General features: G+C 55.4%; 54 protein-coding genes and 1 other RNA gene (1 of these 55 running past the window's edge). 41 read left to right on the forward strand and 14 right to left on the reverse strand.

Features of this window, described 5'->3' with window-relative positions:
- The first annotated feature begins 55 nt into the window (after positions 1–55).
- Positions 56–1,132 carry a class II fructose-bisphosphate aldolase gene (fbaA, locus tag NNL38_RS02280; protein ID WP_255389424.1) on the forward strand — a complete coding sequence of 359 codons (1,077 nt, stop codon included), beginning with the start codon at positions 56–58 and terminating at the stop codon, positions 1,130–1,132.
- Between the two features lie 305 nt (positions 1,133–1,437).
- Complete coding sequence (mscS, locus tag NNL38_RS02285; protein ID WP_255389425.1) at positions 1,438–2,322, forward strand: small-conductance mechanosensitive channel MscS; 885 nt, start codon at positions 1,438–1,440, stop codon at positions 2,320–2,322.
- A 93-nt stretch (positions 2,323–2,415) separates the two neighbouring features.
- On the opposite strand, the gene NNL38_RS02290 is transcribed toward mscS, so the two are convergent.
- Both NNL38_RS02290 and NNL38_RS02295 read right to left on the reverse strand, forming a co-directional pair.
- Positions 2,416–2,910: a YbaK/EbsC family protein gene (locus NNL38_RS02290; RefSeq protein ID WP_255389426.1), complete on the reverse strand. Its 495-nt coding sequence runs from the start codon at positions 2,908–2,910 to the stop codon at positions 2,416–2,418.
- On the reverse strand, positions 2,897–3,532 hold the full coding sequence (locus NNL38_RS02295) for a LysE/ArgO family amino acid transporter (RefSeq protein WP_255390540.1): 636 nt from the start codon (positions 3,530–3,532) through the stop codon (positions 2,897–2,899). Before NNL38_RS02295 ends, NNL38_RS02290 begins: the two co-directional genes overlap by 14 nt.
- Positions 3,533–3,663: 131 nt before the next feature.
- Here NNL38_RS02295 and NNL38_RS02300 point away from each other — a divergent pair, with 131 nt between their 5' ends.
- Together NNL38_RS02300 and NNL38_RS02305 are read left to right on the forward strand one after the other, a co-directional pair.
- Complete coding sequence (locus NNL38_RS02300; RefSeq protein ID WP_255389427.1) at positions 3,664–4,560, forward strand: LysR family transcriptional regulator ArgP; 897 nt, start codon at positions 3,664–3,666, stop codon at positions 4,558–4,560.
- Positions 4,561–4,688: 128 nt separating this feature from the next.
- Positions 4,689–5,393, forward strand: a complete 705-nt coding sequence (locus NNL38_RS02305; RefSeq protein WP_255389429.1) for an oxidative stress defense protein — start codon at positions 4,689–4,691, stop codon at positions 5,391–5,393.
- 248 nt (positions 5,394–5,641) lie between these two features.
- On the opposite strand, the gene serA is transcribed toward NNL38_RS02305, so the two are convergent.
- The 5 genes from serA to zapA all read right to left on the reverse strand — a co-directional run bounded on the left by serA (position 5,642) and on the right by zapA (position 9,071).
- Positions 5,642–6,871 carry a phosphoglycerate dehydrogenase gene (serA, locus tag NNL38_RS02310; protein ID WP_255389431.1) on the reverse strand — a complete coding sequence of 410 codons (1,230 nt, stop codon included), beginning with the start codon at positions 6,869–6,871 and terminating at the stop codon, positions 5,642–5,644.
- 260 nt (positions 6,872–7,131) lie between these two features.
- Positions 7,132–7,791 carry a ribose-5-phosphate isomerase RpiA gene (gene rpiA / locus NNL38_RS02315; RefSeq protein WP_255389433.1) on the reverse strand — a complete coding sequence of 220 codons (660 nt, stop codon included), beginning with the start codon at positions 7,789–7,791 and terminating at the stop codon, positions 7,132–7,134.
- Between the two features lie 93 nt (positions 7,792–7,884).
- The gene (locus NNL38_RS02320; RefSeq protein WP_255389435.1) at positions 7,885–8,490 is read right to left on the reverse strand and encodes a 5-formyltetrahydrofolate cyclo-ligase; all 606 of its coding nucleotides are present in this window, start codon (positions 8,488–8,490) and stop codon (positions 7,885–7,887) included.
- Positions 8,491–8,579: 89 nt separating this feature from the next.
- A non-coding RNA gene (gene ssrS, locus NNL38_RS02325) (6S RNA) lies at positions 8,580–8,761 on the reverse strand.
- Between the two features lie 7 nt (positions 8,762–8,768).
- Positions 8,769–9,071: a cell division protein ZapA gene (gene zapA / locus NNL38_RS02330; protein ID WP_255389437.1), complete on the reverse strand. Its 303-nt coding sequence runs from the start codon at positions 9,069–9,071 to the stop codon at positions 8,769–8,771.
- Between the two features lie 304 nt (positions 9,072–9,375).
- On the opposite strand from zapA, the gene NNL38_RS02335 reads away from it, so the two are divergent.
- The 4 genes from NNL38_RS02335 (at position 9,376) to gcvH (ending at position 13,142) form a co-directional block, all read left to right on the forward strand.
- Positions 9,376–10,038, forward strand: coding sequence for a UPF0149 family protein (locus tag NNL38_RS02335; protein WP_255389439.1), 663 nt, complete (start codon positions 9,376–9,378; stop codon positions 10,036–10,038).
- A 23-nt stretch (positions 10,039–10,061) separates the two neighbouring features.
- Positions 10,062–11,249, forward strand: coding sequence for a 2-octaprenyl-6-methoxyphenyl hydroxylase (gene ubiH / locus NNL38_RS02340; RefSeq protein WP_255389441.1), 1,188 nt, complete (start codon positions 10,062–10,064; stop codon positions 11,247–11,249).
- A gap of 2 nt (positions 11,250–11,251) precedes the next feature.
- Entirely contained in the window at positions 11,252–12,466 is a 1,215-nt protein-coding gene (locus NNL38_RS02345) for an FAD-dependent 2-octaprenylphenol hydroxylase (RefSeq protein WP_255389444.1), read from the forward strand.
- Positions 12,467–12,758: 292 nt separating this feature from the next.
- Positions 12,759–13,142, forward strand: a complete 384-nt coding sequence (gene gcvH, locus NNL38_RS02350) for a glycine cleavage system protein GcvH (RefSeq protein WP_369414612.1) — start codon at positions 12,759–12,761, stop codon at positions 13,140–13,142.
- A gap of 41 nt (positions 13,143–13,183) precedes the next feature.
- Here gcvH and NNL38_RS02355 read toward each other — a convergent pair whose 3' ends face one another.
- The 4 genes from NNL38_RS02355 to ygfZ form a co-directional block, all read right to left on the reverse strand.
- Positions 13,184–13,390, reverse strand: coding sequence for a DUF1107 domain-containing protein (locus NNL38_RS02355; RefSeq protein ID WP_255389447.1), 207 nt, complete (start codon positions 13,388–13,390; stop codon positions 13,184–13,186).
- 556 nt (positions 13,391–13,946) lie between these two features.
- Positions 13,947–14,897, reverse strand: a complete 951-nt coding sequence (locus NNL38_RS02360) for a LysR substrate-binding domain-containing protein (RefSeq protein ID WP_255389448.1) — start codon at positions 14,895–14,897, stop codon at positions 13,947–13,949.
- Between the two features lie 13 nt (positions 14,898–14,910).
- Entirely contained in the window at positions 14,911–15,372 is a 462-nt protein-coding gene (locus NNL38_RS02365) for an aminoacyl-tRNA deacylase (protein WP_255389451.1), read from the reverse strand.
- A gap of 13 nt (positions 15,373–15,385) precedes the next feature.
- Positions 15,386–16,366 (reverse strand): tRNA-modifying protein YgfZ, encoded by a 981-nt coding sequence (gene ygfZ / locus NNL38_RS02370; RefSeq protein ID WP_255389454.1) that lies wholly within the window; start codon positions 16,364–16,366, stop codon positions 15,386–15,388.
- A 391-nt stretch (positions 16,367–16,757) separates the two neighbouring features.
- On the opposite strand from ygfZ, the gene NNL38_RS02375 reads away from it, so the two are divergent.
- The 3 genes from NNL38_RS02375 (at position 16,758) to NNL38_RS02385 (ending at position 19,452) form a co-directional block, all read left to right on the forward strand.
- Positions 16,758–17,018, forward strand: a complete 261-nt coding sequence (locus tag NNL38_RS02375; RefSeq protein ID WP_255389456.1) for an FAD assembly factor SdhE — start codon at positions 16,758–16,760, stop codon at positions 17,016–17,018.
- Positions 16,951–17,412 (forward strand): protein YgfX, encoded by a 462-nt coding sequence (locus NNL38_RS02380; protein ID WP_255389457.1) that lies wholly within the window; start codon positions 16,951–16,953, stop codon positions 17,410–17,412. The genes NNL38_RS02375 and NNL38_RS02380 overlap by 68 nt, the downstream gene beginning before the upstream one ends.
- 210 nt (positions 17,413–17,622) lie before the next feature.
- Complete coding sequence (locus NNL38_RS02385) at positions 17,623–19,452, forward strand: methyl-accepting chemotaxis protein (protein ID WP_255389458.1); 1,830 nt, start codon at positions 17,623–17,625, stop codon at positions 19,450–19,452.
- 109 nt (positions 19,453–19,561) lie between these two features.
- Here the strand turns inward: NNL38_RS02385 and nadB are convergent, their stop codons facing one another.
- Entirely contained in the window at positions 19,562–21,181 is a 1,620-nt protein-coding gene (gene nadB / locus NNL38_RS02390; protein ID WP_255389459.1) for an L-aspartate oxidase, read from the reverse strand.
- A gap of 368 nt (positions 21,182–21,549) precedes the next feature.
- On the opposite strand from nadB, the gene rpoE reads away from it, so the two are divergent.
- From rpoE to acpS, 11 genes are all read left to right on the forward strand, one after another.
- Entirely contained in the window at positions 21,550–22,128 is a 579-nt protein-coding gene (rpoE, locus tag NNL38_RS02395; protein WP_255389460.1) for an RNA polymerase sigma factor RpoE, read from the forward strand.
- A 25-nt stretch (positions 22,129–22,153) separates the two neighbouring features.
- A complete protein-coding gene (locus NNL38_RS02400) occupies positions 22,154–22,810 on the forward strand; it encodes an RseA family anti-sigma factor (protein ID WP_255389461.1) in 657 nt (218 codons plus the stop codon).
- 12 nt (positions 22,811–22,822) lie between these two features.
- Positions 22,823–23,803, forward strand: a complete 981-nt coding sequence (gene rseB, locus NNL38_RS02405; RefSeq protein ID WP_255389462.1) for a sigma-E factor regulatory protein RseB — start codon at positions 22,823–22,825, stop codon at positions 23,801–23,803.
- Complete coding sequence (locus NNL38_RS02410) at positions 23,800–24,297, forward strand: SoxR reducing system RseC family protein (RefSeq protein WP_255389463.1); 498 nt, start codon at positions 23,800–23,802, stop codon at positions 24,295–24,297. Before rseB ends, NNL38_RS02410 begins: the two co-directional genes overlap by 4 nt.
- Before the next feature lie 78 nt (positions 24,298–24,375).
- Positions 24,376–26,172 (forward strand): translation elongation factor 4, encoded by a 1,797-nt coding sequence (gene lepA / locus NNL38_RS02415; protein ID WP_255389464.1) that lies wholly within the window; start codon positions 24,376–24,378, stop codon positions 26,170–26,172.
- A 125-nt stretch (positions 26,173–26,297) separates the two neighbouring features.
- A complete protein-coding gene (gene lepB / locus NNL38_RS02420) occupies positions 26,298–27,197 on the forward strand; it encodes a signal peptidase I (RefSeq protein ID WP_255389465.1) in 900 nt (299 codons plus the stop codon).
- A 10-nt stretch (positions 27,198–27,207) separates the two neighbouring features.
- Positions 27,208–27,882 carry a ribonuclease III gene (gene rnc, locus NNL38_RS02425; RefSeq protein ID WP_255389467.1) on the forward strand — a complete coding sequence of 225 codons (675 nt, stop codon included), beginning with the start codon at positions 27,208–27,210 and terminating at the stop codon, positions 27,880–27,882.
- On the forward strand, positions 27,879–28,784 hold the full coding sequence (gene era, locus NNL38_RS02430) for a GTPase Era (protein WP_255389469.1): 906 nt from the start codon (positions 27,879–27,881) through the stop codon (positions 28,782–28,784). Before rnc ends, era begins: the two co-directional genes overlap by 4 nt.
- 8 nt (positions 28,785–28,792) lie before the next feature.
- The gene (gene recO / locus NNL38_RS02435) at positions 28,793–29,503 is read left to right on the forward strand and encodes a DNA repair protein RecO (RefSeq protein WP_255389470.1); all 711 of its coding nucleotides are present in this window, start codon (positions 28,793–28,795) and stop codon (positions 29,501–29,503) included.
- Complete coding sequence (pdxJ, locus tag NNL38_RS02440; protein WP_255389471.1) at positions 29,500–30,231, forward strand: pyridoxine 5'-phosphate synthase; 732 nt, start codon at positions 29,500–29,502, stop codon at positions 30,229–30,231. Before recO ends, pdxJ begins: the two co-directional genes overlap by 4 nt.
- The gene (gene acpS, locus NNL38_RS02445) at positions 30,231–30,611 is read left to right on the forward strand and encodes a holo-ACP synthase (RefSeq protein ID WP_255389472.1); all 381 of its coding nucleotides are present in this window, start codon (positions 30,231–30,233) and stop codon (positions 30,609–30,611) included. The genes pdxJ and acpS overlap by 1 nt, the downstream gene beginning before the upstream one ends.
- A 118-nt stretch (positions 30,612–30,729) precedes the next feature.
- Here acpS and barA read toward each other — a convergent pair whose 3' ends face one another.
- Positions 30,730–33,501, reverse strand: a complete 2,772-nt coding sequence (gene barA / locus NNL38_RS02450) for a two-component sensor histidine kinase BarA (protein ID WP_255389473.1) — start codon at positions 33,499–33,501, stop codon at positions 30,730–30,732.
- 156 nt (positions 33,502–33,657) lie between these two features.
- Between barA and rlmD the strand changes: the two genes are divergently transcribed.
- From rlmD to rpoS, 13 genes are all read left to right on the forward strand, one after another.
- Positions 33,658–35,001 carry a 23S rRNA (uracil(1939)-C(5))-methyltransferase RlmD gene (gene rlmD / locus NNL38_RS02455; protein ID WP_255389474.1) on the forward strand — a complete coding sequence of 448 codons (1,344 nt, stop codon included), beginning with the start codon at positions 33,658–33,660 and terminating at the stop codon, positions 34,999–35,001.
- 33 nt (positions 35,002–35,034) lie between these two features.
- The gene (relA, locus tag NNL38_RS02460; protein WP_255389476.1) at positions 35,035–37,254 is read left to right on the forward strand and encodes a GTP diphosphokinase; all 2,220 of its coding nucleotides are present in this window, start codon (positions 35,035–35,037) and stop codon (positions 37,252–37,254) included.
- A gap of 97 nt (positions 37,255–37,351) precedes the next feature.
- Entirely contained in the window at positions 37,352–38,155 is an 804-nt protein-coding gene (gene mazG, locus NNL38_RS02465; protein ID WP_255389477.1) for a nucleoside triphosphate pyrophosphohydrolase, read from the forward strand.
- A gap of 189 nt (positions 38,156–38,344) precedes the next feature.
- Positions 38,345–39,985, forward strand: coding sequence for a CTP synthase (gene pyrG / locus NNL38_RS02470; RefSeq protein ID WP_255389479.1), 1,641 nt, complete (start codon positions 38,345–38,347; stop codon positions 39,983–39,985).
- Positions 39,986–40,065: 80 nt separating this feature from the next.
- The gene (gene eno, locus NNL38_RS02475; RefSeq protein WP_255389481.1) at positions 40,066–41,367 is read left to right on the forward strand and encodes a phosphopyruvate hydratase; all 1,302 of its coding nucleotides are present in this window, start codon (positions 40,066–40,068) and stop codon (positions 41,365–41,367) included.
- 296 nt (positions 41,368–41,663) lie between these two features.
- Positions 41,664–41,936, forward strand: coding sequence for a cell division protein FtsB (ftsB, locus tag NNL38_RS02480; RefSeq protein WP_255389484.1), 273 nt, complete (start codon positions 41,664–41,666; stop codon positions 41,934–41,936).
- A 75-nt stretch (positions 41,937–42,011) separates the two neighbouring features.
- Complete coding sequence (ispD, locus tag NNL38_RS02485; RefSeq protein WP_255389485.1) at positions 42,012–42,710, forward strand: 2-C-methyl-D-erythritol 4-phosphate cytidylyltransferase; 699 nt, start codon at positions 42,012–42,014, stop codon at positions 42,708–42,710.
- Entirely contained in the window at positions 42,710–43,186 is a 477-nt protein-coding gene (gene ispF, locus NNL38_RS02490) for a 2-C-methyl-D-erythritol 2,4-cyclodiphosphate synthase (RefSeq protein WP_255390541.1), read from the forward strand. Before ispD ends, ispF begins: the two co-directional genes overlap by 1 nt.
- 73 nt (positions 43,187–43,259) lie before the next feature.
- Complete coding sequence (truD, locus tag NNL38_RS02495; RefSeq protein WP_255389486.1) at positions 43,260–44,324, forward strand: tRNA pseudouridine(13) synthase TruD; 1,065 nt, start codon at positions 43,260–43,262, stop codon at positions 44,322–44,324.
- Positions 44,305–45,054, forward strand: coding sequence for a 5'/3'-nucleotidase SurE (surE, locus tag NNL38_RS02500; RefSeq protein WP_255389487.1), 750 nt, complete (start codon positions 44,305–44,307; stop codon positions 45,052–45,054). Before truD ends, surE begins: the two co-directional genes overlap by 20 nt.
- 2 nt (positions 45,055–45,056) lie before the next feature.
- Entirely contained in the window at positions 45,057–45,686 is a 630-nt protein-coding gene (locus NNL38_RS02505; protein ID WP_369414572.1) for a protein-L-isoaspartate(D-aspartate) O-methyltransferase, read from the forward strand.
- A 12-nt stretch (positions 45,687–45,698) separates the two neighbouring features.
- Positions 45,699–46,634, forward strand: coding sequence for a murein hydrolase activator NlpD (gene nlpD / locus NNL38_RS02510; RefSeq protein ID WP_439651367.1), 936 nt, complete (start codon positions 45,699–45,701; stop codon positions 46,632–46,634).
- Positions 46,635–46,690: 56 nt separating this feature from the next.
- Positions 46,691–47,683 carry an RNA polymerase sigma factor RpoS gene (gene rpoS / locus NNL38_RS02515; RefSeq protein ID WP_255389488.1) on the forward strand — a complete coding sequence of 331 codons (993 nt, stop codon included), beginning with the start codon at positions 46,691–46,693 and terminating at the stop codon, positions 47,681–47,683.
- A gap of 239 nt (positions 47,684–47,922) precedes the next feature.
- On the opposite strand, the gene mutS is transcribed toward rpoS, so the two are convergent.
- The gene (mutS, locus tag NNL38_RS02520) at positions 47,923–50,496 is read right to left on the reverse strand and encodes a DNA mismatch repair protein MutS (protein ID WP_255389490.1); all 2,574 of its coding nucleotides are present in this window, start codon (positions 50,494–50,496) and stop codon (positions 47,923–47,925) included.
- Positions 50,497–50,944: 448 nt separating this feature from the next.
- Here mutS and NNL38_RS02525 point away from each other — a divergent pair, with 448 nt between their 5' ends.
- From NNL38_RS02525 to NNL38_RS02550, 6 genes are all read left to right on the forward strand, one after another.
- Complete coding sequence (locus tag NNL38_RS02525; protein ID WP_255389492.1) at positions 50,945–51,556, forward strand: hypothetical protein; 612 nt, start codon at positions 50,945–50,947, stop codon at positions 51,554–51,556.
- A gap of 195 nt (positions 51,557–51,751) precedes the next feature.
- Entirely contained in the window at positions 51,752–52,243 is a 492-nt protein-coding gene (locus tag NNL38_RS02530; protein ID WP_255389494.1) for a CinA family protein, read from the forward strand.
- Positions 52,244–52,377: 134 nt separating this feature from the next.
- On the forward strand, positions 52,378–53,433 hold the full coding sequence (gene recA, locus NNL38_RS02535; protein ID WP_255389495.1) for a recombinase RecA: 1,056 nt from the start codon (positions 52,378–52,380) through the stop codon (positions 53,431–53,433).
- A gap of 161 nt (positions 53,434–53,594) precedes the next feature.
- Entirely contained in the window at positions 53,595–54,056 is a 462-nt protein-coding gene (gene recX / locus NNL38_RS02540) for a recombination regulator RecX (protein WP_255389496.1), read from the forward strand.
- Between the two features lie 258 nt (positions 54,057–54,314).
- A complete protein-coding gene (gene alaS, locus NNL38_RS02545; RefSeq protein ID WP_255389497.1) occupies positions 54,315–56,939 on the forward strand; it encodes an alanine--tRNA ligase in 2,625 nt (874 codons plus the stop codon).
- Positions 56,940–56,997: 58 nt separating this feature from the next.
- Positions 56,998–57,671 carry the 5' portion of an aspartate kinase gene (locus tag NNL38_RS02550; RefSeq protein WP_255389498.1) on the forward strand. Its footprint extends 523 nt past the window's final position, so 674 of the gene's 1,197 nt are visible here — the first part of the coding sequence; the start codon lies at positions 56,998–57,000; its stop codon lies off the right edge, out of view.

Raw genomic sequence — 57,671 nt, forward strand, 5'->3', positions numbered from 1 at the left:
ACGATTGCAAAGATTTCTATTTCAAACAGACAACAAGGCAAATAGGACTATTGTTATGTCTAAGATCTTCGATTTCGTAAAACCTGGTGTGATTTCTGGCGACGACGTACAGAAAGTATTTGAAGTTGCAAAAGAAAAGCAATTTGCACTGCCAGCGGTGAACGTGGTTAACACTGACTCAATCAACGCTGTTCTGGAAGCGGCTGCGAAAGTGAAAGCACCAGTTGTGATTCAGTTTTCAAACGGCGGTGCTGGTTTCTTCGCTGGTAAAGGACTGAAACTAGAAGGTCAGGAAGCACAAATTAAAGGTGCGGTTGCCGGTGCAAAATATGTTCACGCCATTGCTGAGTCTTACGGCGTGCCTGTGATCCTGCACACTGACCACGCGGCGAAGAAACTGCTGCCTTGGATCGACGGTCTGCTGGATGCCGGTGAAGAGTTCTTCGCCCAAACAGGTAAGCCACTGTTTTCTTCTCACATGATCGACCTGTCTGAAGAGTCTCTGGAAGAAAACATCGAGATCTGTGCCAAGTACCTTGAGCGCATGGCGAAGATGAACATGACGCTGGAAATCGAACTGGGTTGTACTGGTGGTGAAGAAGACGGCGTTGATAACACCGATATGGATCAGTCTGAGCTGTACACGTCTCCGGAAGATGTTGCATACGCTTACGAAAAACTGAATGCAATCAGCCACCGTTTCACCATCGCAGCTTCGTTCGGTAACGTACACGGTGTTTACAAGCCAGGTAACGTTGTGCTGACGCCGACGATTCTGCGTGACTCTCAGGCTTACTGTGCTGAGAAATTCGGTATCGCATCGAACGCACTGAACTTCGTTTTCCACGGTGGCTCTGGCTCATCTCTGGAAGAGATCCGCGAATCTATCTCTTACGGTGTGATCAAAATGAACATCGACACCGATACTCAGTGGGCAACTTGGGACGGTATCCGCCAGTACGAAGCTGAAAACCACGATTACCTGCAGGGTCAAATCGGTAACCCAACCGGTGAAGATGCGCCAAACAAGAAGTATTACGACCCACGCGTATGGCTGCGTGCCGGTCAGGCATCGATGGTGAAGCGTCTGGAACAAGCGTTCTCTGATCTGAACGCGATTGACGTCCTGTAAGACCAGGTTCTTTCTCTGTCGTAAAGTGAAGCCCGCAGTTGCGGGCTTTTTTATACCTGCGAGCAGGACGGGATACTGATAGAAGTGTGATCTTTGTCAAATTTTTATTGGTGTTTTTTGTGCCCAAAGGTATTATCGCGTGCAACGAGGCTAATGAAGGATTCATCCAATACCACGAATCGCTGTTATAGTGGTCATTGCATAAGTCATTCCTTTGAGCACGGCTTAATTTTAACTATGCTTCCACGACGTGTGTTATCACGGTGGGGGATCACGTAAAAATCAATTAGCAGAGTAAGATACGTATGAGTGAAAGCGTTGCAAATACTGTCGTTGATACAATTAAGGACAACGAGCTAACCAACGGTGTGCTGAACGCCGGTACATGGATTGCGGATAATCAGGAATTGCTGATTCAATATGGGGTGAACCTTCTGTCAGCCCTGTTAATCCTGTTTATTGGTAACATTATTACCAAGATGATCGCCAATGGCGTAGCGAAAATGCTGCGTAAGAAGCAAATGGATGATGCAGTGGTTGAGTTCCTGCACTCCCTGGTGCGCTACCTGCTGTTTGTGATTGTGCTGATTGCTGCACTTGGCCGTATTGGCGTTCAAACAGCGTCTGTGGTCGCGGTCATCGGTGCCGCCGGTTTAGCCGTCGGTCTGGCACTGCAAGGTTCACTGTCTAACTTTGCTGCCGGGGTGCTGATTGTTGCCTTCCGTCCGTTTAAGTCGGGTGACTATGTCGAAGTGGGTGGTGTAGCCGGCTCGGTTGAATCCATCCAGGTATTCTCGACGGTACTGAAAACACCGGACAACAAGATGGTCGTGGTGCCGAATGCTTCGGTGATTGGCGGTCCGATTACCAACTACTCCCGTCATCAAACCCGCCGGATTGATTATGTGATTGGAGTGTCTTACAAGGCGGACCTGAAGAAAACCAAAGCGGTGCTGGAGCGTGTTGTTGCTGCAGAAGGGCGTGTCCTGAAAGATCCTGAGCCAACGATTGGCGTCGTGGCACTGGCCGACTCTTCGGTGAACTTTGTCGTGCGCCCTTGGGTGAACACGGCTGATTACTGGGGGGTGTACTTTGATCTGCTGCAGGCGATCAAAGAAGAGCTGGATAAAGAAGGGATTGAAATTCCATTCCCGCAAATGGATGTTCATCTGAACAAGGTCGAATCATAAGATTTTGCCGGAACAAGAAAAAATATCCCCAATAAGAATGGAGCCACGACGGCTCCATTTTTTATGCTTTGTTTTTCACTCCGGTAGCCTTTGTTAACCCGGGAGCCGGATCACCGGGTTGGGGAGGACCGTCAGCAGGGCGTCGAGATCGGCGCTGGCAAAGGCGAAGGTATACTCCGGTTTCCCTGGGGTATACATCAGCTCCGGGTGCTGATAAAGCACCGGATCAACCAGTAAAGTGATGCTCTCGGCGAGGCCAAACGGGCAGACTGCGCCGGGTGTGCAGCCAATCGCTTCGATCATCTCCTCATGGCTGCAGACCGAGACCCGTTTGCCCAGCGCCTGCTTCACCTGCTTGCTGTCCAACCGGCTGTTTTTATGGGTCAGCAGCAGACTGTGGCCACCGCCTTTGAGCTTCAGAAACAGGCTTTTGGTCGGTGCGGCCGTCCAGCCCAGTGCCTCGGCCAGTTTGGCATCCGTTTCATAATCTAAGATTGGCTCGTGTTGCCAGGACTGGTATCCCACGCCAGTTTGCTGAAACAGGCTCAGATTGTTCTGATAAATGATGTTTTGTCTATCCGATGACATAGTCGCTCCACAGTTGTTGCGCAAGATGGCTGGCGATATAGAACATCATCGCGGCGACCGCAAAGTCAATCCCTCTTTTCACCCTGGGCTTCGACAGCGTCGGTCCCAGTTTGGCGGCGCCAATCGAGATAGTATAGAACCAGACGAAAGAGGCCAGGATGGTCCCGATGGCAAAGGCAATGCGATCGTGACCGTCAAACTGGCCACCGATTGATCCTAGGATCACTACGGTATCCAGGTACATATGCGGGTTGAGGACAGTGACGGCCAGCGCGCCGAGGATCACGGCCCGGCGACCGCGGGCCAGTTTTTGCGCTGAGGCCTCTTTGGTATCGGCTGGACGCAGGGCGCTGCTCAGTGACAACGCACCATAGAACAGCAGAAACAGAATACCGCCGATGGTCACGCCGGTCAGCAGGGTTTCGTTGCTGGAGATCAGCGCGCCGCCGCCGAAGATGCCCAGGCTGATAAAGAGGGCATCGAGCAGGCTGCAGGTGGTCGCCGTGGTCAGATGGTGATTGCGTTTGATCCCCTGATTCAGCACAAAGGCATTTTGTGCCCCAATCGGAATGATCATGCTAGCTCCTAGTCCAAACCCTTGTAATAACACCCAGATACTCATCACTGCTGTGGTTCCTTTGATTGAATTGGTGGTGGTCTGATTTGGCGTCAGCTTACGCTTCAGGGTAGGATTAAGTACAACTAATAAATTTTATATAACATTAGATAGTCTAATGAAGGCGGATCACGTAGATGAGAGGACTGGATTATCGCTGGATCGAAGCATTGGATGCGGTGATTTCCCAACGGGGATTTGAGCGGGCGGCCGAGTATTTGTGTATTACCCAGTCGGCCGTCTCGCAGCGGATCAAGCAGCTGGAGAAGCTGATGGCCCAGCCGATGCTGGTGCGTGAGCAGCCACCCCGGCCGACTCCGGCCGGGCAGAAAATGCTGGGGCTGTACCGTCGGGTTCGCTTGCTGGAGCAGGAATTGTTGCCGGCACTGGTGACTGATGCTGATGATCAGCCGATGTCGGTGGCCATTGCCACCAATGCTGACAGCCTGGCGACCTGGCTGTTGCCGGCACTGAGCCCGCTGTTGAAGTCCCGGCGGATTGAGCTGAACCTGCTGGTGGAGGATGAAGCCCGAACCCTGGATAAACTGCGCAGTGGCGAGGTGGTTGGGGCGATCAGCATGGAAAGTCGGCCGCTGCCGGGCTGTGTGGCGGAATATCTGGGTCGGGTTGATTATCTGTGCGTCGCTAGCCCGACATTTGTCCGGCAGTATTTTTCTGCCGGAGTGACCCGGGATGCCTTGTTGGCGGCGCCCGGGGTGACGTTTGATCCCCATGATGATATGCATGAGCAGTTTGTGCACCAGCATTTCAATCTGCCGCCGGGAAGTGTGATGAAGCATACGGTGCGCTCGTCTGAAGCCTTTGTGCGCCTGGCCCTGGAGGGGATTGCATTCTGTTTGATCCCTCGGGTGCAGATCGAACCCGAGTTGGCCCAGGGATCGTTGGTCAATGTTACCCCGGAGATCATGCTCAGCCGCCGGATGTACTGGCATCACTGGGCGCTGGAAAGCGGAGTACTGTCAGAGCTGACTGAGGATTTGACACGCTTTGCCCGCCAGATCCTGCCGCAGTAGGCAGTGCAGGTGGCTGAGATCATCAAATTGAAAACGGTGTACAAAATTTTATGCGCGGCAACGGATAGTTTGCGACTCTTTGTTGTCCAACCTTTCAGACTCAATCAATGTTATGAACTGGAGAGCTTATGAAGAAACATCTACTGGCGGTTGCCCTGGGGATTGCAGCACTGGGCGTGACACCGGCATTTGCTGCCAATCTCGCGGTGCCGCACCTGGAAACCGTTGGCCAGGGTGAGGTCACAGCGCAGCCGGATATGGCCGAGTTCTCTGTGGCGGTGGAAGAAACCCGGACCAGCGCGAAGGAAGCCAAGCAAGCCGTGGATAAAGCCGTCACGGCGTTTGTTGAGCGTCTGGTTGCCAGCGGGGTGGACCGCAGTGATATCGTTAGTGCGAACATCAGCCTGCATCCGCAGTATCACTATCCGAAAGATGAAAAGCCGGAGCTGACCGGGTACCGTGCCAGTCGCCATATCACGGTAACAGTGCATGATCTGAGCAAACTCAATGATTATCTCGATAATGCGTTGGGGGATGGGATCAACCGGATCAACAATATTCAGCTTAAGCTCAGCAACGAGGCGGAATACATGGCGCAGGCGCGCCAGGCCGCGATCAAGGATGCCCAGACCAAGGCGGAATCTCTGGCCAAAGGCTTTGGCACCCAGCTAGATGGTGTCTGGCGGATCACCTATCAGGTTGCGCAGCCGCGTCCGGTGATGATGATGAAGATGGCGATGGATGCCGGTGCGCCGGAAATTGCAGCGACTTATCAGGATACGGAAATGACGATCCGGGACCGGGTTGAGGTAGTCTTTAAGCTGGAAGAGTAATACCAATCAAAGTAAGTCAGTGATTAGAAATAGCGCCGGAAAAATGTTTGAGAACAAGGCAGAATTTTTAGATAAGTGGTTATTCTACAATCAAAAATTCTAACGCAGTTATCGAGCATTTGAACAAGCTAGGATGACCCCTTATTTACTGCGATTGGTATAAGCGGACTGCGTTTTGAAAACGCTTTGGAATAAACGGCGAGAGGGGGAGTCCTCTCGCCGTTTTTCTTTAAGGATGATGGCGCTGATTAATGCAGAATACGGGCACGGATCGTGCCGTCGATCGCTTTGAGCTTGGCCAGGGCTTCTTCCGAGCGCTCGGTTTCAACATCAATCACCACGTAGCCAATTTCCGGGCCGGTTTGCAGGTATTGCGCGGCAATGTTGATCCCTTCCGAGGCGAAGATGGTAGTGATCTGGTTCAGGATCCCCGGGCGGTTTTCGTGGATGTGTAGCAGGCGCGAGCAGTCACGGTGCTCCGGCAGCGAGACTTCCGGGAAACCGACGGCTGACAGGGTCGAGCCGTTGTCGGAGTATTTGGCTAGCTTGCCGGCGACTTCGATACCGATGTTCTGTTGCGCTTCCTGGGTTGAGCCGCCGATGTGCGGGGTCAGCAGCACATTGTCGAACTTGGTCAGTGGCGACTCAAACGGGTCCAGGTTGGTTTTTGGCTCGACCGGGAACACGTCAATGGCCGCACCGGCCAGATGCTTGCTCTCCAGCGCGCTACATAGCGAATCAATATCGACCACAGTCCCGCGGGCGGCATTGATAAAGATCGAGCCCGGCTTCATGCGGGCGAATTCTTCGGCCCCCATCATGTCCTGGGTTTCAGCTGTTTCCGGCACATGCAGGCTGATCACGTCACACTTGTTGAGCAGTTCGGTCAGGGAAGGGACCTGGGTGGCATTGCCTAGGGACAGCTTGTTTTCGATATCGTAGAAGTAGACGTCCATACCGAGGTTTTCGGCCAGGATCCCCAGCTGAGTCCCGATATGGCCGTAACCGATGATCCCCAGCTTTTTGCCGCGGGCTTCAAAGGAGTGGTCGGCCGATTTCTGCCACTCGCCCCGGTGGGCTTTGGCATTTTTTTCCGGGATCCCGCGCAGCAGCAACAGGGTTTCTCCCAGCACGAGTTCGGCGACGCTGCGGGTATTGGAAAATGGGGCATTGAAAACCGGGATCCCGCGGCGCATGGCGGCATCGAGATCGACCTGATTGGTCCCGATGCAGAAACAGCCGACGGCATTGAGTTTTTGCGCGGCACTGAAAACTTCTTCGGTCAACTGGGTACGGGAGCGGATCCCGATGAAGTGCGCATCTTTGACGGCTTCCAACAGCTCATCGCCGGCCAGGGAGCCTTTGTGATATTCGATATTGGTGTAGCCGGCCTGTTGCAATACTTCAATTGCTGACGGGTGAACCCCTTCGAGCAAGAGAATCTTAATTTTGTCTTTATCCAGTGAAACTTTAGCCATTGGGTTCTCATCCTTAAAAACATGAGTCGGCGCTCTCAGGCGGGAAACCAGCGTGCGGACAGAAACGGCTAGCATGTGGGTAATACCTGCATACCGGTGCCCTTGGCCCTGACTCAAACGTTTGCTACATGCTGGTATTAAAGTATCAAAAAATAGTCACCATGGGTAAGAATATTACAATAAAGATAAGAAAAAACGGCATAAATTATGCCGTTTTGTAATCAAATAACAGGACTCAGCCGCTGAGGTCAAAGCACGGTTTATTTTTCGAACTTTTTCACGCCTTCCGGAGAACCGACCAGCAGGACGTCTGCGCCACGGTGGGCAAACAGGCCGACGGTGACCACGCCCGGCAGGGCATTGATTTGATCTTCCAGCACTTTCGGGTCGGTGATCTGCATGTTGTGCACATCCAGGATGATGTTGCCGTTGTCGGTCACGCAGCCTTCACGGTAGACCGGATCGCCGCCCAGCTTCACCAGCTCGCGGCCGATGTAGGAGCGGGCCATCGGGATCACTTCCACCGGGAGCGGAAATTGGCCCAGTACCTCAACCTGTTTGGTGTTATCGACAATACACACAAAGGTTTTGGCAATGGCGGCGACGATTTTCTCGCGCGTCAGGGCGGCGCCACCGCCTTTGATCATGTCGTAATCACCGTTGATTTCATCGGCGCCGTCGACATAGATATCCAGTTCGGAGACTTCGTTGGCATCGAACACCGGAATGCCGAGTTCTTCCAGGCGCTGGGTCGAGGCGACTGAGCTCGACACGGCGCCTTTGATTTCTTCCTTACGGGTTGCCAGAGCATCGATGAAGTGATTCACGGTTGAGCCTGTGCCGACCCCGACAATGCTGCCTTTCTTGACGTAATCCAGTGCAGCCCAACCGGCAGCTTTCTTCATTTCATCTTGTGTCATGCCTTTCTCCTAGTGATGACAAACGTTGCGCGGAGCGCTGATTATAGCGAACCCCAAGCCGGGCGTCAGGCAATTCTTGGGCGCCTCCCGCCGTTACTCCCAGTTGAAATGGCAGCTCGGGGTCAGAATTTCCGGCAGTGGTACATCCCAGGCTTCAAACGGCAGCATGTCGACCTGCTGGCAGTCATGAGCCAGCCCCAGCGGCTGCGGCCCTTGCCGGTGGTGGTGCCAGCGGTTAAGCGTGCGATCATAATAACCGCCGCCCATGCCCAGGCGTTGGCCGGTGCTGTCAAACGCCACCAGCGGGGTGCAGACCAGATCCAGTTCATAGACGGGTTTGACCAGGCGAATATCGAGGCGTGGCTCATCAATCCGGTATTTATTACGGGTCATCCGGGTGGCCGGCGTGTAGTGGAGAAACAGCAGATGTCCCTTGCTGAACGGGTGCAGTACCGGCAGGTAGACGCATTTTCCCTGTTGCCACAGCCAGTTAATGAGCGGTCGGGTGTCAATTTCCCCATCGCTGGCCAGGTACAGGGCGATATGGGTTGCCTGCAGGACACTGGGAAGTTGCTGAAACCGGATCAGCAGCTTATCGCTGGCTTGCTGTTGCTCGATTGGCGTCAGGGCGCGGCGACGCAGGCGAATGTGCTGACGAATATGCTGGCGCGGTGAAGATGGCTGAATCGGTTGTTCCATAGGTCATCCGGTGACTGTGAGAATTCAGCAGAAAAATGAAGACAAGTGCCGAGAAGCGCGTATCCGTTGCCGTTTCTCGTTAAAGATAGGGATGCCCCAAGGTGCCGTTGTGAATTGTGGCCCTTGAACCAGACGTTCAAGGTGGATCGGCAACATTAACCGTAGGCTTCTCAGTCGAGCTGAGCCTGCTCAGTAGCTAATCAAAGCAGATCCTGGTTTTTTGCTTATCGGCTCGGGGACGTTAATCCACTGACGTACACCCCAGGGTCAATTCATTATCAACGCTTTGGTTGAATTTGCAATGCCTTATCCAAATTTTCTGTTAGTTGGTTGATTCTATTGGATAAATCTTCGTCATTGCTTTGTTGTATCTGGCGCTCGCTATGCAGTTCATGACAAATGTTCAGGCCGGTGAACATCAACAACTGCTCGGCATTATTGATATTAGTCCGTTCGGACAAATCCTGCAGACGCTGATCAAAATCTTCGGCAGCAGCCCGGAGTGCTGCTTCCTGGCCGAGCGGGCAATTTACCTTTAGGCTACGCCCTAAAATTTGAATTTCAACAGCCTGAGTACTCATAAACTTATTTTTTTGCTCCGTGCCAGTTGGCTGTCTCAGCCAGCGCCGACGATTCGCGATAGGTGGCTAAATATAGAAAAAGCATTTTCAACATGCAAGCCTGTGCGTCACGCTTTGCCACAAGTGGTCAGGGACTAGCCAGTTGGTCTTCGCGCTGCTCCGGCGCAGACTTTCCGGTACTTTGCAACGCGTGCCAAAAGGGGATGAAGGCTGCGAATTGGTGCCAGGTCATTAGCCTGTTTTGCGCCTTAGTGGTAGCATACCACAATTAGAATGAGCACCAATGAAATTAAGGTAAACGCCCATGAGCAAAGTGACATTACCCGCGTATACAGCGGTGGAAGCGGCTTTCAAGGATCACGGTTTGGCGGTCACGCCGTCAGAGCTCCATGGCTTGCTGAGCGGGATGATTTGCGGTGGCATGTCGGTTGAAGATGAAAGCTGGGTCGGCCCGGTCTGTGACTATGCCAACGAAGGCGCCCCCCTGACGGACGGCGCCAAGGCAGCCGTCAGCGGCGTGTATGACGCCGCGGCTGCGGAGCTGGGCGGCCTGGTGACTCAACTGACCACCTCGACCGCCGCTGAGCTGGCGGATGCGGAGTTTCATGTCTCACTATTACTGCCGGAAGCTAACGCGGATTTGCTGCTGCGCGCGGAAGGCCTGAGCGAGTGGGCGACCAACTTCATTTCCGGCCTGGGCCTGATGGGGGTGGAAAAACACAAGCTGTCGCCGGAGGTCACCGAAGCCATTTCTATTCTGGAAGAAATTGCCCAGCTGGGGATTGACGAAGATGACGATCTGGCGGAGCAGGCAGCACTATTCGACAACGTGCTGGCTTATGTGCCGGAATGTATCCTGACCTGCCTGGTCGAGCTGAGCCAGCGTCAGGGTGAGCAGGATACTGCGGATGAGGAAAAGCCGTATATTCCGGGGATCAGTCCGGATCAGAAGCCGACCCTGCACTAATCATTAACACATGGGGACTGGATGTGAAGCAGTATGATGTGATCATTGCCGGTGGCGCCATGGCGGGGGCGACCCTGGCCATGGCGCTGGACAAACTGGGCAAAGGGCAGCTGCGCATTGCTGTGGTGGAAGCCGTGGCACCGCGTTTGGATCAGCACCCGGGCTATGATGCCCGCAGTATTGCGCTGTCGCTGGGATCGGCAGAGATCCTCGGGCAGATCGGCGTTTGGCAGCCGTTGGCTGAGCTGGCCACCCCGATTTCGCATATCCATGTGTCGGATCAGGGCCATGCCGGCATGGTGCATATCGATGCCGGTGCGCAGGCGGTCGATGCCCTGGGCTATGTGATCGAGCTGGCCGATGCCGGCGCCCTGTTTCACCAGCGTCTGGCGGCGCTGGCGCAGGTTGATCTGCTGTGTCCGGCGACGATCACCGGGATCGAGCGAAAGCTGGACGGGATCACCCTGACCCTGGATCAGGGCGAGATGATCCGGGGCAAATTGCTGGTGGCGGCGGACGGCGCTTTGTCTGCCTGCTGCGAGATGCTCAAGATCGGACGCCAGGAGCAGGATTTTGATCAGGTGGCGATCATTGCCAATATTACGACTGCTGAGCCGCATCAGGGCCGCGCCTTTGAACGCTTTACCCCGAGCGGTCCGGTTGCGCTGCTGCCGATGTCGGAAGGGCGCAGCTCGCTGGTGTGGTGCATCCGGCCGGAAGATCAGCAAAAAGTGCTGAGCTGGAATGATGATGCGTTTCTGTCGGCGCTGCAAAACGCGTTCGGCTGGCGACTGGGGCAGCTGGTGAAAACCGGGGCCCGCTGTGCATATCCGCTGCTGCTGCGTCAGGCGCAGCGACTGACGTCACACCGGGTAGCGGTGGTCGGCAATGCTGCCCAGACCCTGCACCCGATCGCCGGTCAGGGCTTTAACCTTGGCTTGCGCGATGTGATGACTCTGGCCGAGGAAGTGGTTCAGGGGCTGAGCCGGGGCGACGATCCGGGCAGTGTCGCGGTGTTGAGTCGTTACCGTCAGCGCCGACAGCCGGATCGGGAAGCGACGATGACTCTGACTTCCGGGCTGGTCAGTTTGTTTGCCAATACCAGCTTTCCCTTCGTGGTTGGGCGCAATAGCGGCCTGATGGCAATGAGCATGCTCGATACAATCAAAACACCGCTGGTTCGGCGGGCAATGAGGCAGGTAGAAAGATAATAATGATGCAAAGTGTAGATGTTGCCATTATTGGCGGTGGTATGGTGGGCCTGACGCTGGCTGCAGCCCTGGCAGAGACCGAATTACGGGTCGCGGTGGTGGAGGGCCGGTTGCCGGAACAAGAACTGGGTCCCCTGCCGGATATCCGTGTCTCAGCCCTGAGCCGGGCCAGTGAACGAATTTTACGTCGGGTCGGGGCCTGGGAAGGGATCGAAGCACGTCGCCTGAGTCCGTATGACAAGATGCAGGTCTGGGAGCAGGACAGCTTTGCGGCGATTGCGTTTGAGGCCGGGCGCCTGGCCCAGCCGAATCTGGGACATATTGTCGAAAACCGGGTGATCCAGCTGGCGTTGCTGGAGCGGGTTGCCCAGTTGCCCAATGTGACCCTGCTGGCGCCGGAGCAGTGCCAGAGTATTGCTTTTGGCGAAAGCGAAGCCTGGCTGAGCCTGGCATCCGGCAAAAGCCTGACCGCTAAACTGGTGGTCGGGGCCGACGGGGCCAACTCCTGGTTGCGCCGGCAACTGGACATTCCGCTGACCCACTGGGATTATGGTCATAGCGCTGTAGTGGCCAATATCCGCTGTGCCGAACCACACGGGATGACGGCCCGCCAGATCTTCCGTCCGCAAGGCCCGCTGGCGTTTTTGCCACTGCCGGACAGCGACTTGTGCTCGATTGTCTGGTCGGTGCCCCCAGAAGAGGCCGAGCGCCTGGTCGCTTTATCTGACGAGGCATTTAACAAGGAACTTACCAGCGCCTTTGATCACCGCCTGGGCTTGTGCCGGGTGGAGGGCGCGCGGCAGGCATTTCCGCTCAAGATGCGCTATGCCCGTGATTTTGTCCGCGAGCGTGTGGCGCTGGTGGGCGATGCGGCCCACACCATCCACCCGCTGGCCGGGCAGGGCGTGAACCTCGGCTTGCTTGATGCCGCCAGCCTGGCTCAGGAGCTCAAAGCCCTGTGGCAGCAGGACCTCGACCTTGGCCACAAAGCCCACCTGCGCCACTACGAGCGCTGGCGCAAGGCAGAAGCGGCCAAGATGATCACAGCGATGCAGGCGTTTCGTGAGCTGTTTGCCGGCAGCCACCCGGCGAAAAAATTGTTCCGGGATCTGGGCATGCTGCTGGCTGATAAGGCGCCGGGTGTTAAAGATGAATTTATGCGCCGCGCCCTGGGGCTGAGCGGCGAATTACCGGACCTGGCCCGTTACACGCGTTAAGTGTTCGCGTGATGCCGTATAGTCTTGTGAGAGAAAAACCGCCTGTTGGCGGTTTTTCTGTTTTTAGCGCCGGGATCCACAAGGCAAGGCGAAGGAAAGCGGCCGGATCTGAGCGGATGTTATGATTTTTTTGCGTACCTCTTGGTTTATCTCCTACAGTAAATAACGAACGTCTGGCGGCTGCCATGTCCGTTGAGAAGCTTGACGATGTTTTAACCGTATCTGCTTCATCGCATGACTGAAATGAAGGGCGAGAGGCAGGCTTTCATAAGGAAGTTTGACGATGAGCTATATTCCCTCTGAATTGAAGTTTACCAATACCCATGAATGGGTCCGTCCCGAAGGCGATGGTGTCTATACCATCGGCATTACCGATCATGCCCAGTCGATGCTCGGAGACATGGTGTTCGTCGAGTTGCCGGAAGTGGACGCGGCGACGGAAGCCGGTGAGGATTGTGCGGTGGCAGAATCGGTCAAAGCAGCATCGGACATTTATGCCCCGCTGACTGGCTATGTGGTTGCTGTGAATGAAGAGCTGGAGAGTTCACCGGAGTTGGTCAATACCGATCCGTATGGGGATGGGTGGTTGTTTCAGATTAAGGCCGAAGATGAAAGCGAAGTTGCAGATCTGCTGGATGCGGATAACTACCTGGATCTGGTTGATGAGTCGGAATAGCAGAGAAAGCCCGCTTGGGCTTCCTCATTCAAGCCGGGTGTTCAGGCCGTATGGTCTTTCATTCGCTTAATCTCCTGATTCACTTCATTGACGGTCTGAAAGTGGCGCTGTTGGGCTTTGACCGGCACCAGAAGTATGCCGTTATTAAATTCATAGCCGCCGCGACCGTCGATGTAGATCCTTCCACTAAATAAACGGCTAACGTGTTTTGCAATCAGTTTGGGCACGTAGCGTTTGAACATGCGCATAAAAGCCAACCTTGTCTGGTTTGTGAATCTTTGTTTTTGACAGCGCTGATTATATCGGATCGGCTATGAAACTTTTGTGACACTTACAGCATAATAATAATGTTAAATTGGTCATTATGGAGTAATTTTTTGTGCTACTGCGTCTGGTTCAGAATAATATTCTGATGCGTTGACGGTGCTTGCTCGGTGGGATGTGGCACGAACAGCGGGCGGCCCGTGAAAAATATTCAATATTTTTCGATTTTTTATGATCTTAGCGGCACGAAACGGGGCAGGAACGCGATCTGTTGTGGTTTATCCGGGCTGAGCATACCCGATGTTGTAGTGATAAATTGTAAAATTCGGGTCAGCGAATAGGGGTTTGTGCTAAATCGGCGCTCTGGTCTGAGTTGTCAGAGTTTTATCGGTTTTCTGAGCCAGATCAAACCCGACAGTCGCTACAATGGGGGATGCGGGGCGCATTTCAATGGCAGACTGCCTCGCCTGGGAGGCTGGCAGCCGCGACCATCACACATCCTGAGCCCTGGCTAGCTTGCTGATTCGGTGCCCGAAAGTCTTACGTTTCAGGAGGGGGCTGTTGACGCAGATGCGTCACCTGGTTTTTAACGGTTTGCCCAACACACTGCCGTAACCAAGTCAGGCGGGGGTGGCTGGCATTGCGCTTGCGCCAGATCATCCTGATATCAAAATCCGGGATGGACACCGGCGGCGGACACTGGGTCAGGTCGTCATTGAAAAGGGTGATCCGGGCCATTAGGGTGGAGACCACGCACAGCAGATTGCGCCCGCTCAGCAGGTGGCGGATGGTGAGGAAGTTGCCGGAGCCGACGGCGACGTGGCGTGAAACCCCCTGCGCCCGGAGCTGCTGGTCGACCGCGCTGGCCAGCTTACCGTCAGGGGTGACTAAGGCCTGGGGGGTCTGGATATAGCGTGCCAGATCGATCGGGGCGCTCAGGCCGGTCGCCTGGCTGTCAAACAGGCACACATGATCTTCCGTATACAGGTACTGGCCGTCGAGTTCCCGGGGGAGCTGGTTCATTGAGCCGATCACCAAATCAATGTCCTGATCCTCCATCATCGCCTGATAATTGTGGCGATCCACCTTATGGAAGCTTAATTGGCAGTTTGGAGCCTGGCTGAGGATCGCATCGAACAGCACCGGGGCGAACAGCAGTTCGGCGTAGTCGGTTAGACCGATCCGGATGGTACTCCGATCTGCTTCGGGGTTGAAGGCTTTGGGTTGCAGGATCTCGGACGTGATCAACTGGAGCACCTGCTCAATCACCGGCGCCAGTTCTTTGGCCTTGTCGGTGGCCACCATATGATGGCCACGGCGTTCGAACAGTGGATCGTTGATCAGCGTTCGCAATCGGGACAGGTTGTGGCTCATCGCCGACTGGCCAATGGAGAGTTTTTCCGCGGCTTTGGTGACGCTGCGGGTTTCCATCAAAGCGGCAAAGGCGATAAGCAGGTTCAGGTCGACCCCGCGCCAGTTGATTGACTCCACGCTTTTCCTCTCCCTAGCGGCAGATATCGGCAAACAGGGGATCGCACAGTAGCTGGAGATCCTCCATGCTGAGTTCGATCCCCGCCATCCGATCGCCGCTGCTGATATTGACGGTTGAAAATTGTCGGATCGCGTGGTCAAAAATAACCGGCATCGGGGTTTTCAGGCCGATCGGGGCCACGGTCCCGATCCGCAGCCCGGTCACCTCCTCGACATCACGGGCATCGGCGCAAGTCATCCGGCGGCAGCCAAACAGGGCCCGGACTTTTTTCGGATCGACCTGGGCCGGCCCCGGGACGCACGCCAGCACATGAAAGCCGCTCATATCCCGCAGCAAAATGGATTTAACCATCAGCTCTGGGGCGACACCACGCTCCAGGGCGGCTTCTTCAATGGTTCTGACCGGCTTACTGTGGGGAAGGAGCCGGTAGTCAACGCCTTCCTGCTGCAATAGAAAAGTGACAGGGGTTTGCATGCGTAGCGGCCTGTTACTTGTCTTCGTCCAGCGTGTACGGCAGCGGCTGCTTGTGCCAGATCGCCTCGTGCCCGGCTAAGCGGAACTGGCTGTCTTCATCGAGATCGTTCGGCAGGCCGACCAGGGCGATTGCCTGACCGTCGGCAAACTGGTAACCGGCAATGATGGTGCCGCCTTTGCGCCAGTTGTCGCCGACGCTGCGCTCCAGTGCGTCACCGGCCTGCGGGCACTGCTCGGACGGGCCGCTGACGATATACATCGCGCGCTTGTTGATCCCGCGGTATTTGGCCCGGGCCACAGTTTCCTGGCCGGTATAGCAGCCCTTGGTAAAGCTGATCGCATCCAGGGCCTGCAGATTCATCGCCTGCGGGATAAACTCGAGCTCGGTGGCGGCATCGACCCGCGGGATCGCGCGGCGGATATCGTACAGATCCCACAGGGTGCTGTCAGACAGCACAGCGTCCGCCGCCAGTTTGCCGGCAACGGTTTCAGCGTGCTCCGTGCTGAGCACCAGTAGCCAGCGCTCGGCATCAATGTTCACAGCGGTGCCGCCCTCAATGGCACGCACCTCGCCTTCGCCGCCGAAAACCTGATCGATCATAGCGCTGGCGTCTTGGCCGGTCAGGCCCAGCAGGATCTCGTCACTTTGCTCGATATCTACCTTGGAGAAAATGGCATATTTCTTCAGCTCCGGTAATTGGGTCGCCATCACGCTTTGGCGCTGGAAGAAGCCGTAGCCCTCACGATGGTGGAACAGGCGAAAGACGGTGCGCATCTTCCCTTTGGCATCACAGTGGGCACCAAGGGTGGATTGATCCTGCGCCAGTGAGACCACGTCACAGGTGACCTGCCCTTGCAGGTAGGATTTCTTGTCGTCGCCCACCAGAGTGATCAGGCCCCAGCCGGCGAGGTCGACCAGCGCCAGCGCCGGCAGGTTATCTTGTTCAGTTAAGGCTATCTTGTTGAAGTTCAGAACATTTGACCAGGTGCTCATAGGATTTCCATGATGTGCGGTAACTTGCCGGGCTCCATCGCTGAGGCGAGCGGCACGTTACAATGGGTGAATTTCAGGGTTACTTGCTATGTTAAATCGCAAGCATCGGTTTGTCAGCCCAAATACTTGATTCATCTGATAGGGTATTGGAGATAGCGTGCTGAAGAGAACGGGAAAACTGACAATAACGGCGTCAAACATGGTGCCATGGCGGGTGGTGTCGGGATAAACTGGTGCTAGCTCTCATCTTGATGTTTTGCTTTTGTCTGTGCATAGGCGAGCCCGGTCACGGCTGATAATATTGTGGTTCCTGGAGTCAGATGAGCGCTGCTGGCAGCCCCGAATCACTGTGGAGCGCCAGGCCGCTTGGTGTAAGTACATTGAGGTTGATATGTTGAGTGCAGAAGAAAAAGCACGGGTGAAATGGGCATGCCGTCGTGGGATGCTGGAGTTGGATGTGATTATCATGCCGTTTTTCGAAGAGTGCTTTGATGAGCTAAACGAGCAGGAGCAACAGGATTTTATTTCGCTGCTGCGCTGTGATGATCCGGATCTCTTTACCTGGGTGATGGAGCATGGTCGCAGTGACAACCCAGCTCATGCCGCCATGGTGGATCGCATTGTCGCTCACAACAACAGCAAGCTTCGCTGATTTTGAGGTTTCCCCTTCCCGACTTTCTGTTGCCGCACTGACGATATTTTACGCCGGTGCGGCAGCTTTCCTGCTGCTCGCCTGGGGCCGTGGTGTTTTCCCCTTTCCTCTGTTGCTGATTGGTTGCGAGTTACTCTGGCACGAGTGGCTGGGCCAGTATCATTTCATTCTTCGCCATCAGGGCCGTCTGATCCTGAAAGCGCCGAATCGTGTCTGCTGGCAGCAATCATGGTGGCGTGTGAACCGAGTCAAAATCCAGACCCGGTACTTTATTCTGATCGAGCTACATCAGGTGACCCGACGGCACTGGTTATTGATCTGCCATGATGCCTGTGAGGTTTCCGGGTATCGAGCCTTGTCTTTGATATGCCATAGCACGAAGAGAGTAAAGTAAATATCCATCTTGAACTTATAGTTTTAATTATATGAATATGGTATCCGTGCAACATATTGTACCGTACTTGACCGGTTTAGCGTGTCGTTCTTAGGCGATTTTTCTAAAGTTTTGCATCTGTCGGGCGATAAAGAAACATCTGAAGTTTCACCTTAGATTGTCGGGTGACGCCCATGCCTAGGGGACACAGTTAGGCAGGAAGTAGTGGAAATGAAAATTAAGTATAAGTTAATCGGATTGACCGTCTTGGCCGTCACGGCGTTGGTGGCTGTCCTGGGGATGAGTCAATTGGCCAACAAGCGGGTCATGATGATTAATGACTCAGTGGCCCAGGTGGCGCAATTGGAAGTCACCTTGCTGAACCTGCGTCGTAATGAAAAAGACTTTCTGATGCGGATGGATCTGAAATATCAGAAAAAGTTTCAGGATAACTATCAGCGTTTTCAAACTCAGATGAAGACGCTCAATCAGGATCTACACAGTTTGTCGATCACGATTCCGAGCCTGGAATCATTACCCAGCGTGATGGGGAACTACCAGCAGGGCATGATGATGTTGATCCAAGGGTATCAGCAGCTTGGCCTGACGCCAGCCGATGGGCTTGCCGGCAGTTTCATGGCGGCATCGGAGCAACTGATCCATGCAGCGAGCGAACAGCAGCGGGATATTCTGGCGGTCTTTAGCCTGGATGAGGCGGCGAAACTCTTTCTGATCACCGGGGATCAGGCTTATCTTGATGCTTATCAGGCGGGGCTGACCCGTTACGCTGCATTGCTGCAGGCAGACTTTGGGCACCAGTTCAGCCAGTTTGAGCAGGCTTTTGCCCGGATCGTTACCCAGAAGCAGACCATCGGCCTGAGTCACAACCAAGGCTTGCGCGGTGAGATCCGCGGCCAGTCCCATCAGGTGGAGGCGGTGTTCGGCGAAATGGTTGAGCAGCTCGAAGCTCAGGTCGCCGCAGAATACCGACTGGTGAATCAGCTTACGGTGGTGGCCGTGTTGGTGGTTGTGGCGTTGCTGGTGGGCATTTCCTGGTTGATCAGCCAGTCGATCCAGCGTCGGGTGAAAAATCTGAGCCAGTTGATGGCCACGATTGCGGAAAGCCATGACTTGACCTGTAAGGCCGATGAAACCGGTAAAGACGAGCTGGCTGAGATGGCTGTGAACTTTAACGGGCTGTTGGCGAGCTTGCGCTACCTGGTCGGTAATGTGCATCACGCCGTGAACGAACTGGGGGCGGCGTCTACCCAGCTGCAGCACCGGAGCCAGGCATCGGAAGCGGCGATGGCGCGGCAGCAGAGCGAAACTGACTCTGTCGCCACCGCCATTACCGAGATGGGGGTGACTATCCGGGAAATCGCCTCAAATACCGAGAACGCCGCCGGGAATGCCGAGCAGGGGTACCAGGGGGCGGAAGCCGGGCTGAACGAGGTCAGCGCGACCAAAGCTCGGATTCGCTCCCTGGCGGAAGGGCTGGCACTGGCCGGTGAGGAAGTCTCCAGCCTGTCGGGCTTGTCGGGCAGTATCGGCTCGGTGCTCGACGTGATTAAAGAGATTGCGGAGCAGACCAATCTGCTGGCGCTCAACGCGGCGATTGAAGCGGCGCGTGCCGGGGAGCAGGGCCGGGGGTTTGCCGTGGTGGCTGATGAAGTGCGTTCGCTGGCGCTGCGGACCCGCCAGTCTACTGAGGAGATCAGCACCATTATCGCCTCGCTCCAGGCGCAGACCGGTCAGGTGGTGAGCCATATCGGCCGCTGCCAGGAGCAGGGCGAGCAAAGTGTGCATCAGGCGGATAGTGCTGAGGAGAAAATTAGCCAGATCATGGCCGACATGCAGTTGATTATGGATACCAGCACCCAGATTGCAGCGGCAGTTGAGCAGCAGAGTCTGGTGTCGGAAGAAATTGGCCGCAATGTTACCTCGATCCGGGATATTACCGATCAGAACTCTGCGGTGGCACATGAAAATGCCCAGGCGGCCAATGCCGTTGCCAGCCAGGCATCATCTTTGGATCAGTCGATTGCGGCCTTTAAGGTATGAATCTAACTATGAGCGTCAGGCTTTCTGAGTAAACGAAAAAGCGAGCGGGGATCCCGCTCGCTTGTTTATTGGGGGGCTGTGCCCATTCATCGCTTCTTGGCTTGAAGTGTCAGCACGGCTGATCCGGCGTGAGGATAGTCGGCTGAAGGGTATCAAGCTGGTTCGGGTAATCCAGGGTGTAGTGCAACCCGCGGCTTTCCTTGCGTTCCAGCGCGCAGCGGACAATCAGCTCGGCTACCTGCAGTAGGTTACGGAGTTCCAGCAAGTTGTTGGAAACCCGGAAGTTGCCGTAATACTCGTTGACCTCTTCCTGCAGCAGTTGGATCCGCCGCATCGCGCGTTCCAGGCGCTTGGTGGTCCGGACAATACCGACATAGTCCCACATAAAGAGTCGCAGTTCATGCCAGTTGTGCTGGATCACAACCTCTTCGTCCGAGTTGCTGACCTGGCTCTCATCCCAGTCCGGCAGACTCTCAGGCAGGCTGACGTGGTCCAGCGCCTGGGTGATACTCTCCGCTGCCGCCCAGGCATAAACCACACACTCGAGCAGCGAGTTCGAGGCCATGCGGTTGGCGCCGTGCAGGCCGGTATAGCTGACTTCGCCAATCGCATACAGCCCGTCCAGATCGGTGCGGCCTTCTTTGTCGACGATCACTCCGCCGCAGGTATAGTGGGCGGCCGGAACAATCGGGATCGGCTCGCTTGTGATATCAATGCCGTAGGTGAGAAGCTTTTCATGGATCGTCGGGAAGTGCTTCTGGATAAAGTCCGCCGGCTTATGGCTGATATCCAGATACATGCAATCTGCCCCGAGGCGTTTCATCTCATAGTCAATGGCCCGGGCCACCACATCCCGCGGCGCCAGCTCGGCCCGCTTGTCGAAATCCGGCATAAAGCGGCTGCCGTCAGGGCGCCGCAGATAGGCGCCTTCACCACGCAGGGCTTCGGTCAGCAGAAAGTTACGCGCTTCCGGGTGGAACAGGCAGGTCGGGTGGAACTGGTTAAACTCCAGGTTGGCAACCCGGCACCCGGCGCGCCAGGCCATCGCAATGCCGTCACCGGAAGAGACATCGGGGTTGGAGGTGTACTGGTAGACCTTGGAGGCACCACCGGTCGCCAGCACGACAAATTTGGCGCGTACTGTTTCGACCACTTCCTGGTTCCGGTTCCAGATATAAGCGCCCAGCACCCGGTTAGGCTGTCCGGTGTTGCCGAGCTTCTGATGGGTGATCAAATCCAGGGCATTGTGCCGCTCCAGCACCTCGATATTGGGGTGGTTGTGGACATTTTCCTGAAGGGCGTTCTGAACCGCCATCCCCGTGGCATCCGCCGCATGCAGGATCCGGCGGTGGCTATGGCCGCCCTCGCGGGTCAGGTGATAGCGCGGGGCATCGTCGCTGTCGCTTTCTTCACGGTCGAACGGGACGCCGCCGTCGATCAGCCATTGCACGCAGTCTTTGGCATTCTCGGCAATAAAGCGCACTACGCTTTCGTCACATAGTTCGGCCCCGGCAATTTGGGTATCCTGGACGTGGGATTCGATGCTGTCCGACTCGTCAAAGACGGCGGCAATCCCGCCTTGGGCATAATAGGTCGCGCCTTCACTGCGCGGGCCTTTACTCAGGACAATCACTTTCCCTAGCGGTGCCAGTCGCAGTGCCAATGACAGTCCGGCCGCGCCGCTGCCGATGACTAACACGTCGCACAGATGTTCACGATTCTCGTTCATATCAATATCATATCCCTGTGGTAGTGACGCTATGGTAGCAAAATCCGTCTCATTTGTTCATTTTTGACTGCGGGTTAACCACTTCATATCTTGACGAGGTATAATCGTCCGTTAACCTAATTGCAATACAGTTTTCTCAGTAATCAGAAATCGTGCATTGTGAAGCAGAAATAATGTTGATGGCGGGAACTTTGTTTGGCGCATTGAGTCTGAATAAGTGCTCATGCTCATTTATTTCATAGATGCCTGTTTTGCCTGGGCTTTGAACAGTGGGCCCGGCGCAATGCCTGTGGCATTGCGCGTCGGTGGAGACTTGCGGCAGGTGCAGGAAATCCGAGTGAAAGACAGATATAGGAGTACACGCTCGAATGAGCGAGCAGCAAACTGATCAGGTCCTAGTAGAGCGGGTACAGCGAGGAGACAAGCAGGCATTTAACCTGCTTGTTGCGAAATACCAGAACAAGGTATGTAGTCTGGTAGCTCGGTATGTGAGTAACTCTGGTGATGTGCCGGATGTTGCTCAAGAGGCTTTTATCAAAGCTTACCGTGCCCTGCCGACGTTTCGCGGTGAAAGTGCGTTTTATACTTGGCTGTACCGGATTGCCGTGAATACGGCAAAAAATTACCTGGTGGCTCAGGGGCGGCGTCCGCCGGCATCCGATGTTGATGCGGAAGAGGCCGAATATTTCGAAAGCGGCAATGCGCTGAAAGAAATATCGAACCCTGAGAACCAAATGTTGTCTGACGAATTAAAGCGGGTTGTTTTCAGTACCATTGAAGCGTTACCGGATGATCTGAAAACAGCAATTACCTTACGTGAGTTGGAAGGACTCAGCTATGAGGAAATTGCTGAGGTAATGGGTTGTCCTGTCGGTACAGTGCGATCACGTATTTTCCGTGCACGAGAGGCTGTTGAAAAACGAATTCGCCCTCTGATGCAGCGTTAAATGTTAAGCCAAACGGTGAACAAACATGGCTGATAAGCAAAAGATTTCGGCACTACTCGATGGTGAAGAGCTCGATCAGAGCATCATCAATGCGCTGGCCGCAGATGATGACTGCCGGGAGAGCTGGCAGCATTATTCTCTGATCGGGGATGTGATGCGAGGGGAAGCGCCCCAGAATCCGGACTGGGATATTACCGCCCGGGTTGCGATGGCACTCGAAGATGAACCGGCACACCAAGGCCCGGTTGAAACCGAACCTGCGCCTGTGGTAGATCTGGCAACTGTCCGTGAACAGGCCCAGGCCCAGCCGTCCCCGCAGCAGGCCAAGCGCACCTTACCGGCCTGGCTGACCCAATTGGGTCAGGTGGCGGTCGCAGCCAGTGTTTCGCTGGCGGTGATTGTTGGGGTGCAACAATATAATGGTGGTGAGGAAACCCTGATGGTTTCTTCAGAAGAATCTCAAGTTCCGGTATTGCAGACCATCCCTTTTGCCGGCGTTGCCGAACCTGTTAGTCTGACCCGGGACTCCGTGCGGAGCAGTAACCATCATGCCGCGCCGAGTGAAGCACAAGTGATGGAGCAACGCCGACGGATTAATGCCATGCTTCAGGACTATGAACTCCAACTGCGTTTAAACGCTGAAGATGGCAGTATTGACAGAGCCTTGCTTGAACAACATTAAACTGGCGGATAAATGAGAAAAATTCTGGTCGGTGCGTTGACACTGGTCAGCCTGTTGATGCCATGGCAAGCCTCTGCTGAAGAAACAGCTTCTTCGGCAGAGGCTTTGTTACATCAAATGGACGAGGCTAGCCGCGAGCTCAGTTATGAGCTGTCGTATATACTCATCAAGAAAAATAGTATTGAGCCGCTGCGTTATCGCCATAGCTTGGAAAATGGTGAGACGTTTGCGCACCTGGTTTACCTGAGCGGGCCGCCGCGGGAAGTGATCCAGCGCGGCAGCGAAGTCAGTTATTTTGAGCCGGGACTGGATCCGTTCACCATCCACAGCAACAAGATGGTGGCGCCGCTGCCGCCAATCATGAGATCCGATATCACCGCCCTGGCGAAGTATTATGACTTCATTTCTATGGGCCGGGCCCGGGAAGCCGGGGTCGGTTGTGATGTGGTGCGGGTCGCGCCGAAAGACGGGGCGCGTTATTCCTACCTGTTGTGGGTCGATACCCGGAGCAAGCTGGTGATGCGGGCTGATTTGCTCGATCGTGACGGCGAGCCGCTGGAGCAATACCGGGCGGTGTCTTATGTGGTGAACCCGAAAGTCGGGGAAGTGCTGCAAAGCCTCAAAAACATTGAGTTACCGGCGGTGGTACAGTTGCCGCCCCAGCCGCAGGTTGAGCTGGGCTGGCAGGTGAAGTGGCTGCCGCAGGGGTTCGAGACGGTGTCGCATAATCGTCACCGGCTGATGATGACCGAGCGCCCGGTCGAGAGCAAAATGTTCAGCGACGGCTTGTTCAGCTTTTCGATTTATGTTGCCGCGGCGGATCAGTACACGGTCCGTGAGCAGCTGGTGCGCCAGGGACGCCGGACGCTGCACAGCTACCTGGCCAAGGGCAAAGAAGTGACGGTGGTGGGGGATATCCCGCCAGCTACCGCCCGCCGGGTTGCCGAATCAGTGGCGTTTACGGCGGCGAACAACAAGGGTGATCAACCATGATGCGCTCACTGGCGACCGTGGTGTCTGTCGCACCCGGCCGGATCACCGTCAGCTGCCAGCAGGAAACCAGCTGCGGGCACTGTGCCTCTCGCGACAGCTGCGGGACCGGGATTGTCAGCAAGGCAGTGCCGGGACGCAGCCACCAGATCGATATTCCTACCCGCGAGCCTGTCCGTGTCGGCGAGGTGGTGGAAATTGGTCTGCCCGAACAAAGCATGCTCAATTCAGCCCTCTTAGTCTACGTGCTGCCTCTGCTATGCTTGATTCTGGGCGCTGTTGTCGGCCAGTGGTGGTTTGTCGATCTGGCGGGCGGCGGTGAGCCGGCGGTGATCCTGACCGCGGCGCTCAGTGCCGGGGCCGGGCTGCTGCTGGCACGTCGGCTGGCCAGGCGACTGGAACATCAGACAGCCTATAAACCCAGCCTGATTCGGGTGTTAGGCAGCCCACTTGCGGCAACGCAATTGATAAATGCCGCACCGAAAGATAGCAGCTAGCGGTGAAATTGGGTAGAATCGGCCAAATTGATCTGTAGATCCCATTCATTTTTAATCACGAGTTAGTCACGCCAATTCATGAAGCACATTCGTAACTTTTCGATTATTGCACACATCGACCATGGTAAGTCGACGTTATCTGACCGCCTGATCCAAGTCTGTGGTGGCCTTTCCGATCGTGAAATGGCAGCCCAGGTGCTGGACTCCATGGACCTTGAGCGCGAGCGCGGTATCACTATCAAAGCCCAGAGCGTGACGCTCGACTATCAGGCGAAAGATGGTGAAACTTACCAGCTGAACTTTATCGACACTCCGGGACACGTTGACTTCTCTTATGAAGTTTCCCGCTCTCTGGCCGCCTGTGAAGGGGCGCTGCTGGTGGTGGATGCCGGTCAGGGGGTTGAAGCCCAGACGCTGGCCAACTGTTACACCGCGATCGAAATGGATCTGGAAGTGGTGCCGATTTTGAACAAAATCGACCTGCCAGCTGCCGATCCTGAGCGAGTTGCGGAAGAAATTGAAGAAATCGTTGGTATCGACGCCCTGGAAGCGACCCGTTGCTCGGCGAAGACCGGCCTGGGTGTCGAAGATGTGTTGGAGAATATTGTCAGCGCTATCCCGGCACCGGAAGGTGATCCGGACGCGCCGTTGCAGGCGCTGATCATCGATTCCTGGTTCGATAACTACCTCGGCGTGGTGTCGCTGGTGCGGATCAAGAACGGTGAGCTGAAGAAAAATGACAAAATCAAGGTGATGAGCACCGGTCAGGTCTGGGGCGTGGATCGCCTGGGTATCTTCACGCCGAAGCAAGTTGACACCGGCGTTCTCAAAACCGGTGAAGTGGGCTGGGTGGTTTGTGGTATCAAAGACATCCTGGGCGCCCCGGTGGGGGATACCCTGACCCACGCGAAAAACGGTTGTACCGAGGCGTTGCCGGGTTTCCAGAAAGTGAAACCGCAGGTTTATGCCGGCCTGTTCCCTGTCTCTTCTGATGATTACGAGAACTTCCGGGATGCGCTGGGCAAGCTGAGTCTGAACGACGCCTCGCTGTTCTATGAGCCGGAAAGCTCCGCGGCCCTGGGCTTTGGTTTCCGTTGTGGTTTCCTGGGCATGCTGCACATGGAAATCATCCAGGAGCGCCTGGAGCGCGAATACGATCTGGATCTGATCACCACGGCGCCGACGGTTGTGTATGAGGTGAAGAAGACCGACGGCACCATGGTGTATGTCGACAGCCCGGCCAAGCTGCCGGCGGTCAACGATATTGAGGTTGTTGGTGAGCCGATTGCCCGCTGTAATATCCTGGTCCCGAGTGACTACCTGGGTAACGTTATCACCCTGTGTGTGGAGAAGCGCGGTGTGCAGGTCGACATGGTCTACCACGGCAACCAGGTGGCCCTGACTTACGACATTCCGATGTCGGAAGTGGTGCTGGACTTCTTCGATCGCCTGAAATCCACCTCGCGTGGCTATGCGTCACTGGATTACAACTTCCAGCGCTACCAGGAGTCAGATATGGTTCGGGTCGATATCCTGCTCAATGGTGATCGGGTCGATGCTCTGGCGATTATCACACACAAGGATAACGCCCAGTACCGGGGGCGTGATCTGGTTGAGAAAATGAAAGAGTTCATCCCTCGCCAGATGTTCGACATCGCGATCCAGGCAGCGATTGGCAACCACATCATTGCTCGCTCAACGGTGAAACAGTTACGCAAGAACGTAATCGCCAAGTGTTACGGCGGTGACGTGAGTCGTAAGAAAAAGCTGCTGCAGAAGCAGAAAGAAGGTAAGAAACGGATGAAGCAGATCGGTAACGTCGAGCTGCCTCAGGAAGCCTTCCTGGCAATTCTGCATGTGGGTAAAGATAAGTAACAACGAAACTCATGGCTGTTGCCGGTTCCTTGGGGGATCGCTTGATTACCGGGTTCACGCGGCAATAACCACTGAGCAGTGCAGCAAGTTCGCTTGCTGCACTGTTACATTTATTAGGGATTAAAATGGCAAATACTTTTTCGCTTATTCTGGTGCTGGCCACGCTGGTCACCGGGATCATTTGGGTACTGGAGAAATTTTTCTGGGCGCCGAAACGTCAAATGAAGATTGATGCCGCCGCCTTAAATGCCGGCGATCAAGTCGATGCTAAAACCCTACAAGCCGTAGCACCGCAACCGAGCTGGGTCGAATCGACCAGTTCGCTGTTTCCGGTGATTGCGCTCATTATGGTATTTCGCTCATTTATTTATGAGCCGTTCCAGATCCCATCCGGCTCAATGATGCCGACGCTGTTGGTGGGAGATTTCATCCTGGTTGAGAAATACGCCTATGGCCTGCGGGATCCGGTTTTCCGACACAAGCTGGTGGAAACTGGTGAGCCGGAGCGCGGCGATATTGTGGTGTTCAAGTTCCCGCCTCAACCGAATATTGACTATATCAAGCGTGTCGTTGGCCTGCCGGGTGATACCGTTCGCTACAGTGCTCACAAACAATTGTGTGTGGCCCCGAAAGGCAGCAATGAATGTACTCCGGTCCCGCTGGACAATATGACGGACAGCGATTTCAGCCAGGGGATGACCCGTTTGGTGCAGTTCAATGAACAACTGGGCGAACAAGAACACCAAATTCTGATCCACCCGCTCAAGCGGGACCGCGTCTTGAACTACAAGCCGCGTCCGGGGATCAGCGAATGGGTGGTGCCGCAAGGACAGTATTTCGTCATGGGTGACAATCGCGACAACAGTGCCGATAGCCGTTATTGGGGATTTGTGCCTGAAGCCAATTTGGTGGGTAAGGCGGTCGGGATCTGGATCAGCTTTGAGTTTGAACGCAGTGCTGAGAGTGCACTTCCATCTTGGATTCCTACCGGTGTGCGATTCAGTCGCATCGGTGGCATAAACTGATCGGGAAAAAATGACGTCTCCTGCTAATAAACTGCAGCGTAAGCTGGGTTATCAATTTAACAATACTGATTTACTGACTTTGGCCCTGACACACCGCAGTGCCAATGGTACACATAACGAGCGCCTGGAATTTCTGGGCGATTCAATTCTGAGCTTCGTGATTGCCGACGATCTCTACCACCGCTTTCCGGCTGTGGATGAAGGGGATATGAGCCGGATGCGCGCGACCCTGGTTCGGGGCAAAACCCTGGCGGAGCTGGGCCGGGAGTTCGAGCTGGGCGATCATTTGCTGTTGGGCCCGGGGGAGCTGAAAAGCGGCGGCTTCCGCCGTGATTCGATCCTGGCGGACTGCGTCGAAGCCATTATCGGGGCGATTTACCTCGACAGCGACATTGAGAGCGTGCGTAAGATCGTACTGGGCTGGTACCAGTCGCGCCTGGAAACCATCAAACCGGGGATTAACCAGAAAGATCCCAAGACTCGCCTTCAGGAGTGTCTGCAGGGGCGCCGTTTGCCGTTGCCTGCATATACTGTAACTAAGGTGCACGGTGAGGCTCACAATCAGGAGTTTACCGTACAGTGTGAAGTCGCAGGCCTGGAGAAGCCTGTGGTTGGTAAAGGCGGCAGTCGGCGCAAGGCAGAGCAGGCAGCAGCAGAAATTGCGCTTAAGCAGTTGGAATCATGACAGACAAAACACATTGCGGCTTTATTGCCATTGTCGGCCGGCCAAATGTCGGCAAGTCGACGCTCCTGAACCGTTTGGTCGGCCAGAAGCTCTCGATTACCTCGCGTAAACCCCAGACCACCCGTCACCGGATTATGGGAGTGGATACCCGCGATGGTTACCAGGCGGTCTACGTGGACACCCCGGGGCTGCACATCGAAGAGAAACGCACCATCAACCGCCTGATGAACCGCGCGGCCAGTAGCTCACTGACCGACGTGGAGCTGGTATTGTTCCTGGTCGACGGCACCCTGTGGACACCCGATGATGAGATGGTGCTGAATAAGCTGGCCAAGTCGCAGTTGCCGACTGTGTTGCTGGTCAACAAGGTTGATAACGTCAAAGAGAAATACGATCTGTTCCCGCATCTGGAAGCACTGGCGAGCAAGATGGAGTTTGTCGATGTGGTTCCGATGTCTGCCAAGCACGGCACCAATGTTGATGCGGTCGAAAAAATTGTCCGTAAACACCTGCCGGAAGGGGAATACTACTTCCCGGAAGAGTATGTCACGGACCGTTCGCAGCGCTTTATGGCCTCGGAGATCATCCGCGAAAAACTGATGCGTTTTACCGGCGATGAGCTGCCGTACTCGGTGACGGTGGAGATTGAGCGATTTGATTACAACCCTGATACCGACGGTTTTGATATCAACGGCCTGATCCTGGTCGAGCGCAAGGGTCAGAAGAAAATGGTGATCGGCAAAGGCGGCGATAAGATCAAAACCATTGGCCGCGAAGCGCGGATCGATATGGAAGATTTGTTCGAGCGTAAGGTTTACCTGGAGCTGTGGGTGAAAGTGAAGTCGGGTTGGGCAGATGACGAGCGCGCCCTGCGAAGCCTGGGCTATATCGACGATCTGTAAGGGGCACCATGGAGGGGCTACAGCGCTGTTTTGTCCTTCATTCGCGTCCTTATAGCGAGACGAGCCTGATCCTGGATGTTTTCAGTGAGGACTCAGGCCGTGTCACCCTCCTTGCCAAAGGCGCGCGCCGCAAGCGATCCAACCTCAAAGGCGCGCTGCAACCTTTTACACCGCTGTTCATGAAGTGGTCAGGCCGGGGCTCAATGCCGGTCCTGACCCAGGCTGAACCGATCAGCATCGGTCTGCCGATGCGCAGCTATATCCTGTACTCCGCCATGTATGTCAATGAAATCCTGGCGCGGGTACTGGAGCCCAATACCCCTTACCCGGTGTTGTTTCTGGATTATCTGAATGCGCTGCGCGAGCTGGCGCAGGCGGATAACCCAGAGCCTGCACTGCGGCGTTTTGAACTGGCTCTGTTGTACCATCTCGGTTATGGCATTGATTTTCTCCACTGCGCCGGCAGCGGCCTGCCGGTCGAGGATGAAATGACCTACACCTACCGCGAGCAGCGGGGCTTTATTGCCTCGATGGTCCAGGGGCAACTGTCGTTTACCGGCCGTCAGCTCAAGGCCATTGCTGCCAGACACTTTGAAAGCCCGGATCAGCTCCGGGCGGCAAAACGCTTTACACGGATAGCCCTGAAACCGTATCTTGGCGGCAAACCATTAAAAAGCAGGGAATTGTTTACCCTCAGAGGAAGGAGTTCCGGAAAATGAACAACATCTTACTTGGCGTCAATATCGATCATATTGCGACCTTGCGCAATGCCCGCGGGACCCGTTACCCGGATCCGGTGCATGCCGCGGAAGTGGCCGAGCGTGCCGGTGCCGATGGCATCACCATCCACTTGCGTGAAGATCGCCGTCATATCACCGACCGCGATGTTCGGATTCTGCGCGAAACCATCCAGACCCGGATGAACCTGGAAATGGCGGTGACCGATGAAATGGTTCAGATTGCGCTGGACACCAAGCCGGAGTTTGTCTGTCTGGTTCCGGAAAAGCGGGAAGAGCTGACCACTGAAGGCGGCCTGGATGTGGCCGGCCAGCTGGAGAAAATCAAAGCGGCGACTGAAAAACTGGCAGCAGCCGGGATTAAGGTGTCGCTGTTCATCGATGCCGACCGGACCCAGATTGATGCAGCCGTCGCCTGTGGTGCGCCTTACATTGAGCTGCACACCGGCCACTACGCCGATGCCGAGACGGAAACGGAGCAGCAGGCGGAGCTGAAGAAAATTGCCGCAGCGGCCAGCTATGCCCATGATCAGGGAATCAAGGTCAATGCCGGCCATGGTCTGACCTATCATAATGTCAAGCCGATCGCGGCGCTGCCGGAACTCTATGAGCTCAATATTGGCCACTCGATCATTGGCCGCGCGGTGTTTGACGGCCTGCACAAAGCCGTCGCCGATATGAAAGCGGTGATGCAGGAAGCCCAGCGCTAATGGCAATCCTGGGGCTGGGCACCGATATTGCGGAGATCGGCCGGGTGGAGCAAGTCTACGCCCGGACCGGCGATGCATTTGCCGAACGGGTGCTGGCACCGGATGAACTGGCGATTTTTCATCGCCTCAGGCACAAAGCCCGTTATCTGGCCAAGCGCTTTGCGGTCAAAGAAGCCGCCGCCAAGGCACTTGGCACCGGCATTGCCTGCGGGGTGACGTTTCATGATTTCATCGTCAGCAATGACGAACTGGGCAAGCCCGTGCTGGCTTTGTCCGGCAAAGCGGCAGAACTTGCCCAGGTGATGGGCGCCCGCCATGTGCACCTGACGATTGCCGATGAGAAGCACTATGCGGTGGCAACGGTGATCCTTGAAAGTTGAAACGGATGGCATCGCTGTTGGGCGTTGCGTCTGTGATCCCTCAGGTATGATTCGCTCCAGAGAAGCAAAAAGCGAGCTGAGTGCTCGCCTTTTTGATGGGGCGGGTTTGAGTCGCGGCCTAGGGCCGGTAGGCCTTGGACGCCTTGACGACATTATTCATCTCATCGATGAGCTCAAACAGCTCCGGCTCAATATCGTCGGTGCTGGCGCCGGCCTTGAGCGCGGTTTCTAGCGTGTGGCACAAGCTCTTCAAACGTGGGACCCCACTGTAGGCGCAGCTGCCGTGTAGTTTGTGGATCGGCGGCCACAACTCGATCGCTTTGCCGTCCAGCGCTTCATTGACCAGCATTTCCACTTCCGGCATGTAGTCGAGCAGCATCTGCAGCATGTCCCGGGCCAGCTCTTCTTTTCCTGCGGCTTGTTTCAGGGCCAGATCCCAATCCCAGCTGATATTTTGATTTACGGGCTCCGGTTGTGGTTCCGGGTTGGCAAGCTGCTCACCGTTGGGGGTTGCGTCCGGCGCGGTGTCATCGGTTCGGATCCACTTGGCCAGGATTTGTTGCAGGATGTGCTCTTCAATCGGCTTGGTCAGGTAGTCATCCATCCCGGCATTGAGCAGGCGCTCGCGCTCACCGGCCATGGCGTGGGCAGTGACGGCAATCACCGGGGTGTGGTGGTTCAGATCGGTTTTATGGATTTCCTGGCAGGCGGTGACGCCGTCCATTTCCGGCATCTGGATATCCATAAAGATCAAATCAAAGTGTTTTTGGTGGGCATACTCGACCGCTTTTCGCCCGCCGGTGGCGGTGATCACGGTTTCGACCCGCTCGCTCAACAGGGCGGAAATCAGCTTGAGGTTAGCCGGGTTATCATCCACCGCCATCACCGTCAGCGGCACGATGTTCTGGCTCGGCGTCGGCAGCAGTTGCGGTGTTGGCTCTGCCAGCTCGTCCGGCTCGGTGATCAGGGTTTCCAGCAATTTGCGCTGGGCCAGGGGTTTGGGCAGACAGGCAGTTACCCCGGCGTTGATCAGGCGCTCTGACAGCGCCAGCTCGGTGGTCGGCAGGCAGACCATCACTTTCTCGCTGTGTTGCTCGGCTTTAAACACCATATCGAGCAGGGTGGCGATCGGCGGCTGCTCGCCCGGAGGCAGGCAGAGCAGGGCAAATTCATGTTGTTCGGCCTCCTCGGGCATGCTCGAGCGGTAGGTGACATGGATCCCGGCCCGGATCAGGCGCTGTTGCAGAATCGAGGCGGCCTGCATGTTTGGCTCGATCAGCAGCAGCTTTTTGCCGGTGAGCGAGGTGGTATCGATAGGCTGCGAGACCGGCAGATCGGTTTTGGTCAGGCGTAGGCTGAACCAGAAGGTTGAGCCCTGGTGCAGGCGGCTGGTCAGGCTGATCTCACCGCCCATCTGGGTGACCAGCTTCTGGGTGATCACCAGCCCCAGCCCGGTGCCGCCGTAGCGGCGGGAAATACTGGCATCGGCCTGGCTGAACGCCTGGAACAACTGGGCCTGCTGACGCTCGGAGATCCCGATCCCGGTATCGCGGACCATAAACTGCAGCTCGACGGTCTCGTCTTTATCTGCTTTGAGTTCGACCGACACATCAATATTGCCGCGCTCGGTGAACTTCACCGCGTTGCCGATCAGGTTGGTCAGCACTTGCTGGATCCGCAACGGATCGCCGATCATCCCGGTCGGGATCCGGTTGTCGATTTTCAGCGTCAGCTCCAGTCCTTTTTCATGGGCGCTCGGCGCCAGCAGTTTCATGACTTCATCGAGCGATTCGCTGAAGTCGAACGGGATATTCTCCAGCAGCAACTTGCCGGCTTCGAGTTTCGAGAAATCGAGAATGTCGTTGATGATGGTCAGCAGGTTGTTGGCTGATTTCTCGATCGTTTGCAGGTAATCCTGTTGGCTGCTGCTGAGTCGGGTTTTGAGCATCTGGCGGGTAAAGCCGATCACGCCGTTGAGCGGAGTACGCAGCTCATGGGACATATTGGCCAGGAACTCAGATTTCACCCGCGCCGCTTCCTGAGCCCGCTTTTTGGCGATGTCCAGCTCGACGTTCTGGATCTCCAGTTGCTCCAGGGTTTCCCGCAGATCCGAGGTGGCCTGGTCGATGCTTTGCTGCATTTCGATATGGTATTCCGACAGCGAGATCGCCATGGCGTTGATGCCGTTTTTCAGGGTGTCGAGCTCGCCCAGCAGCTCGCCTTCAATCCGGACATCGAGATGGCCGCGGCGTATCCGGTCGACAACGCTGACCATATGAGAAATCGGCCGGGTGACATCGCGCATCAGGCGGTAGGCAAACAGTGAGGCCAGGGTCAGGCCCAGCAGCAGGACCATCAGGGCGGTGAAGACCTCCTGGTATTGCTGTAGGCGCAGGGCGCTGAGATCAAGTTCCAGGGCGATGTAGCCGAGTGGTTTGGCCTGGCGTCCCGGATCGGAAAGAGTACTGAACTGGCCTTCACTGAGGATAGGCGCGCGTAGGATCAGGGCATTTTCATGGAGCCGGGTATCGAGCAGTAGTGGGATTGGCTGGTCGTCCGGATACATCAGGGTTTCAAAATTGCGGTGGAAGTTGGAGGTCACGAACAGCTGGTTGTCGGCATCGAACACCGCAATACTGCGGATGATCTCTGAGTGTTTGCGATGGGCATAGCTGATCAGGCGCCGGACCGCTTCGCGGTTTTTGTCGGTCATGCCGTATTCGGTGGAAATCGCAAGGGGTTCGATAATACTGGCACCGGTCGAAATCAGCTGATGTTCGAGGTCTCGGTAGCGGCTCATGGTGAAAAAAGCGCTCAGTAGCAGGCCGATAATCAGCGTCGGTGCTAATGTCAGGGTGAACACCCTGGCACGAAGTCCATATTTGGTCATGGTTCTCTTAATTACAAGAATGCGATTCTGTGGGAGAATTGTCCTCCACCTGTGGCCGTTAGCTTAATGAAATGATGGCTGCTCGACAATCAACGAATACCAAACTGCTGGCAATATCACTCAGTTTGGTTGATCTGCTCCGTGAGTCAAAACACTATGGCACGCTTTTTTAAGCCTCAGAAACGAAAATTAACCGATACCAAGCACAAGGAAATGACCATTCGCCGCCTCGATCACCTCGGCGCCGGGATTGGTCATCTCGGTAAAAAGCCGGTATTTGTTGACGGGGCGCTGCCGGACGAAACGGTTGTAGTGCAACTGACCGAAGATAAAAAGCAGTATGCCCGCGCCAAAGTGATCAAGCGCCTGAACGACAGTCCGGCGCGGACTCAGCCGCAGTGCCCTATCTATGAGCAGTGCGGGGGCTGTAATTTACAGCACTTGTCCCACGCCGGCCAGGTGGCTGCCAAGCAGCAGGCCCTGGGCGAGTTGATGGGCAAGTTTGCCGCCTCGGCGCAAGGACAGTCTTTTGAACAGGCGCCGCCCATTGCCGCGGACGCCTGGCACTATCGCCGCCGGGCGCGGTTCAGCCTGCGCGCTGAGGGCGGGCCGCTGCAGTTTGGTTTTCGCCGCAAGCAGAGCAAAGCCATCGTTGATGTCAGCCACTGTCCGGTACTGGTCGGATCCCTGAATGCATTGTTGCCGCCATTGTGGGAATTGCTGGCGGGCCTGAAGGGGAAAAAGCATCTCGGACATGTCGAGCTGGTGGAAGCAGACAACGGCCGGGTGGTGATGATCCGCCATCTGCAGCCGTTCAATGAATCAGACCGGGCAGCCCTGCTCAGTTTTGCCGAGCAGTACGGGGTGATCCTGTACTTGGCTCCGACGGCCGACAGCCTGGAGCGCGTTGCCGGTGAGGCACCTTATTATGCGCTGGACGGACAGAAGCTTTATTTCACCCCGCGCGATTTCATCCAGGTCAACGCATCGGTCAATGCCAGGATGGTGCAGCAGGCGCTGGACTGGCTCGAGGTCGGGCCGCAGGATCGGGTGTTGGATTTATTCTGCGGTTTAGGTAACTTTAGTTTACCCTTAGCCAAAGTCGCGCAGGCGGTGGTCGGCGTCGAAGGGGTGGATGAGATGGTCCACCGGGCGACGGACAATGCGACGCAGGCGCAGTTGACCAATACCGAATTTTACCAGGCTAACCTGGAGCAGGATGTGACCACTCAGCCCTGGGCGCAGACGCCGTTTTCCAAGATTTTGCTTGATCCGGCCCGGGCGGGGGCGGCGGGCGTGATGGCGCATGTGGTCAAGCTGGCTCCAGAGCGAGTGGTGTATGTGTCCTGCAACCCGGCCACGCTGGCCCGGGACAGTCAGGTCTTGTTGCAGCAGGGGTATCAGTTGGCGCGTTTGGGAATGCTGGATATGTTCCCTCACACCGGACACTTAGAATCAATGGCCTTGTTTATCCAGTCGGAGCAGGGTCGCAAAAAATAGTGTTGAATCACGATAGAACAACAGGATAGAGAAATGGTCGCAGTTCGCGGTGCGCATTTAAAGGAAAATGAGACATTTGAGCTTGCTGCTTGGGTCGAGAGCCTGAAGCAGGACGCCGGTGTGGCGAAGCAGATCAAACACACCTATCAACGTTGTATCGAGCTGACGGGCGAGGAACCGTCGGCGCCACAGCTGTTGTGGCGCGGTCGCGAGATGGTTGAGATCCTGGTGACCCTGAGTATGGATCAGGACACCCTGGTCTCAGCCTTGCTGTTCCCGCTGGTAGAGGTGGGCGTCTACAGCCACGAGCAGCTCATGGAAGATTACCAGAATCCCATCGCGCAGATGGTGGCCGGGGTGGAGCAGATGGCGGCGATCGGTCAGCTAAAATCCACGACCGAAGGAGCGACGCAGTCGGCGCAAGTGGATAACATCCGCCGGATGCTGCTGTCGATGGTGGATGATTTCCGCTGCGTGGTCATCAAGCTGGCCGAGCGGATCTGTAACCTGCGGGCCGTCAAAGATGAGCCGGATGAGGTGCGCCGCGCGGCAGCGAAGGAGTGTGCCAACATTTATGCCCCGCTGGCCAACCGGTTGGGCATCGGTCAGCTCAAATGGGAAATTGAAGATTACGCCTTCCGCTATAACCACCCCAATACCTACAAGCAGATTGCCAAGCAGCTGTCTGAGCGTCGGATCGACCGTGAGCATTATATTGAGCATTTTGTCGAAGACTTAGACCGCGCCATGAAGGCGTCCAATATCAAGGCGGAAGTCCACGGTCGCCCGAAGCATATCTACAGTATCTGGCGTAAGATGCAGAAGAAGAACCTGGCATTCGACGAGCTGTTTGACGTCCGGGCGGTGAGGATCATCGCCGATCAGCTGCAGGACTGTTACGCCGCGCTGGGTGTGGTGCATACCAAGTACCGTCATCTGCCGAAAGAGTTCGATGACTACGTTGCCAATCCGAAACCGAACGGTTATCAGTCGATCCACACCGTGGTGCTGGGACCGGAAGGGAAAACCATCGAGATCCAGATCCGGACTAAGCAGATGCATGAAGAGTCGGAGCTGGGGGTGGCCGCGCACTGGAAATATAAAGAAGGCGCAACCGGCGGCGCCAAGTCGGCCTACGACGAGAAAATCAACTGGCTGCGTAAGCTGCTGGCCTGGCAGGAAGAGATGTCCGATTCCGGCGAGATGCTCGAAGAGCTGCGCAGCCAGGTGTTTGATGACCGGGTTTATGCCTTTACCCCGAAAGGGGATGTGGTCGATTTGCCGATGAATGCCACTCCGCTGGATTTTGCCTATCACATCCACTCGGAAGTGGGGCACCGTTGTATCGGGGCCAAGGTGGAAGGACGGATTGTACCGTTTACCTATCATCTGCAAATGGGCGATCAGGTTGAGATCATCACCCAGAAAGAGCCGAACCCGTCGCGCGACTGGCTGAACCCGAACCTGGGCTTTGTCAATTCCAGCCGGGCCCGGGCCAAGGTGCATGCCTGGTTCCGCAAACAGGATCGCGATAAGAATATCCTCGCCGGGCGCGAGATTTTGGAGACCGAGCTGGCCAAAATTGGCGCGACGCTCAAAGATGCCGAAGCTTATGCCCTGAAGCGGTTTAATGTGCCCTCGCCGGTAGAGCTGTATGCCGGGATCGGCAGCGGCGACTTGCGGATCAACCAGGTGGTTAACCACATCAATGCCCTGGTCAACAAGCCCACCGCCGAGGAAGAAGATCAGCAACTGCTGGAGAAACTCAGCGAGACCGGGACCCGGACCATCAAGAAACCGCAGCGCGATGCCGTGGTGGTCGAAGGGGTCGATAACCTGATGACCCATCTGGCACGTTGCTGTCAGCCAATTCCGGGCGACGATATCCAGGGCTTTGTCACCCAGGGGCGCGGTATTTCCGTGCACCGGCAGGACTGCGAGCAGCTGGAAGAGTTGCGCCATGTCGCGCCGGAGCGGATCATTGATACCGTTTGGGGCGGTGGCTTTGTCGGTAACTATACCCTGACAGTGCGAGTGACTGCCGCCGAGCGCAACGGGCTGCTCAAGGAGCTGACCAATACCTTTGCCAACGAGAAGGTGAAAGTGGCTGGGGTGAAGAGCCGGATTGATTTCAAAAAGCAGATGTCGATCATGGACTTCGATCTGGAGCTGACCGATCTGGAAGTGCTGAGCCGGGTGCTCAAGCGGGTCGAGCAGGTTAAAGACGTTGCTGAGGCCAAGCGGCTTCATTAAGGTTGTCAGCGTTCAAGCGCGAACAACGCATTGCGACAACGGGTAGCCTGGCTGCCCGTTTTTGTATCGCCAGCAGATTAAACAGGTAGTATTTGACATGAGTGATAAAGCACCGGCGCCAATCGAGCAACTGATCGAAATTATGGCCAAACTCCGAGATCCGGAGACGGGGTGTCCGTGGGATCTGAAGCAGGATTTTGCCTCTATCGTGCCGCACACCCTAGAAGAAGCTTATGAAGTGGCTGATGCCATTGCGCAGCAGAACTGGGGCGAGGTTCGCGAAGAGCTGGGCGACTTGTTGTTTCAGGTGATTTTTTACAGCCAGCTCGGCAAAGAGCAGGGGCTGTTTGCCTTTGATGATGTGGTTCGCAGCATCAATGAAAAGCTGATCCGTCGCCATCCCCATGTGTTCGGTAACACTGAGTTTGCCAGCGAAGCCGATATCCATGCTAACTGGGAAGCGGAAAAAGCCAAAGAGCGGGCCGAGAAAGGCGAAGACCTCAGCCTGTTGGCCAATATTCCCAAGGCGCTGCCGGCGCTGATTCGGGCGGAGAAAATTCAAAAGCGCTGCGCCAAGCACGGGTTTGACTGGGACAGTCTGGGACCTGTGGTGGATAAGGTACGCGAAGAGATTGACGAAGTGATGGAAGAGGCCATCCAGGTGGCACCGTCCCAGGACAGAGTCGAAGATGAAATCGGCGATCTGCTGTTTGCGGTGGTCAACCTTAGCCGTCACCTTCAGGTGAAACCGGAGGTGGCGTTGCAGCGGGCCAATCAGAAATTCGAGCGCCGCTTTCGCGAAGTTGAAAAAAGTGTGCTAGAACAAGGAAAGCGTGTTGAAGAGTGCTCTCTGGAAACGCTGGATCATGAGTGGAATCGCGTCAAACAGCGTGAGCGTTAACCCGGTGCTGCAACACGGTTGAGTGGCTGAGGTGCTGACGATAGCCTACTTGGGGATCTTTGATTTGAGACAAAAAAAAACTGCGAATGCTGTGATAGTTTTCACGTTGTGGCGATAAAGTGTGTCTGGTATACTAATTTCCCGTCCAGATACTTTTTATATCCTCTATACCAATCTTCCAGGTAAAACATGACGACGAATTACATTTTTGTTACGGGCGGGGTCGTATCCTCTCTAGGTAAAGGTATTGCTGCAGCTTCTCTGGCGGCGATTCTCGAAGCGCGTGGTCTGAAAGTGACCATGATGAAGCTAGACCCTTATATCAACGTTGATCCAGGCACCATGAGTCCGATTCAACACGGTGAAGTATTCGTAACGGAAGACGGTGCAGAGACCGACCTTGACCTGGGTCACTACGAGCGTTTCATTCGTACCAAAATGACCAAGCGCAACAACTTTACGGCTGGCCGCGTGTATGCGGACGTGCTGCGTAAAGAGCGCCGTGGCGACTATCTGGGTGCCACCATTCAGGTGATCCCGCATATTACCAATGAAATCAAAGAACGTGTGATTGCCGGTGCCGAAGGCCATGATGTGGCGATCGTCGAAGTCGGTGGTACTGTGGGGGATATCGAGTCCCTGCCGTTCATGGAAGCGATTCGTCAGCTGGGCGTTGAACTGGGCCGTGAGCGCGCCATGTTTACCCACCTGACGCTGGTCCCTTACCTGGCAGCGGCCGGCGAAGTGAAAACCAAACCGACCCAGCACTCGGTGAAAGAACTGCTGTCGATCGGGATCCAACCGGATGTGCTGATCTGCCGGAGCGACCGCGTGATCCCGGCGAACGAACGTGCCAAGATTGCACTGTTCTGTAACGTGCCGGAAAAAGCCGTCATCTCGATGAAAGATGTCGACTCCATCTACAAAATCCCACAACTGATCAAAGCCCAGGGCCTGGATGATCTGGTGTGTCAGCGCTTCGGCATCACTGCCCCTGAAGCCAATCTGTCTGAGTGGGAGCAGGTGATCTACGAAGAAGCCAATCCGACAGATGAAGTCACCATCGGGATGGTCGGTAAGTACATTGAACTGCCGGATGCGTACAAGTCGGTCAACGAAGCCCTGAAGCACGCAGGCCTGAAAAACCGCCTGTCGGTTAACATCAAGTATGTTGACTCACAAGATGTAGAGTCGAAAGGCACAGAAGTGCTGGAAGGCCTGGATGCAATCCTGGTTCCTGGCGGCTTCGGCGGCCGTGGCGTAGAAGGGAAGATCACCACGGCGCAATATGCCCGTGAGAACAAAATCCCGTATCTGGGGATCTGCCTGGGAATGCAGGTCGCGCTGATCGAATATGCCCGTCATGTCGCGGGCCTGGAAGGCGCGCATTCGACTGAATTCAATGCTGATACCAAACACCCGGTGGTGGGTCTGATCACCGAGTGGATTGACAGTGAAGGTAAAGTGGAAGAGCGTAGCGAAGAATCAGATCTGGGCGGCACCATGCGTCTGGGGTCACAGCTATGTCACCTGGCCGAAGGTTCGAAAGCCCGTGAACTGTACGGTAACGCGACGATCCACGAGCGTCACCGTCACCGTTACGAAGTGAATAACAACCTGCTGCCGAAACTGGAGAAAGCGGGCTTGAAAGTTTCGGGTCTGTCTGCAGACAAGAAGCTGGTGGAAATTATCGAGATCCCGAACCACCCATGGTTCGTGGCGGCTCAGTTCCACCCTGAGTTCACCTCAACACCTCGCGATGGCCATCCGCTGTTTGAAGGCTTTGTGAAGGCGGCGGGCGAGAACCTGCGCGGTGAGCTGAATAAGTAAGGATTACGGATAGCTGTAACCATAAGCGTTGCAGCTATTTTTTTAGCTTTTAAATTGAAGATAAAGCAAGAGGAAACATAATGTCTAAGATCGTTAAAGTTCTAGGTCGTGAAATTATCGATTCACGTGGTAACCCAACTGTTGAAGCGGAAGTTCACCTAGAAGGCGGTTTCGTCGGTATGGCTGCTGCGCCGTCTGGTGCATCGACTGGTTCTCGCGAAGCACTTGAACTACGTGACGGCGACAAGTCTCGTTTCCTGGGTAAAGGCGTTCTGAAAGCTGTTGAAGCTGTGAACGGCCCAATTGCTGAAGCACTGGTTGGGAAGGATGCGAAAGCTCAGGCTGACATCGATCAGGTGATGATTGACCTGGACGGTACTGACAACAAGTCTAACTTCGGTGCAAACGCAATCCTGGCTGTTTCTCTGGCCAACGCCAAAGCCGCTGCGGCAGCAAAAGGCATGCCGCTGTATGAGCACATTGCTGAGCTGAACGGCACTCCAGGTCAATTCTCTATGCCGCTGCCTATGATGAACATCATCAACGGTGGTGAGCACGCGGACAACAACGTCGACATCCAGGAGTTCATGATCCAGCCTGTCGGTGCCAAGACCCTGAAAGAAGGTCTGCGTATCGGTGCTGAAGTGTTCCACAACCTGGCCAAAGTTCTGAAAGCGAAAGGTATGAGCACTGCAGTTGGTGACGAAGGTGGTTTCGCGCCGAACCTGGAATCAAATGCTGCTGCCCTGGCTGCAATTAAAGAAGCGGTTGAGATGGCTGGCTATGAGCTGGGCAAAGACGTGACGCTGGCGATGGACTGTGCGGCCTCTGAATTCTTCGATAAAGAAGCTGGCAACTACAACATGAAAGGTGAAGGTAAAATCTTCACTTCTGAAGAGTTTAACCACTACCTGGCTGGCCTGGTTGATGAATACCCAATCGTCTCTATCGAAGACGGCCTGGACGAGTCTGACTGGGACGGCTTCAAGCACCAGACTGAACTGCTGGGCGGCAAAATCCAGCTGGTGGGTGACGATCTGTTCGTAACCAACACCAAGATCCTGAAAGAAGGGATTGAGAAAGGTGTTGCGAACTCTATCCTGATCAAATTCAACCAAATCGGCTCTCTGACCGAAACGCTGGCTGCGATCAAGATGGCGAAAGACGCCGGTTACACTGCGGTTATCTCTCACCGTTCAGGTGAGACTGAAGATGCAACGATTGCCGACCTGGCAGTGGGTACTGCAGCGGGCCAGATTAAGACCGGTTCTATGAGCCGTTCTGACCGTGTTGCGAAATACAACCAGCTGATCCGTATCGAGGAAGCGCTGGGTGAAAAAGCACCGTACAATGGTCTGAAAGAAGTGAAAGGCCAAGCGTAATCCACGCTGGACCGCTCGGGTGAGTTCAAATCATCCGCACCGAGAAAACCGCCTGACTCAGGCGGTTTTTTTTCGCCTGAAGCCTGTGTCTCTGTACTGAAATGCTTGCTGCTCAGAAGGTTATCTTGCGGGTCATCAGCCCTTTTTATGATCAGTTTGCCTTGAACTGGCCCTAGTCACACCCAGCGCTTTATGGGATTATTAGGGCTATTTTCTAAATAGCCCCACGGGGTGATCGCCAAGATCATGCTGAGGGAGCAAAAGTGCCGTACACGGATTGAAAGAATGGGAGCCGTATGCGTTTGTTCACGGTCGCGCTACTGATGGTGCTGGCATGGTTACAGTACGATTTCTGGTTGGGTAAAAACGGCATGAGTGACTACCTGACTGCAACGGAAAATGTTGCCTTGCAGCAGCAGGCCAATGCCGAGCTTGCCCAGCGCAACCATCAGATGTATGCCGAAATCCATGATCTGCATCGCGGTCAGGAGGCAGTCGAAGAGCGGGCCCGAAACGGCCTGGGGATGATCAAGCCGGGCGAGACATTCTTTCGTATCGTCGGTGAGTAACTGTGCGGTCGTTGCCAGCTCCGGCGGCGTACCAGTACGTGTAGATGTAATCAGCGAAAAGCAGTACCTGAATTCATGACCGAAACCATCACAGCTGTGGTGCCGGCAGCCGGGATTGGCAGCCGCATGGCAGCGGACCGACCCAAACAGTACCTGCCTGTTGCAGGCAAAACGATTTTAGAACATACCGTCGCGCGGCTGCTGAGCCATTCGGCCATCAGCCGGGTGGTGATAGCCATTAGCCCGACGGACCCTTATTTCCAGGCGTTGCCGCTGGCCGATGATCCGCGGATCACTGTGGTTAACGGGGGCGCTGAGCGAGCCGATTCGGTATTTGCCGGACTGGCAGCAATTGATGATGCGCAGAGCTGGGTGCTGGTTCATGATGCGGCCCGGCCGTGTGTACGTCTGGCGGATCTGGACAAATTGATCACGGCCGCATTGCACAGTGACAGCGGCGCCATTCTCGCCGCGCCGGTGCGCGATACCATGAAAAGGGGCAATGGCTGTCAGGGCATTGCTGAAACCGTGTGCCGGAACGATCTCTGGCATGCGCTGACACCGCAGATGTTTCGGGTCCAGCAGTTGCGCGATTCACTCAAGCATGCGCTGGCACAAGGTGCGGTGATCACTGATGAGGCCTCGGCGCTGGAGTTTTGTGGTTTGCAACCCCGGCTGGTTCCGGGACGGGCGGATAACCTCAAAGTTACCCAGCCCGAAGATCTGGCACTGGCCGAATTTTATATACAACAATTGATGAAGGATGAGCCATGATTCGCATTGGACACGGTTTTGACGTGCATAAGTTTGGTGGTGAAGGACCGGTCATTATTGGTGGGGTGGCGATTCCGTACGAGCAGGGGCTGATCGCCCATTCCGACGGCGATGTGGCGCTGCATGCGGTGTGTGATGCGCTGCTGGGGGCGATTGGCGCCGGGGATATCGGCCGTCACTTCCCTGATACCGATGCTGAGTGGGCCGGTGCGGACAGCCGTTTTTTGCTGCGTGATGTCTATAGTAAAGTGAAAGCCAAAGGCTACCGTCTGGGGAACCTGGATGTGACCATTATTGCCCAGGCGCCGAAAATGGCGCCGTATATTGAGGCGATGTGCCAGGCGATTGCGGCCGATCTGGAAACTGACCTGGGTAACATCAATGTCAAAGCGACTACTTCCGAGCGATTGGGGTTTACCGGCCGCAAGGAAGGGATCGCCTGTGAAGCTGTCGTTCTGCTTCAGCAACAATCATGAGAATCAGTGTAGCCGGCCCTGACGGTCAGCTGCTTTGCGGCAGTGTGTGACTGCCTCCATATGGTATTTTTATATGTCTAATCTAATGGACAGCTTTTGCTGGTTGTATGGTCAGCCGAGTTGCCAGGGACGCATGAAGGTTCAGCCTGAACATTTCGTGGTCAAAGAAATTCTGGGTTTTGCGTTTGCCGGTGCCGGTGAGCATTTGATGGTGAAGATCCGCAAAACCGGTGAAAACACTAAGTATGTGGTCAATGAGCTGGCCAAAGCATGCGGGGTGAAATCCCGCGATGTCAGTTGGGCCGGGCTGAAAGATCGCCATGCTGTGACCGAGCAGTGGCTCAGTGTGCATTTGCCGGGCAAGCCGGATCCGGATCTGTCCGAGTTCGAGGCGACTCACCCGGGGGTAGAAATCCTCGAAACCGCACGTCACGATAAAAAGCTTCGCCCGGGCGATCTGCAAGGCAACTGGTTTGAGCTGCGCCTGACCGAGCTGGATCAGCCGCAGGACGTGGTCGCCCGCCTGGAAAAAATTGCAGCCCAGGGGGTGCCGAACTATTTTGGTGAGCAGCGCTTCGGCCATCACGGCAACAATGTGGTGAAGGCCCGGAGCTGGGGCAATGATGAATTTCGCGTTCGTGACAAGAGCAAGCGCAGCTTCTATCTGTCTGCGGCTCGCTCCTGGTTGTTTAACCAGGTGCTTTCTGCACGGATTGAACAGGGTAATGTCCACACGGTGCTGGCCGGGGATTACCTGCAGGGGCCAACTGCTGAGCAGGATGTGGTGATTGACACCGTGACGGCTGATATTCAGGCCCGGGTTGAACGGGGCGAGCTGGCGATCACCGCGCCGATGATGGGGGATAATGCCCTGCCGACTTCGGCAGAAGCTGAGGCGCTGGAAATGGCGGTGGTCGAGCAGGAGCCGTTGCTGCTCAAGCTGATTCGCGACAACCGTATGCGCCATGAGCGACGCCCGCTGTTGCTGCAACCGCAGCAAATGGTATGGCAGCAACATGATGAAACCGTGACCGTGTCTTTTGTCCTGCCGGCAGGCTGTTTTGCGACTGCGGTGGTGAGAGAATTAATGATTGAGCGTGAGCTAGAGGATGGCAGACATGCGAATTTTGATCAGTAATGATGATGGCATTTTTGCCGAAGGGATCAATACGCTGGCCACAGCGTTGGAGGCGTTTGGTGAAGTCACGGTGGTGGCGCCGGATCGCAATCGCTCCGGAGCTTCCAATTCACTGACCCTGGAAACGCCGTTGCGGATTCGGGAAGAAGGCACGCGCCGGGTGTCCGTGGAAGGGACACCGACCGATTGTGTTCACTTTGCGCTGAACGAGTGGCTCGACTATCGCCCGGACCTGGTGGTCGCCGGGATCAACCACGGTGCCAATTTAGGCGATGATGTGCTTTATTCCGGCACGGTTGCGGCAGCGACGGAAGGGCATTTCCTCGGGGTGCCGGCAATCGCGGTCTCGCTGGTTGGCTCGCGTTACTTTGCGACGGCAGCCCACGTGGTGAAAGATATTGTCGCTAAACTGGCGGAGCAGCCGCTGCCGGCCAATAAGATCCTCAATGTCAATGTTCCGGATGTGCCGCTGTCTCAGCTGAACGGATGGCAGGTGACACGCCTGGGTGCGCGCCACCGGGCTGAGAAAATGGTCAAAGAGACCGACCCCCGCGGGAAGGCGATATACTGGCTGGGTCCTCCTGGGGCGTGTCAGGATGCCGGGCCGGGGACTGATTTTTATGCGATTGAACATCAGCAAGTTTCGATTACGCCGTTGCAGGTTGATCTTACAGCGCATGATGCGCTGGAAGGGATGCAGCAATGGCTGGCACAAGGGGAGACCAAATAAGGATGCGCTATGTGGAAGAGCGGCATAGTTTGCTGACATTTTTGCATCAACAGGGGATCCGCGACGAGCGGGTCCTGCAGGCGATGGACGCGGTGCCTCGCGAGCGGTTCATTGATGAAGCGCTATCGCATAAAGCGTATGAAAATAATGCCTTGCCCATTGGCAATGGCCAGACGATCTCGCAACCTTATATCGTGGCTAAAATGACCGAGCTGCTTGCGCTGACCCCAAGCGCCCGGGTCCTGGAAGTCGGCACCGGCTCCGGCTACCAGACTGCCGTGCTGGCACATCTGGTGGATCATGTTTATTCCGTGGAGCGGATTAAAGCCCTGCAATGGCAAGCCAAGCGCCGCTTTAAGCAGCTGGATTTGCATAATATCTCAACCAAGCACAGTGACGGCTGGCTGGGGTGGCAGAGCAAAGGCCCGTTTGATGCCATTATCGTGACCGCAGCAGCCGAGCAGATCCCGGTTGAGCTCCTGGCCCAGCTGGCTGATGGTGGTCGACTGATTATTCCGGTGGGTGATGCATCTCAGGTGTTGAAACAGATCGTGCGTCAGGGCGATCAATATCGCTATCACGATGTCGAAGCGGTTCGTTTTGTGCCGTTGATTGCCGGAGAGTTGGCATAACGGGCGATGAAAATGGCGGTGAGTACTTTGTCCTGGCGAAAAACAACGGTCGCGGCAGCAATGTTGCTGCTGTCGGCTTGTAGCAGTCACTCCCCGGCGCCGGTTGCCAGCGTCGGCAAAGACTATACAAGCCTGGAGCGCGGTAGCTTTCGTGGCAGTTATTACACCGTGAAAAAGGGTGATACCCTGTACTTTATCTCCTATATTACCGGCAGGGATGTCAAAGAGATCATCGCCAATAACCAACTCTCTCCCCCTTACACTATCTACCCGGGGCAATCCCTGGAGCTGTGGAAGCCCAAATACGTTGCCCCGTCTTACGGCAAGCCCGCCCCGGTCCCGGCTGTCAAAATCCCAGAAAAAACAGTCAGCAAAACTCCGGCACCAGCGGCGAAGCCTACGCCCAAGCCCGCCCCCCAGCCGAAGCCGGTTCCACCTGTGGCAAAAAACAAGCCAAAACCTGCACAGTCAGAGCAAAAATCCAGCAATAAAGATGTTGATCAGGCTCGCACAAAAGAGTACTCTCAAAATTCCAAAAGTAACAAAGTTGTTACAAAAAAGGAGCCGGTCAGTAACAAGGTGGCCAAGTGGTCATGGCCGACACGGGGACGTGTGATTGGAAAATTCTCCAGTTCTGAAAACGGCAATAAGGGAATTGACATTGCCGGTCAGCGGGGACAGGCCATCAAAGCCTCGGCTGCAGGGGTCGTGGTCTATGCAGGCAATGCCTTGCGTGGCTACGGTAACCTGGTGATCATCAAGCACAACGATGACTATCTCAGTGCTTATGCTCACAATGACAGGATACTGGTCCGGGAACAACAGACGGTCAAAGCCGGTCAGAAAATTGCTGCCATGGGTAGCTCTGGTACCAGCAGTGTCCGTTTGCACTTTGAGATCCGTTACAAAGGTAAGTCCGTGAATCCGTTACGGTACCTACCCAAGTAGACAATATGGCACAGTAATCTTGTGATGTTTTGCTAACTCGCCATCTGGGAGGCGCTATGAGTAGAAGCAATACTGCTACCGATGTCGACAATTTCGACTTTGAAGACGATATGGAACTGGACGCGGAAGCTATCGAGACTAAGGCAGCCGCTGAAGTAGACACTACTGATGATGTCGATATGTCGCAATACGGCGCAACACAGAAGGCGTTGGATGCGACGCAGCTTTACCTGGGGGAAATCGGCTTTTCTCCGCTGCTGACTGCGGAAGAAGAAGTTTTGTATGCTCGTCGTGCACTCCGGGGAGATGAGGTTGCCCGCAAGCGGATGATCGAAAGTAACCTGCGCCTGGTGGTGAAAATCTCCCGGCGGTACAGCAATCGTGGCCTGGCCTTGCTGGACTTGGTCGAGGAAGGTAATCTGGGCCTGATCCGTGCGGTTGAGAAATTCGATCCCGAACGCGGTTTCCGTTTCTCAACTTATGCAACCTGGTGGATCCGACAAACGATCGAGCGGGCGATCATGAACCAGACCCGGACGATCCGACTGCCGATTCATGTGGTTAAAGAACTCAATGTGTACCTGCGGACGGCCCGTGAGCTGGCGCAAAAACTGGATCATGAGCCGACTGCGGAAGATATTGCCCTGAAACTGGATAAGTCCGTTGACGATGTGAACCGAATGCTGCGCCTGAATGAGCGGGTCGGCTCGGTGGACAATCCGATTGGCGGCGATTCGGAGAAAGCGCTGCTGGATATCATCCCGGATGAGAAAAGCGGCGGACCGGAAACCTCGACTCAGGATGACGATATCAAGACGTCGATTGTAACCTGGCTGCAGGAACTGAACCCGAAACAGCGTGAAGTGCTGGCCCGTCGGTTTGGTCTGCTCGGTTATGAAGCGTCCACGCTGGAAGATGTTGGCCGTGAAATTGGTCTGACCCGGGAGCGGGTCCGTCAGATCCAGGTTGAAGGATTGCGCCGCCTGCGTGACATGTTGACTCACCAGGGACTGAATATTGAATCGCTGTTTAATCAGGAGCAGTTGTAATACCAATCGCAGTAAATAAGGGGTCATCCTAGCTTGTTAAAATGCTCGATAACTGCGTTAGAATTTTTGATTGTAGAATAACTACTTATCTAAAAATTCTGTCTTGTTCTCAAACATTTTTCCGGCGCTATTTCTGATCACTGACTTACTTTGATTGGTATAAGTCGAGACTCATAGAGGACAAACAAAAAGGGTTGATGCGCTGGCATCAACCCTTTTTTGATCGCTGGTGCTTGGTATTACAGAAGGGCTTTGAGGCGGTAGAGCTCATCCAGCGCCTGGCGTGGGGTCAGCTCATCCGGGTTGACGCCGGCCAGTGCTTCTTCCACTTCGCTCGGCTCCGGTAGCAGGGTGAGCTGCTGCTCTGTTTGTGGCTGTGATACTGGTGCGTCAATCGCCTGCTGGTGGCCACTGGCTTCCAGCTGCAGCAACTTGGTTTTTGCCCGCTTGATCACCGATTTCGGCACCCCGGCCAGGCTGGCGACAGCCAGGCCGTAGGATTTACTGGCTGCGCCTTCCTGGACGGCGTGCATAAAGGCAATTTCATCGCCATGTTCGACCGCATCCAGGTGAACGTTCGCCAGGCCATCGATGAGGGATGGCAGCTCGGTGAGTTCGAAATAGTGGGTCGCAAACAGGGTCATGGCTGCGATTTTCTCCGCCAGCCACTCGGCGCTGGCCCAGGCCAGGGACAGGCCGTCGTAAGTGCTGGTGCCGCGGCCGATTTCATCCATCAGCACCAGGCTGTTCGGGGTGGCATTGTGGAGAATATTGGCGGTTTCGGTCATCTCGACCATAAAGGTCGAGCGGCCGGAGGCCAGATCGTCTGACGCGCCTATCCGGGTGAAGATCCGATCCAGCGGACCGATGCTGACCGCTTCAGCCGGGACAAATGAGCCGACATGAGCCATCAGGGCAATGAGGGCCGTCTGGCGCATGTAGGTCGATTTACCCCCCATGTTCGGACCTGTGATGATCAGCATCCGGCGATCCCGGTGCAATGAGATCGGGTTGGCGATAAACGGTTCGCTCAACACCTGCTCCACGACTGGATGACGTCCGGCGGTGATTTCAATGCCAGGCGCTTCGGTGAGCTGCGGGCGGCAGTAGTTCAGGGTGTCCGCCCGTTCGGCCAGGTTGGCCAGCACATCCAGCTCCGACAGAGCGTTGGCGGCATTTTGCAATTGCTCCAGGTGCGGTAGCAGTTGATCAAACAGCTCTTCCCACAGTTTTTTCTCCAGCGCCAGTGCTTTGGACTTGGAGTTCAGTACCTTATCTTCGTGCTCTTTGAGCTCTGGAATGATATAGCGCTCGGCATTTTTCAGGGTCTGGCGGCGAATATAATGGCTCGGCACCTGGTGGCTCTGGCTGCGACTGACCTGAATATAGAATCCGTGGACCTGATTGAAGCCGACTTTGAGACTGTCGAGATCGTGACGCTCCCGCTCGCTGGCTTCCAGCTCCTCAAGGAACTTGGTGGCACCGTCAGCCAGATCGCGCCATTCGTCTAATTCGGCATGGTATCCCGGTGCCAGCACGCCGCCGTCACGGATCACCACCGGCGGATTCTCGATAATGGCACGCTCGAGCAGTTCACAGAGTTCATCCATCGGTGCGGCCAGTTGGGCCAGCTCGACAATCCGGGGCTGATTGCTTCCCGCCAGCACGTCAGCCAGCTCCGGCAAGTGCTGTAGTGCCGTGCGCATGCGGGCCAGATCGCGCGGGCGGGCCGAGCGCAGGGCCAGGCGGGCGAGGATCCGCTCCAGATCGCCCATATGACGCAGGACGCCGGCGACATCGGTAAACAGCCCGGTGTCTTTGAAGGCGCTGATCGCATCCAAGCGGGCGTTGAGCTGCTTTTGATTGCGGATCGGCTGATGCAGCCAGCGCTTGAGCAGCCGGCTGCCCATTGGCGTGGCGGTCTGATCCAGCACCGCGGCCAGGGTATTGTCAAAGCCACCGGCCAGATTCTGGGTCAGCTCCAGGTTACGCCGGGTCGCCGCGTCCAGGATCACCGCATGATCTTTGGTGTCCTGGGTAATGGCGCGAATGTGCGGCAGGGCGGTACGCTGGGTATCCTTGACATATTGAAGCAGGCAGCCGGCTGCACACAGACCGCGTTCAGCATGCTCGACGCCAAAGCCGACCAGATCGCGGGTACCGAACTGCATGGTTAATTGCTGGCGGGCGGTGTCTAAATCGAACTCCCACACCGGTCGGCGACGAGCGCCTTTGCAGGCCTGAAGCAGGCCGGGCAGGGCAAAGTCTTCCGGATACAGCAATTCAGCCGGGCTGGTGCGCTGCAGTTCAGCCTGCATGGCTTCTTCGGTTTCCGGCTCGGTCAGCATAAAGCGACCGGAGGTAATATCCAGCGTAGCATAGCCAAAACCTTGGCTGTTTTGGAAAATCGCGGCGATCAGATTGTCGCGCCGCTCGTTGAGCAGCGCTTCATCACTGACAGTTCCCGGGGTGACGATCCGTACGACCTGGCGCTCAACCGGCCCTTTGCTAGTGGCCGGATCGCCAATTTGCTCACAAATTGCCACTGACACGCCTTGCTGCACCAATTTGGCCAGGTAGCCTTCGACGGCATGGTAAGGCACCCCAGCCATCGGGATCGGCTGGCCGTTAGAGGCGCCGCGTTTGGTGAGGGAGATATCCAGTAGCTGGGAGGCCTGTTTGGCATCGTCGTAAAACAGCTCGTAGAAATCCCCCATCCGGTAAAACAGCAGCACGTCCGGATTTTCGGCCTTAATCCTCAGGTATTGCTGCATCATAGGGGTGTGTTTGGTTTGATTATCTTTGGTTGTCATGGCGTTATGATTCCTATGATGCTGGTTCCTGATGTTGTCGGGTGTGGGGGGAGATCCCCGTTCATCGTTTGCTTGTTCATACTGCTCGTGGTGTGGAATTTTCGCGTTTTCATCCCGCAGGATGCGGGTTGCTTGAGCCGTTCAAAACGAGTGTGTGAGTTGCTTGCGGCCAGGCCACAGACAGCCCTGAAGGATACCAAATCGCAGTCTGAAAGAGCAATGAGGAAACGTAGGCTTGTAAGCTGCCGGCAGATCTTCGAGGTGAGTCCCATGACTCGATGCGCTTTTGCAAAGAAGATTGAACTACGGGGGCGAGGTGGCATAATGATTTTCTCATGAGCAACTATTTGCATTTGCGGCATTATGACAGGCAGATCACGGTTGAAAAGCGCAGTGACCAGAGGTGGCCTGAAGGTTCGCGGTGCTTTCAGAACACAGGATAAAGCGGATGAAAAGAAAAGCAGCGGTTGCGATGCTGCCACTGGCCTTATTGGCAGGATGTGGGAGCGAAGGTGAAAAATTAGGCCGCACCTCCCCTTATGATTTGTCTAAAATTCCTGCGACTTGTTATTTGGATCATCAAGAAACACGTGATAGCAGCGGGCAAGGGATTTATCTGCCGACGGGGGCGAGCGTATATGCATATACATCTTCCGACCTTGCGCAGCTGAACCAGTGCTCACCTGAAGGGACGGATATTCCTTCATTTTTAGTCAATGACAATTTGTTATCTGTGCTGGGGTATGCTCAGGATGTCGGCAGTACGCACTATGCGTTCGCCTATGTCGTGCCGGATCCCGCGACATCTGTTGTCGGGCTCGATCTCGCGGATGATGCTTGGCCGACACTGATTGCGGTTCAGGGGACGAATGCTCAGGGAGATTACACCATTGAAATTAATCTGGCGCTGAATGTCCGGGTCTTTACCCAGAACAGTGATGAACCTGTCGTTGAAGTCTATACGCTGGCACAAGCCAAAGATGAGTTTCCGAAGATGTTGCAGCAAGACGCTGCAATGTTCCTGTTTCAGTTAGCGAATGGACAGGAGCCATCGCTTTAATTCCTGCCGATGCCAAGGAGGCCGCCTTGGCTTTTTCTATTCGAGTTATTCGCCTCACTTTTGTTTATTTTCGTTGGTTCGTCGTCTATTTTGAGGGCGGTCCAACCGAGCGATGGGGACTCAGGCTGATGCTTGCTGTCCGGCTGGCGTCAGCGTATGGTGTGGTAAACTTTTGTCTGAGGGGGGATGGAGCAGATGGCAGAGGTAGCGCAACTGGCCCGGGAATTGGGGGAAGCGTTGAGCCGGCAGGGCTGGATGGCAACCACAGCAGAGTCCTGTACCGGTGGCGGGGTGTCGATGGCGATCACCGAGATTGCCGGCAGCTCTGTCTGGTTTGATCGGGCGTTTGTGACTTACAGTAATGAAGCCAAACAGCAGATGCTAGGCGTGGCAGCGGCCACGCTGGCTGAGCATGGTGCGGTCAGCGAAGCGGTAGCCGCAGAGATGGCAACCGGCGCGCTGGTGCACTCAGATGCCTCGATTAGCGTCTCTGTCAGCGGGATCGCCGGACCGGGCGGCGGCAGCGTGCTCAAGCCGGTCGGAACCGTGTGTTTTTCCTGGGCTGACCGAACCGGCTGGACAGCTTCAGAAACCTGCCACTTTGCCGGGGATCGTCAGGCCGTGCGGACCCAGGCGATCGAAAAAGCCCTTTGCGGTTTATTACATCGCCTGCAACAAATGCCTTGAGCCTGCGGCTGCTCCCATTTCCAGCGCTGGGATAAAAAATTTTCATCCAGCGCTAGACACTGTATGAATAGACAGTATACTAAGCTTCATAAACAAGCTCCGTTTTTTACTTTAAGCATCCGTTGGAGAGTCGAATGGACGACAACAAGCAGAAGGCTCTTGCCGCCGCGTTAGGTCAGATTGAAAAGCAGTTCGGTAAAGGGTCGATCATGAAGCTCGGCGACAACCGGACGATGGATATTGAAACTGTGTCTACAGGTTCCCTGTCGCTGGATATCGCACTGGGCGCGGGTGGCCTGCCGATGGGACGTATCGTTGAAATATACGGCCCGGAGTCCTCCGGTAAAACAACGCTGACGCTTGAAGTCATTGCGGCGGCGCAGCGCCAGGGCAAGACCTGTGCATTTATCGATGCCGAGCATGCGCTGGATCCGGTATACGCCCAGAAGCTGGGTGTAGATATTGATAACCTGCTGGTGTCCCAGCCAGATACCGGTGAGCAGGCGCTGGAAATTGCCGATGCGCTGGCCCGTTCGGGTGCGGTGGACATTATGGTGGTGGACTCCGTGGCGGCACTGACCCCGAAAGCCGAGATTGAAGGTGAGATGGGTGACAGCCACATGGGTCTGCAGGCGCGGATGCTGTCTCAGGCGATGCGGAAGATCACCGGTAACCTGAAAGCGTCCAACTGTATGTGTATCTTCATCAACCAGATCCGAATGAAGATTGGGGTGATGTTTGGTAACCCGGAAACCACTACGGGTGGTAATGCGCTGAAATTCTACGCTTCTGTTCGTCTGGACATCCGCCGTACCGGTGCAATCAAAGATGGTGATGAAGTGGTGGGTAACGAAACCCGCATTAAGGTTGTGAAGAACAAGATTGCGGCGCCGTTTAAACAAGCGGAAACGCAGATCCTGTATGGTCAGGGCTTTAACCGCCTGGGCGAGCTGGTTGATCTGGGCGTGAAGCATAAGATGGTTGAAAAAGCCGGTGCCTGGTATAGCTACAAGGGGGATAAGATTGGCCAGGGTAAGGCTAATGCTTGCAAATTCCTGGGTGAGCACCCGGAACTGGCTGAAGAGCTGGAGAAGAACCTGCGTGCGCTGCTGCTGACCCCGAGCAATGCCGAAGATGCAAATGCTAATGAAGCAGAATCTGAAAGTAGCGCAGAAGATCAAGCATTCTGAGCACGGGCCTTCAGGTTATCTGTGAACAGTGACGGTTGATAACTTCAGTGCCATGACAACATGGCTTTTGAAGCAGATGTCTCGACAACGGGCCTTGTACAGTGTACAAGGCCCGTTTTGTATCACGCTACCGAGGGGCCGTACGCGCACAAGGAGCAAAGATGAAGAAAACACCGCCGAAACTCACGGTAAAAGAAGCCGCTGTCGGGTACTTGTCGCGCCGGGATCATGCGGAAAAGGAGCTGCGGCAAAAGCTGAAAAACCGTGGCTACAGTAGCGAAGATGTAGAAGAAGCGATTGCTTACTGTCAGGACTATAACTGGCTGGATGATGCCCGCTATGCCGGGATGATGTTGCGAAGCGGGATCGCCAAAGGGTGGGGGAGTTTACGGATCCGTCAGGAGATGAAGCTCAAAGGGGTCCATGACACCATTGTCCGCCAGGTGCTGGAAGGATGTGAGCATGATTGGTATGAACAAGCCCGCGACGTCGCCCGGCGTAAATTTGGCGATGCGCCCGCTGACACCCCGAAAGAAAAGGCTCGCCGCTTCCGGTTCATGCAGTATCGCGGCTATGATTTTGACCAGATCCAGTATGCACTGGGAAGCGACGACGAGTACTGACGTTTCATATGGCGGTCGGCCAACCTGGTCGGCCTGCTTTCCAGCCTGCCGTTGTGCAGCGTTATTTTGCCACAATTCTTAACATAACATTTCCCGTAGCCCCCACCCTTGTTTTACAATGGCCGGCAAAGATTTTATTTTAGAACCTGACCAGCGTATGGATCCCGTGATATGGCGCGGGATTGTGGGTGACAGGTCGCCTGGCTGCTCTGAAGCGGCTATTCAGTATTTATAAAAGTATTTATTCAGGATTTTCCCATGTACATGAGCACTGATGAGATTCGCCGTGCGTTTCTTGCGTTTTTTGAGAGCAAAGGTCACCAGATCGTAGACAGCTCTTCTCTTGTACCTGCTAATGACCCGACATTGTTGTTTACCAACGCAGGTATGAACCAATTTAAAGACACTTTCCTCGGCCTGGAAAAGCGCAGCTACACGCGAGCCACCACGGCCCAGCGCTGTGTTCGTGCCGGTGGTAAGCACAATGACCTGGAAAATGTCGGCTTTACCGCTCGTCACCATACCTTCTTTGAAATGCTGGGCAACTTCAGTTTTGGCGATTATTTCAAGCAAGATGCGATCAAGTACGCCTGGGAGTTTCTGACCGAAACCCTGAAACTGCCGCAAGATCGCCTGCTGGTCACCGTGTATGAGACCGATGACGAAGCATTCGAGATCTGGAACAAAGAAGTCGGTATCCCGGCCGATCGCATTGTTCGCATCGGCGACAAGCAAGGTGGCAAGCCATACGAGTCCGATAACTTCTGGCAGATGGGTGATACCGGTCCTTGTGGTCCGTGTACTGAAATCTTTTACGACCACGGTGAGCACATTTGGGGTGGCCGTCCGGGGACGCCGGAAGAAGACGGTGACCGTTTCATCGAGATCTGGAACAACGTCTTCATGCAGTTTAACCGTCAGGCCGACGGCACCATGGAGCCGCTGCCGAAGCCGTCGGTGGATACCGGAATGGGCATTGAGCGGATTGCTGCGATCATGCAGGGCGTTCACTCCAACTACGAGATTGATATCTTCCAGACCCTGATCAAAGAAGCGGCTTCGGTGATTGGCCATGATGATTTGTCCAACCAGTCGCTGCGTGTGGTTGCAGACCATATCCGCTCTTGTGCCTATCTGGTGGTTGACGGGGTAATGCCGTCGAACGAAGGGCGTGGTTATGTCCTGCGCCGGATCATTCGCCGTGCGGTACGTCATGGTAACAAGCTGGGCGCGAAAGGGGCGTTCTTCTACAAGCTGGTGGGTCCATTGGCCGAGATCATGGGGACCGCGGGTGCAGAGCTGAAGAAACAGCAGGCGATGGTTGAGAAGGTACTGAAGATCGAGGAAGAGAACTTCGGCCGGACTCTTGACCGCGGGATGACAATTCTGAACGAAGCGCTGGATAACCTTGACGGCAAAGAGCTGGATGGCGAAACCGTATTTAAGCTGTACGACACCTACGGCTTTCCGGCGGATCTGACTAATGATGTAGCCCGCGAGCGCGGCTTTTCGATTGACGAGGAAGGCTTCAACAATGCGATGGAAGCTCAGCGTCAGCGAGCCCGCGAAGCTGGTCAGTTCGGCGTAGATTACAATGACGCGATTAAAGTCGACGCCAATACTGAGTTCTGCGGTTATACCGGCACGCAAGGCGAAGGGAAAGTGATTGCCCTGTACCGCGATGGTGAGGCGGTCGAGTCAATCCAGGCTGGCGAAGCTGCCTTGGTGGTGCTGGATAATACCCCATTCTACGCTGAATCCGGCGGTCAGTGCGGGGATACCGGGAGCCTGAAGGCGTCCGGTGGGCTGTTCAGCGTGACGGATACACAGAAATTTGGTGGCGCGATTGGTCACCAGGGCACCCTGAGTGAGGGAAGCCTGCAAGTGGGCGAGCAGGTGATGGCTCAGGTCGATGCTGAGCGCCGCGCGGCGATCAGCCTGAACCACTCCGCGACGCACCTGCTCCATGCAGCACTGCGCAACCTGCTGGGCGAGCATGTGACCCAGAAAGGCTCGCTGGTGAAACCGGATGGCCTGCGCTTTGACTTCTCGAACCTGGAAGCGGTGACGCCGGCGCAGCTGCGTGAGATTGAACGTGTGGTCAATGAGCAGATCCGTTTAAATCATGCCATTGAAACCGAGCTGATGGATATTGAAGCGGCCAAGCAGAAAGGCGCGATGGCGCTGTTTGGCGAGAAATACGACGATGAAGTGCGTGTGCTGAGCATGGGAGACTTCTCGACGGAACTGTGTGGTGGTATTCACGCCAGCAACACCGGGGATATCGGCCTGTTCAAGATTGTTTCGGAAGGTGGGATTGCCGCAGGGATCCGTCGAATCGAAGCGGTGACCGGTGCAGCGGCAATTGAAGCGCTGCATGCCCAGGAAGCCCTGTTGTCAGAAACTGCCGGCTTGGTGAAATCTGACAGCGCTTCTGTCGTGACGAAAGTGGGCGCTCTGGTTGCCCAGAACAAGCAGCTGGAAAAAGAGATCCAGCAGTTGAAAGATAAACTGGCGGCGCAGGAAAGTGCCGGTCTGATCAACCAGGCGCAGGATATCAACGGCGTGAAAGTACTGGTTGCCAAGCTCGATGGTGCGGACAACAAAGCCCTGCGTGGTATGGTTGACGAGCTGAAAAACCAACTGGGTAGCGGCATTGTGGTACTGGGCAATGCCAGTGGTGACAAAGTCGGATTAATTGCTGGGGTGACCAAAGACCTGACCGGTAAAGTTAAAGCTGGTGAACTGGTCAACATGGTCGCCCAGCAAGTCGGGGGTAAAGGCGGCGGCCGTCCGGATATGGCACAGGCAGGGGGCTCTGATGTATCAGCGCTTCCGGCTGCGCTTGAATCGGCACAGGCATGGATCGCAGAGCGCCTCTAGGGCGCTCTTTACCGAGATGTTTAGCAACGGGGTACAAGCCCCAGGAAGGTGAAGTAAAGTGACGCAGATTGCGCGTGAATCGCTAATAGTGCAAAAGTTTGGTGGAACATCAGTCGGTTCGATTGAGCGGATTGAGGCGGTTGCCAAACGGGTCATGAAAGCTAAAACTGAAGGCCACCAACTTGTTGTAGTTGTTTCGGCCATGTCTGGTGAGACCAATCGTCTCCTGGGCCTTGCACAGCAAGTTGATGCTGTGCCTGCAGCGCGAGAACTTGATGTTCTCTTGTCAGCGGGTGAACAAGTCTCTATGGCTTTACTCGCGATGATGTTGAATAAGATGGGACAACCCGCCGTGTCACTGACTGGTTGGCAGGCTGGCATCGAAACGGACAGTATGTTCAATGATGCGAGCATCACCCATATTGACCCTCGTCCTATTCAACAGTTACTGGCACAAGATAAAGTTGTGATCGTAGCTGGCTTTCAAGGCATGAGTGATGAAAGGGAGATCACGACTCTGGGGCGCGGTGGTTCCGATACCACGGCCGTTGCACTGGCAGGCGCTTTACACGCAAATGAATGTCAGATCTTTACCGACGTGGACGGGGTTTATACCTGCGATCCACGAATTGAGCCCGAAGCCCGTCGACTGGACGTCATCCATTTTGATGATATGACGTCCATGGCACGAAATGGCGCGAAAGTGCTACAATTACAATCAGTTGAGCATGC

This window comes from Photobacterium atrarenae, assembly GCF_024380015.1.
In the GTDB taxonomy this organism is placed as follows: domain Bacteria; phylum Pseudomonadota; class Gammaproteobacteria; order Enterobacterales; family Vibrionaceae; genus Photobacterium; species Photobacterium atrarenae.

Excerpts from the sequence above, each read along its gene's own strand:
- NNL38_RS02400 (WP_255389461.1), top strand. The coding sequence starts at position 22,154 with ATGGCTGATAAGCAAAAGATTTCGGCACTACTCGATGGTGAAGAGCTC.
- barA (WP_255389473.1), bottom strand. The coding sequence starts at position 33,501 with ATGACCAAATATGGACTTCGTGCCAGGGTGTTCACCCTGACATTAGCA.
- rpoS (WP_255389488.1), top strand. The coding sequence starts at position 46,691 with ATGAGTAGAAGCAATACTGCTACCGATGTCGACAATTTCGACTTTGAA.
- NNL38_RS02345 (WP_255389444.1), top strand. The coding sequence starts at position 11,252 with ATGATGCAAAGTGTAGATGTTGCCATTATTGGCGGTGGTATGGTGGGC.
- serA (WP_255389431.1), bottom strand. The coding sequence starts at position 6,871 with ATGGCTAAAGTTTCACTGGATAAAGACAAAATTAAGATTCTCTTGCTC.
- mutS (WP_255389490.1), bottom strand. The coding sequence starts at position 50,496 with ATGACAACCAAAGATAATCAAACCAAACACACCCCTATGATGCAGCAA.
- acpS (WP_255389472.1), top strand. The coding sequence starts at position 30,231 with ATGGCAATCCTGGGGCTGGGCACCGATATTGCGGAGATCGGCCGGGTG.
- NNL38_RS02355 (WP_255389447.1), bottom strand. The coding sequence starts at position 13,390 with ATGCGCATGTTCAAACGCTACGTGCCCAAACTGATTGCAAAACACGTT.
- recO (WP_255389470.1), top strand. The coding sequence starts at position 28,793 with ATGGAGGGGCTACAGCGCTGTTTTGTCCTTCATTCGCGTCCTTATAGC.
- ispD (WP_255389485.1), top strand. The coding sequence starts at position 42,012 with ATGACCGAAACCATCACAGCTGTGGTGCCGGCAGCCGGGATTGGCAGC.
- relA (WP_255389476.1), top strand. The coding sequence starts at position 35,035 with ATGGTCGCAGTTCGCGGTGCGCATTTAAAGGAAAATGAGACATTTGAG.
- rpoE (WP_255389460.1), top strand. The coding sequence starts at position 21,550 with ATGAGCGAGCAGCAAACTGATCAGGTCCTAGTAGAGCGGGTACAGCGA.
- NNL38_RS02375 (WP_255389456.1), top strand. The coding sequence starts at position 16,758 with ATGTTGAGTGCAGAAGAAAAAGCACGGGTGAAATGGGCATGCCGTCGT.
- NNL38_RS02365 (WP_255389451.1), bottom strand. The coding sequence starts at position 15,372 with ATGCAAACCCCTGTCACTTTTCTATTGCAGCAGGAAGGCGTTGACTAC.
- rlmD (WP_255389474.1), top strand. The coding sequence starts at position 33,658 with ATGGCACGCTTTTTTAAGCCTCAGAAACGAAAATTAACCGATACCAAG.
- ygfZ (WP_255389454.1), bottom strand. The coding sequence starts at position 16,366 with ATGAGCACCTGGTCAAATGTTCTGAACTTCAACAAGATAGCCTTAACT.
- recX (WP_255389496.1), top strand. The coding sequence starts at position 53,595 with ATGAAGAAAACACCGCCGAAACTCACGGTAAAAGAAGCCGCTGTCGGG.
- mazG (WP_255389477.1), top strand. The coding sequence starts at position 37,352 with ATGAGTGATAAAGCACCGGCGCCAATCGAGCAACTGATCGAAATTATG.
- lepB (WP_255389465.1), top strand. The coding sequence starts at position 26,298 with ATGGCAAATACTTTTTCGCTTATTCTGGTGCTGGCCACGCTGGTCACC.
- NNL38_RS02295 (WP_255390540.1), bottom strand. The coding sequence starts at position 3,532 with ATGAGTATCTGGGTGTTATTACAAGGGTTTGGACTAGGAGCTAGCATG.
- era (WP_255389469.1), top strand. The coding sequence starts at position 27,879 with ATGACAGACAAAACACATTGCGGCTTTATTGCCATTGTCGGCCGGCCA.
- NNL38_RS02305 (WP_255389429.1), top strand. The coding sequence starts at position 4,689 with ATGAAGAAACATCTACTGGCGGTTGCCCTGGGGATTGCAGCACTGGGC.
- NNL38_RS02530 (WP_255389494.1), top strand. The coding sequence starts at position 51,752 with ATGGCAGAGGTAGCGCAACTGGCCCGGGAATTGGGGGAAGCGTTGAGC.
- recA (WP_255389495.1), top strand. The coding sequence starts at position 52,378 with ATGGACGACAACAAGCAGAAGGCTCTTGCCGCCGCGTTAGGTCAGATT.
- truD (WP_255389486.1), top strand. The coding sequence starts at position 43,260 with ATGTCTAATCTAATGGACAGCTTTTGCTGGTTGTATGGTCAGCCGAGT.
- NNL38_RS02335 (WP_255389439.1), top strand. The coding sequence starts at position 9,376 with ATGAGCAAAGTGACATTACCCGCGTATACAGCGGTGGAAGCGGCTTTC.
- NNL38_RS02300 (WP_255389427.1), top strand. The coding sequence starts at position 3,664 with ATGAGAGGACTGGATTATCGCTGGATCGAAGCATTGGATGCGGTGATT.
- eno (WP_255389481.1), top strand. The coding sequence starts at position 40,066 with ATGTCTAAGATCGTTAAAGTTCTAGGTCGTGAAATTATCGATTCACGT.
- NNL38_RS02410 (WP_255389463.1), top strand. The coding sequence starts at position 23,800 with ATGATGCGCTCACTGGCGACCGTGGTGTCTGTCGCACCCGGCCGGATC.
- NNL38_RS02505 (WP_369414572.1), top strand. The coding sequence starts at position 45,057 with ATGCGCTATGTGGAAGAGCGGCATAGTTTGCTGACATTTTTGCATCAA.
- rpiA (WP_255389433.1), bottom strand. The coding sequence starts at position 7,791 with ATGACACAAGATGAAATGAAGAAAGCTGCCGGTTGGGCTGCACTGGAT.
- NNL38_RS02525 (WP_255389492.1), top strand. The coding sequence starts at position 50,945 with ATGAAAAGAAAAGCAGCGGTTGCGATGCTGCCACTGGCCTTATTGGCA.
- alaS (WP_255389497.1), top strand. The coding sequence starts at position 54,315 with ATGTACATGAGCACTGATGAGATTCGCCGTGCGTTTCTTGCGTTTTTT.
- nlpD (WP_439651367.1), top strand. The coding sequence starts at position 45,699 with ATGGCGGTGAGTACTTTGTCCTGGCGAAAAACAACGGTCGCGGCAGCA.
- rseB (WP_255389462.1), top strand. The coding sequence starts at position 22,823 with ATGAGAAAAATTCTGGTCGGTGCGTTGACACTGGTCAGCCTGTTGATG.
- zapA (WP_255389437.1), bottom strand. The coding sequence starts at position 9,071 with ATGAGTACTCAGGCTGTTGAAATTCAAATTTTAGGGCGTAGCCTAAAG.
- NNL38_RS02385 (WP_255389458.1), top strand. The coding sequence starts at position 17,623 with ATGAAAATTAAGTATAAGTTAATCGGATTGACCGTCTTGGCCGTCACG.
- surE (WP_255389487.1), top strand. The coding sequence starts at position 44,305 with ATGCGAATTTTGATCAGTAATGATGATGGCATTTTTGCCGAAGGGATC.
- ftsB (WP_255389484.1), top strand. The coding sequence starts at position 41,664 with ATGCGTTTGTTCACGGTCGCGCTACTGATGGTGCTGGCATGGTTACAG.
- NNL38_RS02290 (WP_255389426.1), bottom strand. The coding sequence starts at position 2,910 with ATGTCATCGGATAGACAAAACATCATTTATCAGAACAATCTGAGCCTG.
- fbaA (WP_255389424.1), top strand. The coding sequence starts at position 56 with ATGTCTAAGATCTTCGATTTCGTAAAACCTGGTGTGATTTCTGGCGAC.
- pdxJ (WP_255389471.1), top strand. The coding sequence starts at position 29,500 with ATGAACAACATCTTACTTGGCGTCAATATCGATCATATTGCGACCTTG.
- lepA (WP_255389464.1), top strand. The coding sequence starts at position 24,376 with ATGAAGCACATTCGTAACTTTTCGATTATTGCACACATCGACCATGGT.
- mscS (WP_255389425.1), top strand. The coding sequence starts at position 1,438 with ATGAGTGAAAGCGTTGCAAATACTGTCGTTGATACAATTAAGGACAAC.
- NNL38_RS02320 (WP_255389435.1), bottom strand. The coding sequence starts at position 8,490 with ATGGAACAACCGATTCAGCCATCTTCACCGCGCCAGCATATTCGTCAG.
- rnc (WP_255389467.1), top strand. The coding sequence starts at position 27,208 with ATGACGTCTCCTGCTAATAAACTGCAGCGTAAGCTGGGTTATCAATTT.
- nadB (WP_255389459.1), bottom strand. The coding sequence starts at position 21,181 with ATGAACGAGAATCGTGAACATCTGTGCGACGTGTTAGTCATCGGCAGC.
- pyrG (WP_255389479.1), top strand. The coding sequence starts at position 38,345 with ATGACGACGAATTACATTTTTGTTACGGGCGGGGTCGTATCCTCTCTA.